Consider the following 57,671-nt stretch of genomic DNA (forward strand, 5'->3'; position numbering starts at 1 on the left):
AGAGCGGGCATCACCAACCCGATCACTGAATCTGGCGATGCGCTCCGCGACAGAATCAGAAATGAAAGGCAGGTAGAGCTTTGCTTCGAAGGACATCGCTATTACGATGTGCGCCGCTGGAAGATCGCCAACGTTACCGAGAACAGGCCTTGCCGTCAGGTGATCATTCAGAAGAATCTCACCACCGGCGTAAGAACCTTTACCTATCAGACTTTGGAAGATAGAGCATTCGATGCATCGAAACACTACCTGATGCCGATCCCAAGAACAGAGATTAACCGTACAGGCCTCAAGCAAAACGATAATTATCAATAAAGCAGCAGCATGCGCAACCCTGTTTACAGTGCGGGGTTGCGCTCTTTTAAAATTACCCGCAGTATGAAAATATTGTATTCACTGATCGCAATTCCGGTTTTGCTTGCATCCTCCTGCAAAAAGGGAGACGACAAAAAAAGCGAACCGAAGAACACCCATACCATCAGTTTCAATACGCCAGGCAATGAACCCGGATTCATTTATGTAGATGGACAGTACACCGGCTCCAAAACTCCGGCCAGCATTGAGCTGCAGCCCGGTAATCACACCATAGGTATAGCCCTGCAAAACTCCTTCACTTATTTGCGCAAAGAAACCAACGTTAGCGGCAACGCCACCATCGATTTCACTAACGCAGACAAACCTGCACCAAAGACCTGGAAGGCACTCTGGATAGGCCTTTACGAAACAACAGGCATTTCTGCCACCGGCAATTGCAGCACGCACTTCTCTCAATCTGAACTCGATGCCGGATACGATTTCTTCAACTGGAGCCTGCAGCAGCACTTCGAAAAATATTCCTACGGAACCATGAAATGGGAAGTAGAAAGAAAAGATATTTCAGTACCGGTTTCTCTCACGCGCGCCAATGCAAACTGGTTTACGGTTGAACCCTCTACCATCACAGCGCTGATGCCGCAGATCCAGCCAGGCGTGTACGATTGTGTGTTCGTGTTCTGGAGAGAGAAAGAAGGAAGCTGCAGTTTTCAGAGCAACTATTTCGGTCTCGCATGGACCAATCCCATCGCCGAGCCTATCAAAACAGGTTATGTAACCGTCAAGTTCGATGCCGGTACCAGCATTACAGACAGGATCAATTATTACAAAACAACAGATCCCGGTGTGTACATCCACGAATGGCTGCATACTACAGGGGAGAACTTCTATCAGAATAAAGGACTGGCATTGCCTGCGAAGGCCGGAGGTTATTCCGTGCATGCGGCTGAAATGTACAACTACAGCTTCCCCTGGATGAACTGGTATCTCGATTTTGTATCGGGCCGCGTGCCTAACCCTTCCGGAGAACCGAAATACCTCGGTATTGGTCCGGATGGATTGCTCCGATGCACCGTCCGCGAAACCGCTGTCAACAACAACTGCCGATAAGATCAATACATTCGCAAATTCTCACATGAAAAAAGTAACTACAATCTTCGCTGCATTGGCTTGTTCCATCACCATGCAGGCACAGAAATTCGAGGGACTGGCCAATACGCCACCGATGGGCTGGAACAGCTGGAACACTTTCAACACCAACATCAACGAGGCCATGATCAAGGAAACTGCAGATGCGCTGGTGTCTTCGGGCATGCGCGATGCAGGCTACGTTTACCTCGTACTCGATGATGGCTGGATGGCGATGCAGCGCGACAGCAACGGCAACCTCGTTCCCGATCCGAAGAAGTTTCCCAGTGGCATGAAAGCCCTGGCCGATTACGTGCATTCGAAGGGCTTAAAGTTCGGCATGTACAACTGTGCCGGAACGCTTACCTGCGCCAAATATCCCGGTACCCGCGGCTACGAATACCAGGATGCTAGAAATTATGCGGCGTGGGACGTTGATTATCTTAAATTCGACTGGTGCAATACTGCCGGCATCAACGCAAAGGAAGCGTACACCACCATGAGCAAGGCGCTCCGCGCAGCAGGCCGCCCTATGATCTTCAGTCTCTGCGAATGGGGCGTGAACAAACCCTGGCAATGGGGAGCTCCTGTTGGTCAGCTCTGGCGCACTACCGAAGATATCTGGCAGGTATTCGATTCTGTTCACAGCATGGGCACATGGGATGCACTCAGCGTAATGCGCATCGCAGACCTGAACGATTCTTTGAGAAAGTATGCAGCGCCCGGTGCATGGAACGATCCCGATATGCTCGAAGTAGGCAATGGCATGAGTTATGTGGAAGATAAAACACATTTCTCCCTGTGGGCCATGATGGCCGCTCCGCTCATTGCAGGCAACGATATCAGAAAGATGAGCCAGCAAACCAAAGAGATCCTGACCAACAAAGCCATCATCGCTATCGATCAGGACCCTCTGGGAATTCAGGGTTTCAAATACGCAGATACAGACAGCATGCAGGTTTGGTTCAAACCATTGCAGAACGGAGACTGGGCAGCGCTTTTCCTCAACCGCAGCAGCAGAGTGAAAGAAGTTTATTTCAACTGGAAAACCGAACTGGTTACCGACAAGATCTTTCATCATGAACTCGACAGAAATGCCAGCTACAAACTCACCAATGTTTGGACCGGCAAGGAAGAAGGCACCACTGCCAAACCCGTGAAAGCCATGCTGAATCCGCATGATGTGATCATGTACCGATTAAAGAAATGATAGTAAAGAACACTATAGTGACTTCATCAAAAGTTTTTCTCTTGTTCGTCGTTCTGTTAGGGCTAACCGGATGGGGGAGGCTGCATGCGCAGCATTCCTCCATCCAATTCCTATCGTCTGACAATGCATTGCAGACTGCATTTTACAGAGCGAAGGAAATGGCGCTTTCTTATCAGGGCAAATCAACCGATCCGGTTGGACCATGGTACGAAGCTGCGCTTCCTGAAAGAAGTGCATTCTGCATCAGAGACGTGTCGCATCAATGCATTCCCGCTGAGATGCTGGGCATGCATCGGGAGAACAGGAATATGTTCACGCATTTTCTGTCGAATATCTCTGAAAGCAAGGACTGGTGCACTTTCTGGGAAATGAATAAATACGGCAAACCAGCTCCCGAAGATTATCGCAACGATACTGCTTTCTGGTACAACCTCAATGCGAACTTCGAACTGGTGCATGCCTGCTGGCGCTTGTATAACTGGACGGGCGACAGCAGCTATATCGCGCACCCTGTAGCGAAGAAATTCTTTCAGCTCACCATGCATCAGTACATCGACCGGTGGATATTGCAGGTAGATTCGTTGCTGAAAAGACCGCCCTTCCCCAATGCGCCGCAGCCGTTCAATTTCAACGATTATTTTCATCGTTGCAGGGGACTGCCTTCTTATTACGAATCACTCTCCGATATGCAGATGGGAGTGGATCTGGTGGCTGCCATCTATCGATCAATGATCAGTTATGCAGGCATACTGAAAACATTGGGGGATGATGCAACAGCATCCATCTTTCTTCAAAAAGCAGAAGCCTATCGTCAGCATCTCGAAGCCAATTGGTGGGATGCCTCGAAACAGCGATACAACACATGGTACAATAACAAAGGCGTATTCGGAAGAGCGGAAGGAGATGTGTTTCTGCTCTGGACCGATGCATTGACAGATACCAGCCGCATTCGCGGTACGCTCGATGCAATGCGCAGTGGCAACTGGAATGTAGAGAATCTTAGCTACGCACCATTGCAATACTGCAAGTACGGAAAGCGGAAGGAAGCATACGAAATTATTCTTCACCTCACCAATCCTGCAACCAAACGCAGAGAGTATCCCGAAGTATCTTTCGGTGTGCTCGAAGGCATTGTGCAGGGGCTGATGGGGCTGAGTGCCGATGCGGCAAAGAACCGGATCAGGAGCATCAATAACCTCGGTTCTTCCCGTTTCTCGGAGATCAGCAACCTGAGTATTTTAGGAAACCGCATCCGTTTAAAACACTGGATGAAGGGCGCCAGCTTCACCAATGAAGGCCGGAAGCCGCTCTGGTGGCGGGCCGCATTCCATGGAAAACTGAGCTACATTACTGCCGGAGGAAGAAAAATTAAAGCCTCCCATGAAAGAGACCTCATGGGAAACTGGATAACTTATGTAGATTTACAGGTAAGCCCCGGAAAAAAGATTACGGCCTCTATACCCTGAGCAGTCAAAGTATATGCAACACTATGAATGTATTTGATAAGATAAGAGAGTTGGAACAGGTTGCTTCCTATTCGAAGCACGACAGGTTGGTACAGGGAATCATTAACACCATTAATGATCAGATCCTGCTGCCCGATGATACACTTCCATCAGTGAACAATCTCATACGTGAGCTGGGATTCTCGCGCGAAACCATCATGAAGGGTTACCGCGAACTCGTGAGCAGGGGGATAGTGGAATCGAAGAACAGGTTGGGCTACTACGTGGCCAACAGCAGTACCGAACAGTTGCTGAAAGTGGCGCTGCTGATGTACAACCTCGACAGCTTCGAGGAGCAGTTCTATCGCAATTTCCGTCAGACCCTGGGCAATGGCATCAGTCTGCAGGTATTTTTCCATCACGGAAATATCGACATATTCGAAACCATTCTGCAACGGATCAAAGGGCAGTTCGGCATGTATGTGATTGCACCGATTCCGCATCCCAGAACAAAGGACCTGTTGGAAGCCGTGCCCCGCAACAAGTTGCTGATGTTCGACAGATTCGAGCCGCTGGAAGGTGAGTTCAGTCATATTACACAGGAGTTTGAGCAATCATCCTACAAAGTATTCACTGAGCTGGCAGATGAGATCAGAACCTTCAATGAGTTCGTGTTCTTCCATTCGCCCGATTCACTCGATCCGAAGGAGATAGTGCAGGCATTCAAAAAATTTCTGAAAACACATAAGGTGAAGGGAAGCATCGTAAAAGAATTCGTTCCCGGAACCCTCGAGAAGAATAAAGTGTATTTCACGCTCGACAACTTTGCGATGTGGGAAATACTGAAAGAATGCAAACAGAAGAAATTCAAGCCCGGTAAGGATATTGGCCTGCTCTCACATAACGATGAGCCTGCCAAAGAGTTCGTAGGCATCACCACTTACTCGGCTGATTTCGCATTGATGGGAACCATGGCCGCAGAGGCAATTCTTAATAAAGAAATCGTACAAGTTACCATTCCCACCACATTGGCAAGGCGGGGAACACTATAGCATAATATCCCAAATACTTAAATAAGCATCTGATGAAGAAACTGATACTGCCGGCATTGCTGCTGGCCGGGAGCACTTTGTGCGCCCAGCAGAAATACTGGCAACTGAGCAAGGATGGCGGAATTCAATTTAATGTGAAGCAGGGCCAGTCGCATTCCGATCATTTTGAAATGAGTGGAAAGCAGCTGTCGGCCATTCTGAAGTATGGAGTGAAAGACGGAAAGATGATGATCAGCAGAAAGTTGGTATTTCCGATGCTGCGCACCATCCCCAATGATACCAGAGGAAATCTCATCAGAGAGTTTAATGGAAATTTTGCTGAACAGATTCTCATCGATGGGGCAAAAGCTATAGAGAAACCCGTTTCGTTTTCCATCAGAGGTGCGTTGCAAACCACCGGCGAACTGCAGCAGGGGCTGAGCCTCCGCAGGAATGTGTTTCCTTCTCCGGACAAAGCAGCGTACATCGAATCTTACACCATCCGAAATAACAGCACTGTGGCGGTTTCTGTAAAGATCCCGGCCATCGACAGTGTGAATGTAACCGACGAAAAGAAAGGCGTGTACGGGGCATATGTGATCGAACATAAAGTATATAACAGTGGCGACTATACGCTTCAACCCGGCAATGAACTGCATTGCTGGATCACCATCAGCGCAAAGAAAAAAGCAGAAGAATCTGTGTATGTGAGCGATACATGGGAATGGCAAAAACGAACTGCTTTGGTGGATGAGTTACAGCAGAAGCTGGTGCTCGAAACACCTGATCCCGTGATCAACCGCATGTTCTCTTTCGCCAAGATCAGAGCGGCGGAAAGCATTTATGAAACTAAAGCCGGACTGATGCATGGTCCCGGTGGCGGCGAATACTACGCAGCCATCTGGGCGAATGATCAGGCAGAATATGTAAATCCTTTTTTCGCTTATCTCGGAAACAGCGCTGGGATTGAATCTGCGCGAAACAGTTATCGTTTGTTTGCTTCTTACATAAATCCGGAATTCAAATCAATCCCCAGTTCCATCATTGCCGAAGGTGTTGGTTTCTGGAATGGGGCGGGGGATCGTGGTGATCAGGCAATGATCGGTTATGGCGCTGCGCAATTTGCACTCACCCTCGCCGATACAACCGAAGCCAGAAATCTCTGGCCCTTGATAGAATGGTGCAATCAGTACCTGCTGAAAAGAAAATCTGCCGATGGTGTGATCGAATCAGAGTCGGATGAACTGGAAGGAAGATTCCCTGCGGGCCGCTTCAATTTATCTACCAACTCACTGGCTTATGGCAGTTTCATCTACAGCGCAAAACTGGCCGAATGTCTCGGCAAACACGGTACTGCTGCTGCTTTGAACTATGAGGCGAAACAGCTGCGCGCAAATATGGAAAAGTATTTCGGCGCAAAAGTAGAAGGCTTCAATACTTACAAATATTATGATGCCAATGATAAACTGCGTTCATGGATCTGTCTTCCATTAGTGATGGGCATCTACGACAGAAAAGATCAGACGCAGGCGGCCTTGCTTTCTCCGAAACTATGGTCGCCCAATGGATTGCTCACGGAGTCTGGTTCCAAAACTTACTGGGACCGTTCAACGCTCTATGCATTCCGCGGACTCTTCAAGGCAGGGGCCACCGACACTACCATGAAGTACCTGAGCTATTATTCCGGTATGCGATTGCTGGGTGCGCATGTGCCTTATGCGATAGAGGCCTGGCCGGAAGGCAATCAGCGTCACCTTTCTGCCGAGAGCGGACTTTATTGCCGTGCTCTCGTGGAAGGCTTGCTGGGCTTCGATCCTGAAGGTTTCAGGAGTTTCTCCCTTGCTCCGAAACTGCCCAAGAACTGGGACAAGGTTTCGCTCAATAACATACATGCATTCAATACCATATTCAACATAACCGTGCAGCGGGTTTCCGGAAAATACCGTGTGACCGTGGAAGAAAAAGGCAAGGCGGCTCAGACGATAATATGGAACGGAGAAAAACCGCTGCACTTTACGCTCTAAATGCTAGATTTAGCGAATGGATAGGCTTGCCCTGCTGACATTCATTGTAATTACGGTTGCAGTTGCCTTCTTCTCGTGGTTCATGACCCGGAAGGAGAAACTGAATACTTTGTCCGGTTTCTTCTTCGCCAACAGAAAGCTGGGCTTTGTATCTGTAGGCTGCGGGCTGCTCTTCGCCAATATTAATACGGCCTCCTTCATCGGCGAGAACGAACTTAGTTTCACCAACAACATGAGCGTAATGGCCTGGGGAGTGAGCTCGGTTGTGGCGATGTTGCTGGTATCGGAATACATCATCCCCGTATATCTGAAAACAGGCATCGCCACCACCCCCGATTTTCTCGAAGCGCGATACGACAAGTCGGTGAAAACCGTGGTGTCGCTGATGTTCCTCCTCAACTACATCATCAGCCTGTTACCGTCTGTGCTCTATGGCAGTGCCATAGCTTTTGATGGACTGTTCGGGATTTCCGAACATTTTAAAGCCGATAGCTGGATCACGCTCTGGGTGCTGGTCTGGATCATGGGGGGACTCGGTGCTTTGTACGCCCTGCTCGGAGGACTGAAAGCCATCACCGTGTCTGAAACCCTGCTTGGCTTCGCCATGTTCACCGGCGGATTGCTGCTGCCATATTTCGCATTGAAATATCTTGGGAGTGGAGATTGGCATCAGGGTTTGCAAACCGTTCTTACCACCAAAACCGAACACCTCAACAGCATCGGAGGAGCAAAGGATTCCATACCATTCAGCACCATCTTCACAGGAATGCTGCTGGTGAATTTGTACTACTGGGGAACTGAACAATACATAGTGCAACAAGCGCTGGGTTCGAAAGATCTGGCCAGTTCTCAAAAAGGAATTGCACTCGCTGCATTCGGGAAACTCTTGCTGCCACTGCTTTTGAATGTACCGGGAGTAATTGCAGTGCATATCTACACCTCCATGGAAAACCCTGCAATGGTGTTCTCCAAACTCACCGGCGATGTGTCTCCGCCCGTTTACAGCGGTTACTGGGGAGCATTGCTTTTTGGTGCAGCGCTCACCACCTTCAATGCAGGACTGAACAGTTCAAGCACCCTCTTCGTATTCAATATTTACAAACCATTAGCGATAAAAAACAACTGGCAGAATACGGAAGCGGCCTGCGTGCGTGTCGCAAAAAGATTTGAAGTGCTGGTTTGTTTGCTGGCAATGTTCATCGCACCTTTCATCATGTTCGCGCGCGGAGGTTTCTATACTTATCTGCAGAAGATCGGAGGTTTTTTCAGTGTGCCTGTTTTTACGATCCTGCTGATCGGAATGGTCACCAAAAGAGTGCCGCCGCTGGCTGCCAAGTTCGGATTGGCATTCTTCATTGTATGTTATGGTGTCACGCAATTGTTCTTCGAAACAGGGTTACATTTTCTGCATATACTGGCGATACTCTTTCTCATTACCTGTAGCCTGATGCTGCTGATCGGGCGTTGGAAACCAATGGCTGTTCCATACCAACTGAAACTGAATAACCACGTAAATATCGATCCGTGGAAGAACCGGAAGATCTATGCAGCATTGCTGCTGCTGATCACTATACTTATCTATCTGGTGTTTTCTCCCTGGGGGCTGGTACGGAAAAATTAATGGTTTCCCGTGATAAACTGCTCTGTGGCGTCGACTGGCTTGTGCTCAGCAAAATTGTTGCTATCTTGACGCCGAAATTCACCTTTATGAAAAGAATCATTTTCCTGTTAGTTGTGCTCATGGGTAGTTCTACACTGTTTTCACAGGAACTGCCGAAGTGGGAGGATATTGTGCTGGTACAACCATCACACTACAATGCAGAAGCTGAATCTGCTGCACTCGCAGCGGCCAATTATATTCTGGGTACCTTGCCTGAGAACGGCAATACAACAAGAGTTCGCGCCTCTGCCTACCTGCTCAGATGGATCAGTGGCACACCGGATTATGCATTCGATATTCAGCCCGAAGCTGCAAAACTCACTTACAAGAATACCTGGGTGCTTCCTGTGTATCTCGCAGCAATGGCCCGATACAGCATGGAGCATAAGAAAGAATCGAAAGACCTGAAGAAAGTACAGGAAAATGCACTGAAAGGAGTAGCCAGCTACATGCGTGGATTCAAAAAAGCCCTGAAACTGAATTCCACTCACAAGAAATTCATCGAAGCAGATGAGAAAGGTGAACTGGAAGCTTTCATGCAGCAATAATATTCTTTGTATCGAAGACCTGCCTCAACCGGGCAGGTTTTCGTTCAATCCTTTCCATAGACTATAACACATAATTATCAGCAGGATGCCGAAGGGTAATCCTGTTATTATCGTTGCTGTCTGCAATGCCTGCAGGCCTCCTCCCCACAACAATACCATAGCAATGGCTCCCTGTATCACGGCCCAGTATATGCGCTGACTGGCAGGCGTATGATGTTCACCTCCTGATGTGATACTGTCCACCACCAATGATCCCGAATCGGAACTGGTTACAAAGAAGAACGCAATCAGCAGAATGCTCACTACAGACAATACGATGCTGAAAGGGAAGTTATCCAGAAATGCAAACAAACTCACAGCCACATTGCTTTCTGCGGCATCGGCCACGGCTGTATTGCCCTGCAGCAACTGCCGAAGGGCCGTGCTTCCGAAAACAGTGAACCACAAAAACGTGAGCAGTGCAGGAACCAGCAGCACACCAGTGATGAATTCACCAATTGTACGGCCGCGCGAAATCTTTGCAATGAAAATACCCACGAACGGAGACCATGCTATCCACCAGCTCCAGTAGAAGATGGTCCAGCTGTTTTGCCAGCCGGTATCGCCGAAGCTGTCGCTCCAGGTGCTGAGGCTGATGAAATCGTTGAGGTAACCTCCGATATTCTGAAAGAAAGATTTGATGATGAAAGCAGTTGGTCCGAATACAAAAATGAACAGCATCAATGCCAGTGCAACAATCACATTCCATTTGCTGAGGATCTTCACGCCTTTGTCGAGCCCGCTTGCAACGGAGAGAATGGCAACGAAAGATACCACCACAATTATGATGGATTGCATAGCCGAACTGTCTGCCATGCCGGTTACTTCGTGAATGCCTGCGCTCATTTGCCGTGCTCCGAAACCCAGTGTGGTGGCCAATCCGAAGAGAGTAGCCAATGCAGCGAGAATATCGATGCTATGTCCGAGCCATCCGTTCAGTTTGTTTTTCCAGATAGGGTAGAAAAGCCAGCGGAAAGTGATGGGTAGATTTTTGTTGAAGCTGAAATAAGCCAGGCCCAGTGCCACCATCGCGTAGATGGCCCATGCATGTACGCCCCAATGCAGAAATGTAAAACTCATGGCCTGCCTCGCAAGCGCTGCGTCTGATTCTTTAGGAAGAGGAGGATGCCTGAAATGTAGCAGCGGTTCTGCAATGCCATAAAAAAGCAACCCGATTCCCATACCGGCGCTGAAGAGCATCGAGAACCAGGCGCCCTTGCTGAATCTTGGTTTTGCATCGGGGCCACCCAGCCTGATATGCCGGAACCTGCTCTGCACAAGGAATATGGCGAAAACCACCAGCAGGTCTACTGCAATGATGAGTATCCATCCGAGGCGGGAAGTGATATAGATTTGAACTTTGCCGAGTGCGGTTTCAACGGAGTTGTTGAAAAGTCTGCATATCACCAGCGCGATGATCACGATGGCGGAGACAGTAAAGAATACCGGCTTGTTGATGATCCATCCTTTGGTTGCCTTCACAAACGAGTGGTTTGGTGATGAAGTATGAGCTTAGAATGAAGGGGAGGAAGGAATCAGAGCGGGCGTAACTGGCTCTAAGTGTTACATTACACGTGATGCGTATTAAAGATATGGAAATTATCGTAAAGGAGGATGGCGGAAAAGTAAGCTGCCCCGGACCTTTCAGTTTGGGGCAGCTTGCAAAACATGCTTAATTATGTAGGTGATATTACTTTTTCGGTTTCTCCTGCTGGCTATTTACTTTTTTAGACCAGCTTTCGAAAATAGCCTTGATACTGTCTGGAAGTATTACTGGTTCGTACTCCAATGTCGTCGCCATAATATGCTTCAGGTCGTACATCGGAAGGTGCATTTTATAGACAAATGCATTATTAAGCCGATCTGATAATGCATGGCTGAGCTGTAAAGGAAAATTGATAACTGCCGGATCAGCCCAAACCTGCGCTAAGCTTGAGTATTTTACCTGAAAACTATCCCTGGTGTGATTAGTTCTAACAAGTTTTAGTGGGCGGTTATTAATAATTGTGTCCACTATGCGTAGTATAGAATCTGATGCATTAGTAAAAAGATCCGATGCAGGGTTTCGGACGAAACTCGTTTGTTCATCGAACGGTTTGATACTTGTTACCTCTGAAGATGCTGAAAATGACTTGAAAGTGGCAGATTTTTGTGTATCGAAATCTAAGAAGATACATTCGGGTGTATCAGAGTTTATGTATTTCCCCGAATCAAAATGATCCATTTCCAGAATATCGATCACCTGATGGTTGTTCACATACATCCGTCTGCTCTTACTTGATGCCAGATCATTTTTGTTTTCTATTGGATTGATAGGTTCGCCTTTTTCGTTGATGTCCTGATACATTTTGAATGAAAATGTTACATATCCTTCTGCTCTATTCTGCGAGGGCAGGCTATTCAGTTTTTTGTGCGAACTGCATTGGACGAATACAAGAATCAATACAGAGAACAGAAGAATTGTCCTTAATTTCAGAGAAGTCATAGGGTAAAGCAGCTGATTGTTTTTGATCAGATCATTTCAAATATAAGTTGTTTGGCTTGAAGTTCGGATCGTAAAGCCCGGTAACTCTTACTCCAGCAAACTCAATCGCTTCAACCTCGCTATTATCGCACCCTTCGTGCGTTTGAACAATTCCGCTATCTCTGCTACTGAACTACCACCTTCATACCAGTTGATCAGATCTGCATCTTCTTCAGCACTCCAAGGTTTGTAAGCAGCCTTCGCCTGATCACGTTTCTGATTATTGAGGTAAGTGGTCTTATCCACCGATGTGCGAATGGCTTTCTTCACTGGCGCGGGTGTTGCAGGCTTCACAGGCTTCGCTGCTTCTTCCTTCACATCTGTAAGTATGATCCTCGGCGAAACCGGAAACTGTTCCGGCACCAACGGTTCAGGTATATGCAGCGTATTCTTCGCACGTGTAAGCGCCACGTACAACAGGTTGATTTCTTCGTTGAGCTTGCCTTTATCCAGCGGCTGTTTTGCGAATGCAGCTTCGCCCTTGGCGCGTTTGATCTTCGACTCCGATATGAAATCATTCACCAGATGAACAGTATCGTACTCCATTCCTTTGGCACGATGCACAGTTGAGAAGATCATATCTGCTTTATCACGATGTTCGTCGGTTAATTGCAGTTGTTTCAGTTTGCGGAGCAGGTCGTAGATCTCATCGCCATATTCTTTTACGATCTCCACCATCATGGCCAGTTGCGGATCTTCTGTTTTTTCGATGTACTCTTCCAGCTCTTCCATGCTGCGCATGCCGCTGATGAGTTTATCGCGGATATGATCCGGTTTATTGTTCTGCAGGTTCAGTACATCGTAGAGCGATGCACCTTCATCAGCATAAGTGTAAGAGTTGAAGTTTCCCTCGAAGTAGATGCCGCTGATCTTTCTGTTATTGGTGATAAATTCTATGGCATTGAGCAACAGACCAAGATTGGTACGCGCAATGGTGGCTTTCAGCTTCGATTTCAGTCCTGATCCCTTTCCTGTAATGCCGACAGACTGATGATCCTGCAAATGATTCTTCCATTCGAGAATCTCTGTAGCGAGACTCGCGATCTCCTGCGGAAACCGGAAGCTATTGGAGAGTTGAAGCGTTTCGAAGCCTGTTTTTTCGAGTGAGTTCACGGCATGTCTCCATCCGTAGATCTGCTGATGGGTATCGCCTACTATCAGTTTGATGGCTCTTTGTTTGAGTATCACATCGAGCATGGCAGCAGACGCATCCTGCGCCTCATCGAAAAGAATATAGTGAAAAGGAAGCTGTGGCGCGGCAAGCTGAAATTTCTTCAGATAGAAATCGTGCGTGATCTCTATCTGAGCCTTGTCCATTTTTGCCAGCATTTGTCTGGCGCCGTGTTCGATACTGGTATAATGATTCTTTACAAATGTTTTGGCTGTTTCATCCGTAACAGTATCGAGATAATTCAGTTCCTGCACTTTCTTTTTATCGCTGTTGCAGAAATAACTGATGAAGCGGATGATATGCGTGGCAATCACGTATTCGTTGTGCTTTTCACCCTGACCGGTGAGGCCAAGCATATCAACGATCTCATGTGTTTTGTATTCTTTCTGCCGCACTTTATAGGCCGATCTGCGAACGATATGATCAAAAGCAAGCGAGTGCGCAGTTTCCACGCGAACGTTGGACAGTCCACGTTCTTCGAATTTGCGCATAGCTTCTATTTTCACTGATCGGTTGAAAGCAAGGTAAAGTATCGACGGCTTGCCGGGTCTGGAAGCAGCATATTCGATGATGGTGGTGGTTTTGCCGGACCCTGCCACTGCATTGATGGCAATATTGCCTGAGGAACTGATCACTGCCAGCTGTTCTTCCGTTAATGTCTTTTTTCCTTTACTCATATCCTTGCTTGTCGGCCGGCAAATGTCGGATAGTTTTCAGGGATTGACAACAATCCTCCCCAGATCTTACAAACCAAGTTCTTTCAGAAAAGCGTCTTTGTAATTGCTTCCTACAGGAATCTCTATCAGTTGCAGAAAAACGCGGTTGCCTTCGAGATGGGAGATGGCAGTTTTGTTGATGATGAAAGACCGGTGCACTCTCACGAATAACCGTTTCGGCAGTTGCTGCTCGAATTGTGAGAAAGTGATGCCGGGCATGTAAGTTGTTTGCCTGGTTACAATTTTGGTGTAATTGCCATTGGCTTCCGCATACAAAATATCGGCACAGGGAATTCGGTAAATCTTATTGTCCGATCTGATGAACAACGCTTCTTCAGTGCCCGTATCAGCCACGGCTGCTGCCGGTGTTGCGGTTTGCAGCTCACGTTGCAATGCAGCGATCGCCTTATCTACAGCAATGATAAAACGATCCAGTCCGAAGGGCTTCAGCAGATAATCGCAGGCTGCGAGATCGAATGCAGAATGCGCAAATTCCTTGTAAGCCGTTGTGAAAATCACCTGCGGCGGATGGGAAAGCGTTTTCAGAAAAGAGATGCCATCGAGCACCGGCATATTGATATCGAGAAAAAGTATATCCACTGAATATTGCTGCAACGCGGCCTTGGCTTCGAGTGCATTGGTGCAGCTGGCCACCACCTGCAATTGAGGAAGATGTTTGCAGTAACCCTGCACTATTTCACGGGCAATGGGTTCATCATCTGCTATCACGCAATTGTACAATGCCATCTATTTTGTTTTTAACTGCAGCAATACGGAATAATGTTCCGGTTCGTTCTGAATATTCAGTTCATACTGGTAAGGGTAGAGCAGGGCCAGCCTTCTTCTCACGTTCTCCAGTCCGAACCCACCAATACTTTGCAGCATTGCGCTCTGCGAAGACTCCTGGTTGTTTGAATTCTTCACAAAGAAAAGCACCTGGTCGCCCCAGACCGCGATCTTCAATTCTATCTGAATGGAATCTTCCGTGGTGTTCTTGGCATGTTTGAATGCATTCTCTATGAACACGATCAGCAGCAACGGTGCAATTTTCACTGAACTGTCCACCGGATCTTCGATACTCACTGTCAGTTTCAGTTTCTCTCCGATTCTGAGTTGTTCAAATTCCAGGTAGTTGCGGATATATTCGAGCTCGCTTTGCAGCGGTACAAACCGCTCGCGCGCATCGTACACCGAGTAACGAAGCAGATCGGAAAGTTTCAGCAGCAGTGGCGGTACTTTCTCATGTCTGGTGAGGCTGGTGCCGTAAATATTGTTGAGTGTATTGAACAGAAAATGAGGGCTGAGCTGACTTTGCAGCAGCTGCAATTCGCTCTGGCTCTGGGCTGCGTCGGTTCTTGCATCCGTTATCTGCGTTTTGATGCTTGCCCTGATCAGTTTGATGGCGATGCCGGTTGAGATGCTAAGCGTCAGCAAGGGTATGCCCATGAAAAGCTGCACGATGAATGGTTCAGAGGCTCTGGGAGTAAGGGCCGCAGCCATCAGTACAAAGAATATGGAAATGAAAATGATCACGGCCAGCCAGATAAAAGCTTTTCTGCTGATTAACGGCGTTCTTGCCAACCAGATCTGTCCGATCATTCGGCCCAGCCAAACGCTCATCATCACAAAAACAGTAATGAGAAATGCGTACAGCAGGTGGCTGTGCTCGGTAACGGAACGGGTGAAAATATTGGCAACCAGAAATACAATGAAACCCGCGCCAATAAAGCCCAGTATCATCAGCAGACTTCTGCTGAGCTCCGATTTTCTTTCTGCTTTTTTACTCATTTGATGCGGTTAATTCATTGCAAAACTGCATTCAGGTACCAAGATAATCAAATCAGGCTGACAGACCAGCGGCAGATGCTGATGAAACTGCCTTGTTTGCTGATGAAACATTTCATCATCCCATAAATGCTTTCCAACATTGTTCCGGGGCATTACAACATCATTATTTCTTCCACCTCCAAAGGCTGGGCATTTTTGTGCTGTACAAGTATCAAACCAAATAAACTTCTACATGAGAGCCCTTTTCTTCATTCTGCTTGCATCGATATTTCCTTTATTAGGTTTAGCCCGTCAGGATGTGGGTTTCAGCATCAGCGGCCGCATACGTGACCTCCAAAACGAACCGGTTGCAGGCGCTACGGTTCGCCTGCTTTCCGCCATCGATTCATCGGTGGTGCAAAGCAAATCTGCAAAGGATAATGGTCAGTTTGAATTTACCGGCATGCCCGCAGGACAATACATTATTGCAGCAACGGCCACAGGCAGGCAGCCCTGGTTCAGCAGCAGCCTTTCGATAGATGCGCAACAACGCCGACTGGTACTGCCCGCCATCGTACTGAAACCAAAGAAAGAAGCCAACCTGAAAGAAGTGGTGGTCACGGCAAAGAAACCAATGATTGAGCAGGATATCGATAAAACCATCGTGAACGTAGAATCCATGGTGGGAGCGGCTTCCGGCAATACGCTCGATGTGCTGGAAAGGAGTCCGGGTGTGATGGTTGATGCCAATGGCGAGATCACGCTCAGCGGCGCATCAGGCGTACTGGTGCTCATCGATGGTAGGCCCACCTACCTGAGTGGCCGCGATCTGGCAGGCTATCTTCGATCCCTTCCCGGAGGTCTGCTCGATAAGATTGAACTCATCACCAATCCTCCTGCCAAATACGACGCCAATGGCGGAGCCATCATCAATATAAAACTGAAGAAAAAAAGAACACAGGGCTATTCCGGAAACCTTAACCTGAGTTACAGCTTCGCCAAAACAAACAGAACCTACGATGCCCTCAGTCTCAACTACCTCAACAGAAAACTGAATTTCTTCGGCAACTTCAGCGTTGGACGTTACGCTGATTACACCGATGAGATCAACAACAGATCCGTTAACAGCAAAGGCAATTCTTCTTCAACGATATTCAAAAATTACGCTACTTCCGGCAATAACGATTATTCCTGGCGTACAGGCGTAGATTACATGACCACCTCCAAAACCACCATGGGACTGATCTTCAACGGAGGAGGCAATACCAGAAAAGATATTTCCGATTACAGCAATGAAATTTTCAGCGCCGGCAAACTGCCCGATTCAACGGGAACAGGACATACGGATAACAGGCGTGCAGGTACGCAGTTAGGCGTCAATGCCAACATACAGCATCGCTTCAACGAACAGGGAAAAGAACTGACTGCCGACATCAACTACATCCAATACAGAAATACCGGTCACCAGAATATGCTCAGCGCCCTCTACAACAATACCGGCGCATTGAAACGCGCCGATGAATTTTATTACGATCTCCCCAACGATATCGATATCTACACCGCCCGTGCAGATTATTCGCTTCCGCTGAAGAACAAAGCCAGTTTCGCCGTTGGAGGAAAAAGCAGTTATGTGAAGAACGATAATCCCTCCGGATATTTCAATGTGGAGGATGGTGTGATGATACCTGATCATGGAAGATCTAATCATTTTATTTACAAGGAAACCATTCATGCTGCCTACGTGAACGGAAGAAAAGACTGGAAGCGATTTGGATTGCAACTCGGATTGCGCATGGAGAATACAGACATCAAAGGCACACAGTTAGGAAATGCAAAAGTGGAAGCAAGTGCATTCTCCAGAAATTACACCAGTCTTTTCCCATCCGTATTCACGTCCTACAAATTAGATAGTGCCGGCAATCACTCACTGGTACTGAGTTATGGAAGAAAGATCAATCGACCGGGGTATCAGCAGTTGAATCCTTTTCTGTTCTTCATCGATCAGTATTCTTATTCGATGGGTAATCCATATCTCGATCCATCGTTCAGCAACAGAATGGAATTGAAATATCGTTACAAACAATTCCTCACTGTTACACTGATGGGCGAGCGGAACACAGATGGATTTTACAATGCCACCAGAGTGGAAGGCAATACGGTGATCACGCGCACAGAGAATCTTTCTTCACGGCAGGTACTGGTTCTGATGACCACACTCAATTTCAATCCGGTGAAATGGTGGTCGGTGAACTATATGATTGCCGGTGGCAGGTTCGATATGAAGGGGCAGGTGGATGAAGAGAAATTCAGACTGGAGTCGTGGTCGATGCAAACCAAATGGCAGAACCAGTTCAGGTTCGGTAACTGGACGGCAGAATTGTTCGGAACTTATACCAGTCCTTATGTGAACTGGCAGAAGAATATCAAGGCGAGATATTGGGTGAATGCAGGTATTCAGAAAAAGATCATGAAAGGAAAGGGTTCGCTGAAACTGAATGTAGATGATATCTTCCGCACCAATCGTTTTGATGAAGAGTTGCAGGGGTTGAAGCAGATCTACAATACAAGGCAGGCTATACAAGATACCAGACGCGTTGGGGTTGCATTCACTTACAGCTTCGGAAAAGAAACATTCTCCCGTAAGCGGAAATACAATGATAATACCGCCGATGAGGTGAAAGAAAGGCTTCAGTCGCAGCAGTAGTATCCTGCGAGCTGATGTTTGATAAAAACAAGGCGCCTGGAAACAGGCGCCTGTATTCATGAGACTACTTAAAAAACTTGAGTAAAGTTATTGGGGAATGTAAAGCCGGACAATCCCTGAAAATCAGGATATTTTTTCGTTATTCAGCAATGAAGTCTTCTTCGTATCCCGCATCAACAAATACACTGCCAGCGACACTCCAATACAAGCTGTGATATACCAGTAGAAATATTCCTCATGTCCGATCTTCTTCAGCCAAAGCGCCATGTACTCTGCGCTTCCTCCGAAGATGGCCACTGTAAGCGCATAGGGAAGCCCCACACCAAGCGCACGCACCTCAGCAGGGAATAGCTCCGCTTTCACCACTGCATTGATACTCGTATATCCGCTTACAATCAGCAACGCGGCCATGACGAGAAAGAATGCCGAATAAATCGAACTCGTCTGACTCAGTGCCTGCAACAACGGAACTGTAAAAAGCACACCAGCCACGCCGAATCCGATCAGCAGCGGCTTGCGCCCGATCTTATCACTCCATCCTCCGAAAATAGGTTGCAGTATGGCGAAGAGCAGCAGTGTAATAAAACTGATCATTGTTGATTCTTCCTTGGAAAGATGCACCGTATTCACCAGGAATTTCTGCATGTAAGTAGTGTAAGTGTAGAACGCTAAGGTTCCGCCCAGCGTGAGCCCTACAACCGTGAGTACTGCTTTCGGATGTTTCATCAACTCACCAATAGACCCTTTCTTTTTTCCACTTTTTTGTTGCTGCTCGAAACTCGGTGTTTCATGGAGGTTGCTTCGCAGATAGAGCGCTACCACAGAAAGTATGGCACCGATAACAAATGGAATTCGCCAGCCCCATTCGTGCAATTGTTTATCTGTGAGCAGGAATTTTTGTAGGATGATCTGAATGCCTAATGCAATCAGTTGTCCGCCAATCAATGTTACATATTGAAAGCTGGAATAGAAGCCCCGCCGCTGTTCTGTGGCCATCTCACTCAGATAAGTAGCAGATACGCCGTATTCTCCGCCAACGCTGAGGCCCTGCAACAGGCGGGCAAGCAGCAGTATCACCGACGCGGCAATGCCGATGCTGTTGTAGGTAGGAGTGAAGGCAATCATCAGCGATCCGAAGCTCATCAGCAGTACGCTGTACGTCATGGATATTTTACGGCCTTTGCGATCGGCGAGCATGCCGAAGAGCCATCCTCCGATGGGGCGCATCAGAAAGCCCAATGCAAATATGCCGGCTGTATTGAGCAGTTGTGCCGTTGGGTTTCCTTCCGGGAAAAATGCTCCGGAGAAATACAGTGAGAATGCGGAATAAGCATACCAGTCGTACCACTCCACGAGGTTGCCGATAGTGCCGCCAATGATGGCTTTCAGTCTGGATACTGCAATCTTTTCTTGCATGGCAGTTGAAACAATTCGGCTCAAGATAGACGAAAAAAGCCGGATGAAGAATCATCCGGCTATAGTGTAATTCATGGTTAACTGACACTGTTACTTCCGTCTTCTGTAGAATAACAGTAAAACTCCTCCGATAAAGATCGCCGCAGGCAGGGCATAGAGATAGAAGATCTTCAGCCAGGTGATGCCTTTGGGATTTAACGTAATAACATTATCCACCGGCTCTTTATTGGGAATAGTAACGGGATATTGCCCATTGCTGAACCAGTGGAAAATACTGTTGTAGAACTGTGTGTTCTTGTTGCCATTTGTCTTGCGGAACGTGCTCAGTTCGAGATTGCTGATGAAATCGGCATCGGAGATCACGGCAATCCTCTGGTGTTTGCCATTCACTTCGCGGGTGAGCGCCCATGCTGTTTGCAGGGGCATTTGCAGGTCGCCTTCGGCTGCATTGAATGCAATACGGAGCGAATCCGTTTCGATCTTCTTTGCTTTCAGCCAGCTTTTGTTTTCGTGCGTAATCAATAAGGGTACGGATGAAAAACCAGCTACGGGTGTGTAGTTGAGCGCAGTTGCTCCCAGCATAACCACTTTGAATGTGGAATCGGTTGACTTGTTCTTGTTCTCTTCACCGAGTATGCCTGCCTCTGCTGTATAGTAACTGTAAACGATATTGGCAGCCATGCCATCGTTTGTCTGTGCAATGGTTCCTTTGGCGAAACTCAATCCCAGCGGGGCTATGATGGGTTGCAGGTATTCCTGAAACTCTCCTTCGCCGGTAACCAGCAGATTGCCTCCGTTGTTGATGTAAGCCTGGATCTTCGCCAGTTCCTCTGCACTGAAACTGCTGCGCGGATCTGCAATTACAAGTGCCTGAATGCCCTGTGGGATCTCCTGTTTTTTAAGATCTACAGACACGGGCTCGAAGCCATTGTTCACCAGCGTATGACGCTGTGATTTTTCGCTGGTGCTGTTGCGATAACCTCTGTCGCTGTTGTCTTTGATGCTGCGGAGATCGTTACCGCTTACGAATGCAATCTTCGATGCGCCTTCTTCCAGTCGCTTGATCGCTGCAACAATGTTCGGCTCGCCCGGATGTTTGAAGAAATCGTTGTACAGCCGAAGGAAAGTCTGGCGGTCGCCACTCTTCATGATGCGTACAAAACGATTGCCTTCGCCGGACAGATCGATCTGTTTACGGATCTCTTTCGGAGGGAGAAAGTCGTCGAGGTTGAGTTTGTAACTCTCAGCAACATTGGCTGCTACGGACTTGAGATCGAGACCGGCATTGATCTTATTGCCGAACAGCGATTTGTTATCGCAGCTGTCGTAATAGTACACGTACTTCATGCTGAGTTCAGGATGAAAGCGCTGGTACTGTTCGAAACGTGCGAGATCGTTGTTGCGTTGTTTTTTAGCGCCTACATTGTAATCTTTATCCAGCAGATTCACATAGGTGGTTATTTCCAGCGGCTCTTTCAGACGTTGAACAACCTCCTGCGAAACAGGAGATAGGGTACGGATCTTCTGTGAGGTAACGTCTGCGTAACCGGTGAAATTTGGTAAGGAGCTGATATATCCGATGCCGATACAAACGGCAATGAGAACAGTGTAACGGGCAGCCTGGAAAGCGAATGACCTGCTTTCTCTTCCTGATAATAATTTGAGCATGGTGAGTCCGAGGAAGAGGGCAATCACCACAATAAAGTACACGAGGTCTTTGCTTCTGATGAGGCCTGCGATCATGCTATCTGCCTTTCCTGATACGGAAAGGAAGTAAGTGATATGGCGAACGAAATCGATGTCCTGCCAGAGACTGCCGATGTAATGCAGGAAAGTCAGTACTGCCAATGTGCTCAATGCAGCCACTACCTGATACGCTGTAAGACTGCTGAGAAACAGGCCGATGGCCGCATACGCAGCCAGCAGCAAAAACAATCCCAGTATGCCGGACATCATCCACGCCATTTCAAAATGTGGAATGAAGAAAGATGCCGTGAACACATATGCCAGTAACAATACGATCAGCAATAAAGCATATGCCATGATGCCCATGTATTTTCCGAAAACGATCTCGGCAACACTGATAGGGCTGCTCTGCAGCAGTTTGATAGATCCGCTGCTGATTTCACGGCTGATCAGTCCCATAGTGATCAGTGGGATGAACAGATAGAGCTGGGATTGAACCGTCAGCAACAAGCCGGGTGTTTGCGCACTCGTGAATATGTAATCGGTGAGATTGAAAGTATTGTAGCCAAGGTTCTTGTAGCTCACATACATTTCCATTTTACCGGTGAATGCAATGCCGAACTGCACGGTGAAGATCACCAGAATAAACCAGGCGATAGGTGAGTAGAATAATGAAGCTAATTCCTGTTTAGCTAACCGTAAAGACACGCGCATAGTTGAAAAAGTTATGATGCCCTAAGAAGACAATTGTTTGAAAATATCATCGAGAGAGCTCTTTTCGAGACTGATCTCTCTCATCCGCCAGCCTGCCTGCACACTCAGTTCGATGATGCGTTCGCAGATGCCTGGTGTGCGTTCTATCTCCAGCCGAACCAGATTCTCTGTCTGTATCACGGCATCGATAACGCCCGGAATCCGCAGCAGTGCTTCTTTTGGTGGCATCTTGCCAAACCATATCTGTACGCCGTTGGGTTCGATGTAATTGTTGAAAGCCTCCATGGTATCTGCAAACACCACTTTCCCTTTTTCGATCATCACGATATCGCGGCAGAGCACCTGCACTTCGCTGAGGATGTGCGTAGAGAAGATCACTGCACGTTCTTCGGCGATCTCTCTTATCAGCTTGCGCACTTCGAGTATCTGCACGGGGTCGAGACCGTTAGTAGGCTCGTCCAGCACCACCAGTTGCGGTTTGTGAATGATGGCCTGCGCAATGCCCACACGCTGGCGGTATCCGCCGGAGAGGTTCTTCAGCAGTCTGTCGCTGAAATGCGCCACACCACATTTTACTTTCACTTCTTCTACAGCCTGCTTCACCTGTGCCTTGGGAATGCGTCGCAGATGTGCGCAATGCGTGAGGTATTCGTGAATGGTCAATTCGAGATGCAGGGGAGGATGCTGCGGAAGAAATCCTATCTGCTTCTTGGCTTCTTTCGGATGCCTGCGCATATCGATACCACAGATGCTCACATTGCCTTCCGTTTGATTGAGTACGCCACAGAGAATATTCATGGTGGTGGATTTGCCGGCGCCATTGGAACCGAGCAATCCGAGAATACCCTTGCGATCGATACTCAGATTGATATTGCGGATTGCCCAGGCAGCAGAATACCTGTGGCTGAGGTTTTCAATTGTTACGATATTATCACTCATAATCTGGGGTGTGACAGATAACCGGGGTGAGACAACTTCTCACCCCGGATTTGTCTTATCTGGGGTTCTGGGTGTAATTGTTTGCTTCGATCTCATTATCCGGCAACGGAAATGTATATCGTGGACTGTTTGGTTCCAGTGTATATTTTGCTCCATTGATCATGCGGGTGAGCGTGCTTGCGAACTGAGGATCTCTGTTCAGGCGTCTGAGATCTTCCCAGCGTGTTCCTCTGGAATACAGTTCCATCCTGCGTTCCCTGATGATCAGTTTGATGGCTTCTGTGGCATTGGATGCAGTGAGTGGTTGAAAGGTATCATCGAACCTCATGCTGCGCAGCAGATTGAGATCGGCCATTGCCTGATCTGTCTGGTTTAGTCTGGCATATGCTTCTGCACGCATCAGCAACACTTCGGTGGTAGTGATGCCAGTGAAGGCGTTGATGCCGCTGGCCGGACTTCCTTTGAAAGTGACGAAGCCTTTTATATCTGTCAGGAAGAAGCCGGTTTTACGGAGATCGCCTGGTTCAAAAAGATCCATCACTTCGGGTGTTACATTAGACTCTACCAATGCAAGCCCTGGCCTGATCGATTGAGCATGAAATAATACTTCAGGATTGCTTTTGCCATAGTCCGAAGGGTACAATGGATTTTTACCCATATCTGGCAGCCTGAATTTGGTAATCGTTCCATTTATCTTCATAGCCATTTCTGCATATTCAAACACTTTTTCATAGTTGTTCATTTGCAGATAGGTTTTTGCAAGTAATGCAGCAGCTGCCGCTTTACCGGGGCGGGTCACAAACTCCTGTTTGTCGGGAAGCAGTCCTATGGCCTCTTTCAGGTCTTTGATGATGAAGTCGTAAACCTGTGCAACATTCCCTCTCGGCAGTTTTACCGTAATATCATAATCATCTTTAAGTGGTACTCCCGGATCAGAGGAAGCGGTAGCTGCGTTGTATGGCTGACAGAACTGCTGAGCCAGATAGTAGAAAGAATAAGCTCTGAAGAACAATGCGGATCCCCTGGTGTTGTCCAGTGCAAGTTTTTCAGCTGCATTGGCGGGGTTCAGTTTACTTACTTCGAGTGCGAGATTCGCAATCATGATACGGTGATACGCCTGGTTCCAGTCCATCCCTTCCTTTCTTTCATAAATTTCTTTCTCCCAGATATGGGCATTCGTCTGATAGGGAAGAGCGCCTTTGTAGGTATTGAAAGTTTTATCGGAAGCATTGAATTCATCAGCTGAGCTGAGGGCGAGATGGTTCATTGCATTGCCACTGTTCATTACAGAGGTGTTGTCGAGCAGTGACTGATAATCCTGAATAGTTTTAGGAATCACCAGTTTCTCATCCCTTTTCTTTTCGAGGAAGTTTTTTCCGCAACTGCCCATCAGCAGGGCGGCTCCTAATAATATGCTGTATGATTTGATTGTCATGTTAGTCAGTTTAGAAGTCCAGTTGAATACCGAGCGCAAAAGTTCTTGGTGTTACATAATCTGCATCCACAAAATCAGGATCGATGCCGAACTTGTTTGCTTTCCAGAGCATGCCCACATTTCTCACATTGGCTATGAAATTGATCCTTTCGGCAGGCAGTTTGGGGAAGTTGCGTTTGGTAAGCGCATAAGAAAAACTGATATCCTGCAAACGGATTACATCTCCTTTTGTGATCAGCACTTCTGAATTGTTGTAAATGGAAGATCCGTTGATATTGTATGTGCCGGCAGGTACATAAGTGTTTAACTCATCTCCGGGTTTTTGCCATCTTTTGAAATAATCCATATGATAAGTGCCGAGGTATTCAGCTCCTGCGGAGATCGACTTGCGGCGGAACACATGGCCGGTTTTCCAGGTAATGAGAAAGCTGAGTGAAAATTCTCTCCAGCGCAGGTCGTTGCGCAATGATCCGAAAAGGGTAGGTACAGTAACACCTGATCTTATCAAATCTTCTGAGGTGAATTTTGCCATGTATGCCCGGTAGTCTGTGAATTTTTGTCCTTTGTAATCGGCAATCATGGAACCATCGTTGGCATCCAATCCATACCAGGGGAAGCTCAGAATAAGATCTCTGCTTTCGCCATTGATAGGAATGAGGCCAGCCGTGATGAAGTCTTCAATCTTGGTGGTTGGGTTGCTCCACACATTGGTGATCTTGTTCTTCACAGTGCTTAACAGTATGGTGCTGTTCCATTCAATTGGGCCGGTGAGGTTCTTGGTATTGATTCTGATATCAAAACCTTTTGTATTCATATCGGCATAATTGATGAGCCTGCTGTTCAGGCCAGATCCACCGGTAACGATGCCGGTACTGGGAGCAAGTACATTTTCGCCGATCAGATCCACAGATTTTTTATAGTAATATTCAATGCTGCCGCTGATCCGGTTGTTCTTCAACGTAAAATCAAGTGCGGCATTGAAAGTGCTTACTCTTTCCCAGCGAAGGCTCGGATTGCCTACACCCAGCAGTTTGCTCCAGTCGAGTCCATTGGGGTTCTGCGATCTCTGCTGAATGGCAATTGTGGGATAGTGAGTGAGTGAGTTGTTCACGTTCCCTGCTATGCCATAGGTTGTTCGCAAAGTCAATGCAGGCAACCATTTGCTGTTGTAGAAGCTTTCTCTGTCGATATCCCATTTGCCACCTACCGACCAGAGCGGTGTCCAGCGCTGATTGGTTTTGATGCCGAAGAGATTCGATCCATCCCAACGTACCGAACTGCTCAGCGTATATCTGTTCAGATAAGTATAGCTGGCATTTGCATAGTAGCTAAGGAAGCGGTCAGTGAATTTAGATTGATCTGTAATTGGTCCGGGAATGAAATTGTTGCTCTTATCATTCCTGATAACATATCGTGTAAGGTAATCTGGTCTGGGGTTGCCGGTGAGGTACTCCGGATCGTAATCATAGATGTAAGTGCCTACACCACTTTCGCGAACACCTTCTCTGATTTCAGCACCTGCCAGAGCATTCACTACATGGTCTGAACCAAACTTTTCGTTGTATCCGAGTTGGGCACGCAGTGTGTTTGATTTTGACTGAAAAGCAGGATCCATCTGAAGGATATCCTTGAGTGGAATTGCTCTTGTACCGTTCGCTTGTGTATAGAGGTTTACGAGATTGCGAACATAATATCCATCCTTCATGTAATGTTTCTCTGATGAACTGTTACCTGTGATATTCTGATATTGAACACTCAGGTTGAAGCGTTTCAGGAAACTGTAGTTGACTGAAGCATTGATGCGGAGCTCTCTGCTTTTTGAGGTGATATCACGATAATCCCGTTCGGCAAGCGGATAGAAATTCCAGTCTGTCAGCTGGCCGGTTGCTACTTCTTTGTTCTTGAAATCTTGTCTGTAGTCTTTTACGATGAAGGCATTGCTGCCATCTTCATTTTTCAGTCTCATGTATGGCGAGAGCCCAATGCCATTGGTTGCTGTGAGATCGCCCATAGTGATACCGTTGTTCTCGCTGTTGATCTGCGAATAGGCCATGCCAGCCTGGATGGTAACGTTCTTCACCGGTTGCAACGTGTTGTTGAAGCTGATGTTGAAACGATTGCTCTCATTGCCTACATACAGTCCTCTTTCCTTATCATATCCTGCGGAGAGATAGTAGTTGTAGTTTGATCCTCCGCCGCTGAAGTTGATGGCGTATTGCTGCAGTGCAGTGCGTTGCATGAGGTAATCCGAAATTTCATTTCTTACATCACGCCTGGCTCTCAGTTTGGCTTCCTCGATCAGAAATTGTGCATGATCGGCACCGCTAATGGTGTCTTTTCTGAGCAGCTCTGCATATTCCGGGATAACAATCTTTGAATTGACATCGCCATAGTCGGTTCTGTTGAAGAATTTGTACTTCTCGATATCCATAATGGTAGAGCCCGGCAATCTCGACTGGCTGTAGAACAGGTCGGGTTTGTTTCCGATAGTAGTGGTGGCATTGAAAGAAACGCGGGGCTTCTGGTTGAGCTTTCCTTTTTTGGTGGTGATCACAATCACGCCGTTACCTGCTCTCGCTCCCCAGATAGAAGCTGCCGCAGCATCTTTGAGTACATCAATGCTTTCGATATCGTTCGGGTTGATAAAACTGAGGTCGATAGTAGATGGATCATTTCTGTTGGAATAGTTCCCTTCGTATGGAAAATTATCTACCACAATCAATGGGCGGCTGTTTTCGCGCAGGGTGGAAAGTCCGCGTACACGCAGGTTTTGCGGATCATTGCTTCCCGGCTTTACAAATTGAAGACCGTTGGTAATTCCTTCCAGCCTGCTGAGAATGGTATTGCCTGTAGTACGATTCAGCAATCTGTTGTCGATCCGCTCAAACGAGCCTGTGGCGCGTTCTTTGGGGATATGCTGATATCCGTTGTAATAACCTGTAACCACTACTTCTGTTTCCACTTTAGGCATCAGTTTCAGAGAAACGGATTGTGTGCCTTCTTTCAGTCGGTAGTTGAGGGTTTCGAGGCCCACGTAAGAGATCACCAGCATATCACCGGCTTTGGCGTCGATGGAGAATTGTCCGTTTGCGTCTGTCATAACGTGAACGTCTTTTCCTTTCACGCTTACAGTGGCAGCAGCCAGCGGGTTGCCGATGCTGTCAGTTACTTTACCGGTAATGGGGTCGGGGGCGATGGCCACTGTTTCTTTCTTTTCCGCAGCCGGAGTAGGAGAAACAGTTTTCTTTTTCAGGATGATCGTTTTGTCTTTGATGAAGAAATCGATCAGCTGATCTTTCAGCAATTCTTTGAGGAATGTTTCGAGTGGCATATTGCGCACATTGAAACTTACCTTCTTTGCGTTGTCGAATACGCTCAGATTGGCAAAGAGCACATAACCTGTCTGCTTTTCAACATTATTGAAAACGGTGAGCAGGGGCAGGTCTTTGCCCGACATCGAAATAGTTTGCGATCTGGTAGCCGCGCTCAGGGTGAGAGAAGCTGCCAGCATAAAGAACATCGTCAATCTCATGATTCGGAAAATTTTCATTCCGGCTTCCGCAGAACGGGGTACATTCCGGCGAATGCCGCCACCAGCCAGCGATTGGCGGTGTGATTCTTTTTTCTTACATTGCATTGTTTGGTTTTTTTAATCTGTTAACACCGGATTGAACGATCACCAGACTCCGCCGCCTTAGTGGACCAGACCAGGGCGGCTTTTTTGTGATCAGTATTTTTGTTCTTACTTCGTTACTATCAGTTTTCTTCCCTCGATCCTGAAATTCACACCTGTGCTGTCGAGTATCTGAAACAGCTCGTTCAGTGTGATATTCCTCGTAAGCTTTCCAACAAACTTTGTTTCAGGAATGCCTTTTTCATACACAGTTTCTATGTCGTACCAGCGTTCGAGCTGGCGCATCACTTCGGGGAGGGTGGCTTTTCCGAAATTGAAATAACCGTTCTTCCACGCGATGATCTTATCGGTATCCACATCGTTCACTACTGCCAGGTTATTGGTGCCCTGCTGAATGCTGGCCTGTTGGCCGGGCTTCAGAATGGCAGACCTGCTGCCTGCATCCACCGATACTTTCACAGCTCCTTCGATAAGGGTAGTGCTGATGTTGGCTTCATTTTCATAGGAGCTCACATTGAAGCTGGTTCCCAGTACTTCGATATTAGCTCTGTTGTTCACATTCACACGGAAAGGCATGTTAATATTGGGTGCTACTTCGAAATAGGCTTCGCCGCTTACTTCCACTTTTCTTTCATTGCCCGCAAATGCAGTAGGGTAGCGGATGGAGCTGGCTGCATTCAGCCAAACTCTGGAGCCATCCGGCAATTGCAATCTGAACTGGCGGCCTCTCGGTGTGCTGAGTGTGTTGTATGCCGGTTCTCCCGATTCGTTGCCCGAATAGCTCAGTGCGCCGTTTTTCAGCACTGCATTGCTGCCTTGCTGCGAAGCGATCACACCGTCGCCCACACTGTCCAGCACAATCTGCGAGCCGTCTGCCAGCGTAAGCAGTGCGCCGTTCTTGCCGGGCTGGATAGTGCGCTGCACAACAGTTTGCGGCGTTGCCGGCTGCTGCACTTTTGTGGGATTGTTGAACAAAAAGAGCGCGCCACCTGTAAGCAAAACCACTGCTGCAGCTGCCCAACCCCATTTTTTGAAACCGGACATACGCCTTACCGGCACTTCTGCAGGATGAGGTTTGTCGTTGCTTCTGAAAGCTGTTAGCACTTCCTGTGCGCCATTTGCCCAATACGCGCTTTGGAAATCAGGCAGGGCCTGCCTCTTAGCTTTTTCCGTATGAAATTTGTCAATGAACTCCGTTACTTCTCCCGACTCATCTGCACTGATCAGCTGCAATAACTCCCAGCACTCCGCCTCAGCAGCCTGCTGCTTTTCGATCTGCTCTAATAAATATTGTAGCCTGTGATTCACAAACTGATTTTAAATAGTGAAAAAGAATAATGGTTTGATGGTATCGAAAGGCATTTGGAAGATGCCTGTATTACAAACGTCTCCTGAGGAATCGAAAAGTAATCATCGGTGCTGAAAAAAAATTATTGGGCGGCTATGAAGAGGGCTATGGGGATGATAATGCCGCGTGTAGCCAGGTAGGTTTTGATGGTTTTGCCCGACCGGTAGAGAGAATTCTTCACCACCTGCACATCCATTTGCAGTAAATCCGCTATGGCAGCGGGTTTCAGGCCTTCTTCCCGGCTGAGGCGATAGATCTGCTGAGATTTGGCAGCAAGCTGGCCAATAGCTTCCTGAACAAGCCGGCTGGCCTCGGAAAATGCAATGGCATCTTCCGTTTCTTCGGTGGAAATATTTTGCTGCGCCTGTTGCATATCGGCAGCGGCCTTCTCCCGAACAATCTGCTTCTTCACCCAGGAATAGGAGCGGTTATAGGCCATCCGGAAGATCCAGTGGCGGGGCTCTTCGATGCCGGACAGCTTCTCTCTGTCCATCCACAGGTACAGAAACACTTCCTGGATAATATCTTTTACCACCAGTTCAGTGCGCACCACCTGCATTATCACGGGATATAATTCCGGGAGGTAAGAATGGTACAACTGCTCAAATGCCTGTTCATCACCTTCTGCAATGCGTGCGAACAGTGAGCGGTCAATATTTGAAGTAATGGGCTGCAATATTCAAATACGGATTAACGGGGTTAACGCCGAAATTACGCATAATTGCAGAGTATACCTTCATAATTATGTGTGCGGTACAGCCGAAATGGCTGCATAGGTCAGGCGGCAGCCTGCATCGGATAGAAGCGTCAGCTATTTCCAGTCGATGGGAATGTCCCTGAATTCAACATTGAAGGGTTCGCCCCAGCTGTGTGTGTAGTCGAATTTGAAAAGTTTGATCATTTTTACGGCAGGAAGAATACCTCCAAAAGTATAGGTGCATTTGATGGGTACTCCTGTATTTAGCTTTATGCTTGAACCATAATCCTCTGCGCCTAATGTGTAGGACTTTAATTTGTACTCATTGCCATCGAGGTCGATGATGGAGCGGATATCAGAATTGATGTACCAGTTCGCTGCGCTTGTAGTAAGTACAAAAGTGAAAGTAATAGACTGTGACTTGGAATTTCCTTCTGCTTTCAGAAGTTTGAATTCTATATTGTCTGATGTAACTGCATAAACTGGTTTGTTGATCTTCAGCGAATTTTTCAGGTATTCATTTTCCTGTTTTATTTTTTCCAGTTCAGCTTTGATCTGATTGCAATTGGCAGGAGCCTGGCCGAATGTGGAAATAGCACCACAAATCAGCATAGTGACGAATAAGGATTTCATACCAGGAGGTTTTTGTTAATGGTTCCACTAAAGATACAATTTTAGTTTTTGAAACCATCGCATACTCCCGGCCGTTTTTTTCGTGTATCCATTACCCAAATTAAGCCAGTTTTGCTGCTTCAGCACTTCAGTTGCTGCGATATATTTTCGAGTCTGCTGATCATGGATTCTATTTCTGCGGACTGCTTGCTGATAGTACGAGGGCGAATATAAAACCACACAAAGCCTATCCAGCCCAGTGTGAGTGCATAACCTGCGATAAGTGTCCACAGGTTGTTCTGTAAGAATTCGAACATGTAGAGCATGATGCCTGCCCCCAGCAATGCAAAATAAATGCTGATGCCTTTGGTATGGATGAACCGCATCCTTTGCTGGTACTTTTTCAGCGATGCAAGATACTGGCTGTTATCGCCTGCATCATCTGCCTGCTTCATCAGAATAGTGAACAGATTGGTATTTACGATCATGGCCGCTGCCAGCGCAACCACTCCCAGTACTATGCCGATGGTAGTGGTGATCATCTTAAACTCATAATGGAACAGCAACAACAGAATGAATATTGCCGTGAGCAGCAGTAACAGTGTGAGCCCTGCATTCTTCAGCAGCATGGCGCTGCGTTTCTTTTTCATGGCTGCAATGGCTTGTCCGATCTCCGGAATATCGTTGGTATCCGGTTGCTGCCAGAGCTGCTGTATATCTTCAAAACTGTTCATTTGCCTGTAGTTTTTTGAGCAATTTTTCTTTGATGCGATGCACTTTTACACGGGTGTTCCCTTCTGATAGTCCGGTGATGGATGCGATCTCCGCATGCGGCAATCCATCGAGCACCAGCGCTATGATGATCCTTTCGGGCTCATCGAGTGTGGCGATGCATTGGTACAATTGCCGGATCTTTTCTTCGCGGTCGGGCTCCGGAATATCCGGCAACTGCACGGGCAGTTCCGCAGCGGGCATGCGTTTGCTGATCTCCATACTGCGAAAGCAGGTATTGGATGCGATGCGGTAGATCCATGTGCCGATGGATGATTCCTGCCGGAATGTGTGCAGCTTCTGCCAAACGATGATGAAGGTTTCCTGCGCCAGATCCTTCGCCAGTGCTTCATCATTCACATATCCCATGCAGAGCCTGAAAATTTTAGGGTACCATTGCTGGTAGATGGCTTCAAATTGCATTACTGTAAAAATGAGGCAAGCTGTTGGAAAAACCAATCTTTATCGTCGTACATGATGAAATGAAGCCCTTTTGTTGAGTAGGCGATAGTTTTATTGCTCAGCTTCGCATACTGCTGCTGCATGATGGCATCGTTGTCTTTGAAGTTTACTTCGAGCAGTACCAGCGATGGACATTTCACCTGCGCTATCTTCTCTCTCAGATCGGTATTGGAGAACTGGCAATAGATGCGGCCCATGGTGTTTCGGTCGCTGCTAATTGTCCAGTCGATTACCGTGCGCTGGCGTGCAGTATCGGCCACCATGGTAGGAATAATCTGTTGCTGCATTTTCAGAAACTGTGCTTCCGGCATGGCCGTGAACTGGCCCACCATCGCAGTACAGTTGAGATTTTCTTTGCTGGTGAAAGCCGGATTGAACATGGCTGCCAGACAGGGAACAGCGTCTGTAACCACTACCTGTTTCACCAGTGTTGGATGATCTGCTGCAATAGACAATGCCATGCCTCCGCCAATGCTGTGTCCGATAATGATGGCCGGTGATATTTTTTGTGTGGTGATATAATCCGCTACGGCTGTCTCCCAGTCTTTCAGATTGGCTTCGCCTAAGGCAGGTGTTCCGGCAAATCCCGGAAATGTGATCACATGGCAGCTGTATTTTGAAGAGAGCTGCTGTACGGTTTCTTCCCAAACCTTTCCGGAACATCCGAAGCCGGGGAGTAAAACAATTGACTGCTTTCCTTTGCCGCTTACCTCTGCGTGCAGTTTCGGACTTTGCGCAAATACATTCAAAATAAGCAGGGTAAATGCGAGCAGCAGCAGTAAAAATTTGTATTTATTCTTTTGCATATTTAATCGTTTTAGGGTTGTTTGAAGTTTGGATACAAAAAGGAGAAAGATGTTACAGCCTGCTCCATATTTTTTTAAATATTCCTGAAACATTTATCTGTACTGCGTTTGATGTGCCAGTTGGTACTATACAGTTCCAAAAGATAATATTGCAGTAATAAATAGCTGACTACTTTAGCAGTCATTTTTTAAGGAATGCAATTCTTTTCTGACCAGGAGCTTTGGAACAGGGTAACCAATAACGACAGTGCGGCTTTTGCCATACTGTTCGGGCAATATTGGGAAGAAATGTTCAGTCTGGCATGGCGGAGAACCGGCGATGAAGATCATGCAAAAGATATTGTTCAGAATATTTTCATCCGCTGCTGGGAGTATCGCCAGGAGATCACCGTAACAGACAGTCTCGCTCCTTATCTGATGACCGCCCTCAAGTACAGCGTTATCCGTCATATTTATCAGTCTGCAAAAAAAGGATTGGCGCCGCTTCCACTCTCCGTGTACGATATTCCCGAAGAAGAAAAATCTTTTCTGCAGGACTGGGAAGAGTTTCAACACGTGCAGCAACTTATTCAGCAGGAAGTGCTGAACATGCCCAACCGGATGCAGGAAGTTTTTCGTTTGCACCGCGAGCAGCAGCTGCCTGTAAAAGCAATCGCCCTTCGTCTGTCCATCTCCGAACAAACAGTGAAGAACACGCTTCACAATGCTATTACCCGGCTTCGTACCAGATTGAAATCTGTTGATGCTACCTGGGTTCTCTTCATTTGATCTCCGTGTTTACAATTTGGTAACATTGGATGGCTAGTACGTGATTTCAAATCCTGTATTTATTGGTAAGTGCGGGCTATATCCGCATTGCGAAAGAATTTTAGTTACACAACAAACAAAAAACCATACAATCATTTTTTAAAATCTGTTTAGATCATGAGCTGGTAAGGCATGGTTAGTGCAAATAGAGCCCGCCGCGGAGGGCTTTATCTAAGGGTATCATCATGTTCATAATTTGGTAACATCATATGAATAGTACCCGCTATCAATTATGGTATGTACTTGTAAACACAGGTAATGTCCGTAATTCGAAAGCGGTTGAAGGTATTGCACCGATACCTCAAAAGCAAAGGAACAAAAGAGGAAAAGATTGTAGACAGCTGGTACAATTCAATAGACGATACACAACCCATTCCACTCTGGCAGGAAGAGGGGAAAAAAGCTGCTACGCGCAACAGCATCTATCAGTATGTATTCGACCATATAAAAGCTACAACACTACAGCAGGTACAACAAATGCCCTCCGCAGCATACCGTTGGCGGATGGCTGCTGTTGTTGCCGGTTTACTGTTGGGTGCTTACCTTCTTTATTACCTGGTTCAGCCAGGTGTTACTTATACCACCGTTTCGGTTCCACTTGGAAAAGTAAAAAAAGTTCAGCTGCCCGATAATTCCATCGTATGGCTGAAGTCTGGTTCCACACTGCGTTTCAGCTCGGAGTTCAACGATGAGTCGCGCGAAGTGGAACTGCCCGAAGGAGAGGCTTTCTTCGAAGTGCAGCGCGATGTTACTAAACCTTTCATTGTAACTACAGACAGCGTACATACTCAAGTACTCGGTACCGCTTTCCTTATACAACATTATACATCCCGGCCTGAAACACAGATCTGGGTAGAGCATGGATTGGTTGAAGTAAGCCAATCCAAAAAAGTATTGCAGCTGCTCAGCAAACATCATCGAATTCAGCTGAACAGAGAGACAGGGAACTTCACAACAGACAGTCTTCAATGGCAGCAGGCAATGGCCTGGCAGAAGGGCGTATTGCTGCTGAAATCGGCCAGCTTTGATGAACTGGCAGCTGCTTTATCAGACTTCTATGGCGTACAGCTTGTATGTACCAATCCAAATATCCGGGCATTGCATTTCGATGCCAAATTCTTCATCAATACTCCGCTGGATCAGATTCTTCCATTGATCACGGAGTTGCATCACATCAAATACAGCAAACAGAACAATCAAATTATTTTTCATTGATCTAAATTTTATGACACTCAAAACGACCATGGTGCCGGTATTTGCCAGAATTACCGGTGCCCTCCTCATCATGCTCATGATCTTGTCTCCCGACCTGCATGCACAAGGTGGAAAAGAGGCTAAACTCAGTATCAGTTTTTCTGCTTCAACATTGGATGTGGCGCTCGAAGCGCTGAAGCAGCAATGTCCGGTAAACATTGTTTACGATGCGTCTAAACTCAATCTTAAAAAGTATACGATCAGTGCAAAAGAATTCAGCAATGTTCCGCTCAAACAGGTGCTGGATCATCTTTTACAAAACACCGGACTCGTTTTCAATGAACGCGGCAATGGTATCGTAATTTCAAAATCAGAAGAGCGGGCAGCTCCTGCTCCGGTACCCGCTTCTCAGGCAATCACCCATCTGAAAGGCAGGGTAGTGGACTTCGAAACTTCACAACCATTAGGAGGTGCAACAGTCCGGATTGAAGAGCTGAACAAATCCGTTACAGCAACTGAAGATGGTTTCTATGAAATCAAAAACATCCCTTCGGGAAAATACGCCCTCACTGTAAGTTATGCAGGCTATCAGGTGAATAAGCTGCCCGGCATTCGCATCAGTGGCGAAGTCTTCAACTTCGATATCAAAATGCAGGTAGGCAATGCGCTTACTACAGTGGTGGTAAGTTCTGCAGGCAGAAAAGTGAAAGCCGTAACACACAGTACGGAAAAGCAACTGGTGGCCGAGATCAAAGCTGCTACCGGTGTGGTTTCTGGCGTATCGAACGAATTCATCAATAAAACAGCCGACCGAAATGCGGCAGATGTAGTGAAAAGAATTTCAGGTGTTACCGTGGTAGATGATCGCTTCATTGTTATCAGAGGAATGAACGAAAGATACAACCTCACTTACCTCAACGGCAACGTTGCTCCAAGTACCGAGCTGTATGGAAAAGCATTTGCATTCGATCTGCTGCCTGCGAGTATCATCGATAAGATCATGATCCATAAATCTCCGGTGGCTGATCTCGTAAGCGATTATGGTGGCGCTGCAGTAAAAGTGTACACCAAAAATACTATGCCGGTTAAACACCTCGATATCGGATTGCAGTTTGGGCATCGTCCCGGATCTACGCTCTCCAATGTAAACGGCTACAATGGTGGTAAATGGGATTTCCTCGGCTTTGACGACGGAACCCGCAAGGAGCCCGGATTTTCCAAAGACGCTACTTTGCCGAACTCCGGAAAAGACGGCAAAACGCAGGCTGAACTGCTGAAATCTTTTTCTCCCACATTGGACTACGGCACAAAACGAAGCCTGCCCGACATGCAGGTATTTCTGAATTACTACGATACATGGAAAACCGGAGAGAAGGGAAGACTCTTCAACCTCACTTCTGTAACCTACTCGCACGAAACAAAGAACCCAACTGTTTATTTGCAAACGGGAAATACGTACGGGTATGGTGCAGATACAAACGGATACAATTACGGTAGCCTCAATCGTTTCAGAGTAAGCCAGCAAACCCACGAAACAGGAAAAATAAACCTGCTGGAAAACCTCACCTGGAAATGGAATGAGTACAACAGGCTCATGTTGCGTAACTTTTTTGTGAATGATGGAAAAACGTCTACCTCTGTAGTCGACAGCCGGCTCAACGCTACAGCAACTACGGATACCTTCAGCAGACTGCGCAGAGGCCGCGATATCATGCTCAGCTTTCAGCAACGAACGCTCTACTCTGCAAACCTTGGTGGTTTGCATCAGTTCAGAGGCAGCAAGGAAGCTGAACTGGAATGGAATCTTGGCTATACTATCAATCAGCAAAAGATACCCGATCAGCGCATCTCGCATTTCAACAGTTTCGAAGGCGGAGCTTTTTACTCAACAGGTTCTAACCTTGGTACAGTTGAAACCCAGCTGCCGGGCATGATCTCAAGACAGTTCATTACCAACAAAGAACAGGTGTACAATGCGTCGGTCGATTTCACTTATCATGTGAACAAACAACTGACTGCAAAACTGGGTACCTACCAGATGTACAAAGTGAGAGAAGTGAACAGAAGACTCTTCCGCGTAAACCGTGGTGGTCTTACTCCTGAAGATGACGGCCCTCCAGGCGATTCTCCCAACGATCCGGGATATGAAGATGGATATGGATTATCCGATCGCAATAAAACATGGTTCACGCCTGCACAATTGGGTTCAATCTGGAGCCCGCATTACTTCGCAGATGATAATACCGGTCTTAAAATATATGATATTACAAAGGCCAACGACAGCTACAAGGCCAGTGAGCAAAACAATGCTGCTTACGTGATGGGTGAATGGAAAGCGCTGAACGAACGCATCACCCTCAATGCCGGACTTCGTGTGGAATATGATCTTCAGCTCGCTGCCAGCGTGATTGATTTGTCTGGCCGTGGTAAACTGGCTTATGCCAATCATCCGCTTACCTCCTGGCTGCCTTCAGTAAACCTGAGTTACCGTCCCTTCAACTCCATTGTTGTTAGAACTGGATATGGTAAAACAGTGAACAGGCCTGAATTCAGAGAGATCTCCCGATATGTGGAATACGATTTCCCCAACAATGAAATCATTTTTGGTGATGAGTCGATTATTTCCGCAACGCTCGACAATTACGATTTCCGCGCAGAGTGGTATCCTAAAAGTTTGCAGCAGAATGAAATGATTACAGGTGGTGTTTTCTATAAACGCATTAAGAATCCTATCGAGAAATTCCGCAGAGAATTGTCCACCCCTGATGCAGGCACTTTCACCCGTATCACTTTCGGCAACTCCGTTGAAGCAGAAGTATTTGGTGTAGAAGCAGAGATCAGAAAGAACCTGGGCTTCCTGAGTGCCCGTTATCTGAAGAATTTCTCCGTAGTGCTCAATGGCGCATGGATTGAAAGTAAAACAACCCAGATTGTGCATAATGGTTACCTGAAAGATACTGTTAAAGGCAGACCACTGCAGGGGCAATCCCCTTATGTACTCAATGGTGGGCTCTTCTATGAAAAAATCGGATGGGGTACTAAGATCGGTGTGATCTACAATGTGAGCGGACCGCGCATCTATGCTAAAGCATCGTTCAATTCAGCATCAGACGTATTTCAAAAGAACGAACGCAGCAATATAAGACCAGATCTGCTGCAGCTTCCTACGCACCTGCTCGATCTGGCCATTACTCAAAGGATAGTGAAATCGTTGCAGGCAAAATTCACCATCCAGAATTTATTGAACGAAAGCAACAGGATTGTGGAGGACCAGAATTTCGATCAGAAATACCAGAAAGAATACCCGATGAAACTTTCAGAGAATGGCCCCACTTTTTACCGTGGCGACAATATCTACAACAAGTTCAATCCCGGTATGTACTACCTGCTTCAACTGACCTATTCATTCTGATTCTGCCACCAACAAACGAAAAACATTGTATGATAACGCTGAATAAAACCTGCCTGATACTAGCCACAGTACTGGCATTGGCAGGATGCAATAAAAATGTAGACCCGCGTGATGAAAGCATCGATCCTGTTACAACAGGCCTCGCATACGTGAATGCGTCTGAAGACATCACCAGACAGATAAAAGACGATGCCGGAGCCAAAAGCATTGTTTTGCTGGATAATACCGACACAACTTTTGGGCGTGTACCAGATATCCGTAAGCCGCTTTTTCCAATCTTCACTCAATATTCTCCGTTGCAATATCCTTCGCAGACGGGAAACATCAGGCTGGAGCAGCCCTGGCTTCGGTACGATGCAGTTAGTGCGGGCAATCATCAGCTTATTCTGATGGATACTGCGCATAACCCTGTACTGAAACAGCAAATCAGTCTGGAATCAAAAAACAAAGCCACTATTTATTATTCGGATGTGCTGGGTAAATATTCCTCTCTTGTATTGAAAGATACACTCGATAACAAACCCGGTTATGCAGGTATCCGGTTTGTGAATTTTTGTGGAGACGCAGACATTTCTTTTACCATCAATAAAGAAAAGAAGGCGGGATTTCCGGCTTCGATGAAACACGGGCAATATTCATCACTGGTGCAATTGCCTTCCACCGGCTCCGATACTTTCAGAATCAGGTTATACAGAACCGATGATCCTGAAAACATCATTGCCAGAGCAACATTGTATACAGAACCTGGCCATGGATATACCGTATTGATTACCGGTTACACGCAGGAGCAGAGCTATAAGGCGCCTTATGGCAATAGCTGGGTAACTATTCCTGCTTATCCAAGAATTAAGCTGTACAAAAATTATTGATCTAACAAACAAAGAGATTAAAATATGAAACAGATAAACAGGCGTTGGTTGCCATTGATTTTCTGTCTGCCTATTCTGCTTACAGTTGCACAGGGTTGTAAAAAAGTAACCGAGCATGCGGATTACATCGAAAATCAACCATGGCTGGCCAGGGTAATTACCATGAATGGGATGTACAACCTTTATGAATACCAGTATCGCAACAGATTTCTTACTGGCGATACAGCCATACTGGTAGGCAGATTTTTTCTCGAAGATCCCACCAGCAGTATCCAGATAGGCAATGTAAAAGCAGTAGTGCATGAGAGCCGGAAACTGTTCACCAATACTCAGAACGATCGTACCGGCATAAACGACTCTGCGGATGTTGTGAAGTTTGTGATCACCAAAGAAATGGGAACAGGCAGCGGCATTACCCTGGCCGTGAAAGCCAAAGGCGTTACCGTTTTCGGAGAGCCGCTCACCATTACGGCACTCAAACTGAGTGATAAACGAACAGATTCCACATTGATGGTAGAACATATGCTCAACTGGCTCCCTGAAAATGTGGAAGAATACAAGCAAAATAATGCATCATTCGTGCATAGCAGCAGTATCAGCGATGCAGGTGAACTGTATTTCGATAATCCATTCGGCATATTCAGAATTCCGGATAATAAGGTATTGCCTGTAATAAAACATGATCAGCAACTCAACGATCAGCAATCCACTTTTACCATCGACTGGATTATCAGCAGCGTTATTTCTACTGACGGCAAAACGCTGACGTTCTCTGCTATTGTGAAAGAGCCGATCCCTGGTTCGGATACCCTTGTGATTACGCGCCTGTGTCAGATGAAAACTGCAGATCAGACACTGAAAACCCTGAATCGAACAGTGATGTTCAGAGGGCGTTCAAGCTATTCGGAACCTATCGGTCCGCTCAGTGGAAAAGTTGATCAGCTGAATCTTTCAGCCATGTACCTGCAAACCGATATCAATGGCAATATCTGGATGGTGAATGGCTTTATGCCGAGAAATGCAGACGTTCCGCATACTCCCGTCAGATTTTATGATGATATAAAAGCAGGGGATGATCCCAGCTTTGGCGGAATTTTTACCTATTGCAAACTTACACCCGATGGTAACTTAACTGCTTTGCTCAAACATTACTGTGTTCCAGCTCCGACTACTACTCCATATAGTATCCCGCTCCCTGCCATTTCCACTTCCTATGGTCCTGGTTTTATGCTGAGCAGAGATGGCCGTTATATGTATGGATTCGGATATTCTGTAACCACATGGAACATGGATCTGCTGAAGTATGATGTGCAGGAGAATGAGATAACAGGTAAGATAAGTGCATATACAAACAATATCGCTTTTATATCTTATGATGATGATCCGGCTACCAGAATGCCCACCAATAGTGCATTCTGGCTTCAGGGAAGCGCGTGGAGTTACTGGTGCCCTTATCAGCTTCTGCCCAACAACGATATGTTGTTTACAGATATGGCTTCCATCTATGCATATGATTTCGATAATATGAGCTCATACTGTTTCGCCGGTACTGAAAATCAAAATACTGAAGTTCAGAATCAAAAAATAGGAAAGGCGAAGTATGTAAACTTTGATGGATTCGGGTCCTTTAAATTTCTTGGTGCCGATAAAAACAGTGTTGTATACTACTGCATGGGCGGAACCAATCTTGGCAGCCAATTCATGGATTATGTAAATGGCGCTAAGTTCTACAAAATTATTTCCCGTAAAAGTTAGTGTGTGATCCTATAAATCAATTGCATGCAGAACCCGCTACTGAGCGGGTTTTGCTTTTTTATACCTGTTCTGTTCGCTCTTTACAATTTGGTAATATGTTATTAATAGTACCCACTCTTAATTGCGGTATGTAATGGTAAGTACTCACCCATACCTACCACCCTAGGTCTGCAAGTATGATCACCAAATTATTACCGATTTAAAATTTATGACACTCAAACAGACTCAGGAACCGGTTCCGTTTTTTTCCAAACTCGCCGGCGCCCTTATCATTGTGTTTATGCTGTTGGCTCCAGGCCTTCGCGCACAGGGTGGGAAAGAGGCAAAGCTCAGCATCAGCTTCACCGCATCCACCCTCGATTTTGCACTGGATCAGCTGAAAGAAAATTGCCCCGTGAATATCGTATACGATGCATCAAAGCTCGATCTGAAGAAGTATTCCGTGGCTGCAAAAACATTCAGCAATGCGCCGCTGAAGCAGGTGCTGGAATTTTTGTTACAAAAAACCGGATTGACTTTCAAAGAGCTCGGCAGCGGCATCATCGTATTCAAACCGGAAGAGCGCACAACGCCTCCGGCGCACGAAGCAGGCGCTCAAACGAATGCCATTCTGAAAGGAAGAGTGGTGGACTTTGAAACTTCTCAACCACTCGGCGGAGCCACCATTCGCGTGATGGAAGCTGCGAAAACAGTTACATCTAATGAAGATGGGTATTACGAAATCGGAAATATCCCTTCAGGAAAGTACACACTGATTATCACTTACGCGGGCTATCAGGAAAACAAATTTCCTGGTGTTCGCCTGAGTGGTGGCCTGTTCACGTTCGACGTGAAGATGCAGGTGGGCAATGCTTTGAGCACTGTGGTGGTAAGTTCTCTGGGAAGAAAAGTAAAATCAGTGACGCACAGCACGGACAAACAACTGGTGGCCGAGATCAGGGCTGCCACAGGCGTTGTATCTGGCGTGTCCAACGAATTCATTAATAAAACTGCAGACCGCAATGCGGCGGATGTGGTGAAAAGAATAGCCGGTGTTACGGTAGTGGACGATCGCTTTATTGTGGTACGTGGTATGAACGAAAGATACAATCTTACCTACCTTAACGGCAACGTGGCGCCTTCCACCGAACTCTACGGAAAAGCATTTGCATTCGATCTGCTGCCTTCGAGCGTGATCGATAAAATTCTCGTGTATAAATCTCCTGTTGCAGATCTGGTAGCTGATTATGGTGGCGCCGCCGTGAAAGTATTTACGAAAAATACTGCACCGGTAAAACATCTGGATATTGGTTTGCAGCTGGGGCATCGCCCCGGTTCTACACTCAGCACCATCAACAGCTATAATGGCGGCAAATATGATTTCCTCGGATTCGACGATGGAACCCGCAAAGAGCCTGGCTTTTCGCAGGATCAAACATTGCCCGGCGCCGGAAAAGATCGCTTATCGCAGGCAGAAATGCTGAAGTCTTTTTCTTCCACACTGCATCTCGGTACAAAGCGAAGCTTACCCGATATGCAGGTAAACATCAATTATTACGATACCTGGAAAACAGGAGAGAAGGGAAGACTCTTCAATATCACTTCTGTTACCTACTCGCACGAAACAAAGAATCCAACTATCTCCATGCAAACAGGCAACACGTATGCTTATCAACTGGATCCTGTGTATGGCAATTATGGAGGACTCAACCGTTTCAGAGTTAGCCGGCAATCATCTGAGAACAGCAAAATAAATGTGCTGGAAAACCTCACCTGGAAATGGAATGAGTACAACCGCCTTATGCTTCGCAACTTCTTCGTTAATGATGGCAGAGTTCTTACTTCTATTGTAGATGCAAGCCCCAATGCCGTTCATCGTTTAGACAGTTCAGGGCAGTACAAAAGAACAAAAGACTATATGCTGAGCTTTCAGCAAAGAACTTTGTATTCTGTGAACTTAGGCGGAGCACATCAGTTCAGAAAGAACAAATCATCGGAATTTGAATGGAACCTGGGTTATACTTTCAATCAGCAAAAAGTTCCCGATCAACGGATACTGCATTTTCAGAGCTATAATTTCGGGCCTTATTATTCAGTGGGATCCAATACCGGCCTGATGGAAAACCAGTTCTATGGCATGATATCGAGGCTCTTTACCACCAACAGAGAACAAGTGTACAATGCGTCCATCGATTACACCATGCATCTCACCAAACAGTGGATGGTAAAGGCAGGAACTTATCAGATGTACAAACTCCGCGAAGTGAACAGAAGATTCTTTCGTATAAACCGGGGAGGATTGATGCCTGGTGATCACGGTGGTGCAAATGGTGCAGCCAATGAACCCGCTTACAATGATGGATACGGTTTGTCTGACAGAAGAAAAACATGGTTCACGCCAAACCAACTGAACAATCTGTGGTCGGAATATTATTTCCCTGAAAACAATTCCGGCCTGAAAATATACGACGAAACTTCTCCCAGCGACAGCTATAAAGCCAGTGAGCAGAACAATTCGGCTTATCTGATGGGAGAATGGAAAACCACCAATGAGCAATTCACGGTGAATGCGGGGCTGCGTGTGGAATATGATCGTCAGAAAGCAGCCAGCGGCGTGCAGCAGGATGATCGCCTGAAGCTTTCATACGCCAACCATCCACTCACATCCTGGTTGCCTTCACTGAATATCAGTTACCGGCCATTCAGTACAATTGTTGCAAGAGCAGGGTATGGCCGTACTGTGAACAGACCGGAGTTCAGAGAGATCTCCAGCTTCAATGATTTCGATTTTTCCAATAATGAAAGAATAAATGGTGATCCTTCTGTTGTTACTTCAACTCTGGATAACTACGATTTCCGTGCCGAATGGTATCCGAAAAGTTTACAGCAGAACGAAATGCTCACTGCCGGTGTGTTTTACAAGCGCATTAAAGATCCCATCGAAAGATTCCGCAGAGAGCAGACCAGTCCCGATTTGGCCAATTTTACCAATATCACTTACGGCAACACTTTCAGAGCCGAAGTGTATGGTGTAGAAGCGGAGATCAGAAAAAATCTCGGATTCATCAGCAAACGCTATCTGAAAAATATTACGCTTGTTCTCAATGGAGCATGGGTTGAAAGCAAAACAACGCAGATCATAAAGAACGGATTCAGGAGAGATACCCTTCCGGGAAGACCATTGCAGGGGCAGTCGCCCTACGTACTCAACGGCGGATTGTTCTATGAGAATATCGGCTGGGGTACCAAAGTTGGTGTTATCTATAATGTGAATGGCCCACGCATCTATGCCAAAGCGCCATACAATCCCAAAAGCACTATTCAGGATCCCAGGGAACAACAACTCAGCAGACCAGACCTCGTTCAATTGCCAATGCACCTGCTCGATGTGGCTATCACTCAGCGACTGGTAAAGTCGCTGCAAGCTAAGTTCACCGTGCAGAACATACTCGATCAGAGCAGCCAGATCATCGAAGACCATAATTACGATCAACGATATGATAAGGAATATCCGATAACAAATCCGACAACCAAAGAGGTTTACTATGGAGGTGATAATTACTACAGCAAATTCAAACCCGGACTGTATTTTCTGCTGCAGTTCACCTATGCATTCTGATATTCCCAACTGAAAATAAATATTATGATACTGATAAAAAGATCCCTCTTCATATGTGCTGCAGTATTCGCAGTTGCAGCCTGCAAAAAGGATGTGTCGCCACTTCCGGATGAACCGCAATCTCCGGGAGGTGAACTTAGCTACGTGAATGCATCTGAAGACCTCATCAGGCAGATCAGAAGCAGTAGTAATATAGCCTTTACCAGCTTTGTGCTGGTAGACAGCAAAGACACTACTTATGGCAGAAAAATACGGACAGTACTAAATGTATTTCCTTTTTTTAACCAGGAATACCAGTTGCAGTTCCCTACCGATTTAGCCAATCACAAACTGGATGTGCCCTGGATGAGATACGCGCCATACACGGTTGGTGAACATGAGATTACACTGATGGATACAGCGCATCATCCTATCCTCACCAGGAAAGTAACTACAGCCACTAACTCACCTGCCACTGTTTATTTTTCCGATGCACTAGGCAGCTACAATGCACTGGTATTGAAAGATACGCTGGTATCCCAACCCGGAAAAGTAGGACTGCGGATTGTGAATATGTGTCCCGATGCCGACCTGACATTTACGATCAACGATATGAAGGTAAATTCATTTCCTGCAATGATGAAATACGGAGAATATTCTTCGCTGGTGCATATCAACAGTGCAGCTGCAGACACGTTCAAGATAAAAGTGTATCGGGCGGATGATCCTGAAAATATTATTGCGAGAAATACATTGATCACCGGAACCGGCCATGGATATACAGTGCTGATCACCGGGTATGCGCAGGATCAGCTGTACAAAGCGCCTTACCTCGATCAGTGGGTAACGGTAAATGCCAATCCGCGGATAAAATTCTTCACCAATTATTGATCAAACAAATAGTGTCAGCATATATGAAACAATATACAATTGCAGCAAGGCTGCTGGCTTGCATCCTGCCATTGGCAACCATCGTAATGCACGGGTGCAGTAAGGTAGACGCGCATGCTGATTATATCGAATCCCAGCCATTTCTGTCAAAAACGGCGCAGATGGCCGGCACATACAACATGCTTCAGTACGACTATCGTACAAAATATCTTACAGGAGATACAGCGATGCTGGTAGGAAAACTCTTCCCGGAAGATCCGGAAACATACATACAGGTAGGTGATGCCAAAGCTGTAATCATCGACCGGAAAAAGGTTTTTATTCATTCGGCCAATGAGCGTTCCGGAGTAGGGGATTCGCTTGATGCAGTTCGGTTTGTGATTACCAAAGAAATGGGAACAGGTACCGATATCCTACTGATGGTAAGAGCGAAGAGCCGTTCAATTTATGGTGCTCCACTTACTATTAATGCACTTTATCAGGGAGGGAAAAAAACTGATCCTGATCTGGTGGCTGAATTGATGGCTACCTGGTTGCCAGAAAACGTTGAAGATTACAAGCCGCAAAATATTGGTTTCACCAATAACAGCAGTGTTACAGATGAAGGAGAAATTTGGTTCGATAATCCATTTGGTGTTTTCAAAGTTGGAGCGCAGGTAACGCCTGTGATAAAAAAAGGGCAGGTGATCACAGATCAGAACAACTCGGTTTTTTCTGTAGACTATATCATCAGCAGTGTGATCTCTACTGATGGCAAAACACTTACATTCTCCTCACTTGTAAATGAAGCAGTCCCCGGTGCAGACTCGTTGTATATTTCCCGTCTTTGCCAGCTGGATATTGCTGCCAACTCTTTCAAAACCCTTAACCGGACTGAAACGTACAAGGGGATAGGAACTTATGAGGAAGCGCCGGGGCCATTCAGCGGACCTGCGGCAAACCTGAAGATCGCGGCTGTCTGCCTGCAAACCGATGTAAAAGGAAACATCTGGTTCACCAATGCTTACATGCCGCGTTATCCGGATCTTTTTGGATCTTATAACACCATTGAGACTTTCTATGCAAAAATTGTCAAAGGGGATTTTCTTGAACAGGGAGGCGTATTTGTTGTTTCCAAACTTACGCCGGATGGAAATGTTCAGGGTGTAATGTGCTATCGCAACAGGTCTATCGATCTGTTCACACCATATACTATTTCGTTGCCTGTATTGAAAAGCACTGCCGGACCGAATTTTACATTGAGCAGAGATGGCCAATGGATATATGGATCACTGGAGCCTGCAGGTGGTTTTGATTTCGACCTCAATCAATACAGTGTAGCAGAAAAGGATTTTACTGCAAGAATCAGAAACAATCAACCCAATTTTACTTTTGTTTCATATGACGATAATCCTGCTACAAAACTACCTTCCAACAATTCATTCTCATTTATGAGTACAGATTATCCATACTGGCGCAAGTTTCTTGTAATGCCTAATGGGGATATGCTAATAGGAAGACAAACCAGTATTTATTCTTACGATTTCAAGAATATGACTGCCTATTGTTTCGCAGGTATTGAAAACGAAAACCGGGATATTCCCATTCAGGCAACAGGTAAAGCCAGCCTGGTTAATTTCGACGTAATTCAAAAACTCTGCCTGATTGGTGTTGACAGAAATGGTAGCGTTTATTATTCGATCGGAGGTGTAACCGGTGGGGCATATAAAGCAGATTTTGATAACGGTGTAAAATTCTATAAACTGGTTTCTAAAAAGAAATAGTAAGAAGATATTCCGGATAAACTTATTCATACCCAACAAAGCCTGCTGTAACAGCGGGCTTTGTGTTTAACCATTCATCTGCCGGAATCTGCGCGCACAGCTCATATTATGTATTTTCAAATGCATGCAACACGCTGAAACCGGCAATCAGCCTCAATGATATGGCAATATAAAGGAGTAAGTCCGCAGCGGATTACCGCACAATGTTGTAATTTACTGCCTCCCCAACCTTGTCAACCTATGAGTAAGCTATATCTGTTTGTTCTGCTGATCATTGTCTGTGCCTTCACAGGCAGTCCACGCAATCAAAACACCCATACAGATCCCGGCAAACCGGCAGCTTTCAAATGGGCAGGAGCCTGGCAGCCATGTCGCAAAAGCGCCGGTGATGGCATCACCAAACTAGATACGAAGATCGGCCAGTTCATCACCCTGCCAAAAGAAGGCATGGCAAATGTGATCTTCAATGTAAAGAACAAGTTTCCCGGCGCACGTGCATGGGCCACATGGGCCGTGGGCGATCTCAGTAAAGCAACACCCGCTTATGCAGGCATACCGGACATTACACACGAAGCGTATCTGCATTATATGGATAAACTCGGTGTGCAGATCTATCTAGAAATATTCCCCTTCAAAGCAAACGCAAAAAAGAACATCGTTGCAACCGATATCACTGCCACCATCGATACATGGCTCGGCAAATTCAAACATCATCGCTGCGTAGTGGGCATGAGTATTGAGCTTGAGTATTTCGGAAAGGCTACAGATTCTGCAGTGGCTGTATGGGATGCGAAAATCAAATCGCATAAAAGATCATACCGCCTTGCATTGCGTCATTACAATCCAGACCATATGCCGCCAACCTATCGTGGAAGGGGCGATCTCATTTTCATCAGCGATGCATCTGAAGGGAATATCGAAGAACTGAACAAAGGTTTTGCTGCATGGGCCAATCGTTTTTCACCCACTGCTGTTGCCTTTCAGTTGGGTTATCCTGCCGATGAAGATGGCATGAATGGCAGTGCGGATCTGGGCTGGTGGAAACTTACTGATCCGGTGAAAGACTGGGGGCAATCGATTCTCCCGCTCATTAAAAATCCTAAGCAGGAACTGGGCTATATCTGGGTTACGGCTCAATCGGGCAAAACTTACAATGGAGAATGGGATCTCACCAGAGGAGCAAAACTCCCGCCGGTGAAATAACATTTCGCATAATCATTCATGAAACATTGACTTATCGCAATGCCATCTGAAAGGGCAGGAGCCTATCTTTGCGGCTTCCTAACCTGAACCCATGTTGCTTTATCTGTCCCTTTCCGGTGCCCTGTTATCCTTGCTGTTATTGTATTTCAATGCAAGGGAATTTCGGAGCAGCATCTATCTCGGCATATTCTTTTTGCTGGTGAGCTTTTATTCGTTCCATCATTACATATTCATTTATGCAAGGGATCCGTTCTGGATTGCCGTGCTGTATGTGAATACCACCAGTGTTTTCTATCTCACCGGGGCCATGGGCTACTTCTATGTTCGAAGCATTCTTACAGATAACAGCAGGCTGCGTTGGAGAGATGCATGGCATTTTCTGCCGGCCATCCTTCACTTTGCAGCAGCGATGGCATACGTCGTAAAACCATGGAGTTACAAAATGGAGATCGGTGAAACAATTGCCGGCAACCTGGGTTTTATGGCGCATCATAAAGTGAATTATTTCTCACAGCTGATCGGCAGTACGCGTCCGGTTTATCTCAGCAGACCCTTGCTGGCACTGGGTTATACAGTGGCGTGTATTGTGATGTTTGTGAGATACAGGAAAAAGCAGCGGGCCAGATCCGGCAATACATCCACTCCGCAACAACTGATAATGATGCGATGGTTGAAAGTATTTTTCGGATTTCAGGTAATGCTGTTTTTTAGTTTCGCATCGTTGATACTGATCCGCTGGCCGGTAAATCCGGTTTTGCAATTCCTCAATTTTAATGATATGGAATTTATTGTGGGAACGTCACTGGTTGGATTGCTGATCACCCCATTTCTGTTTCCTCAGATCTTATACGGATTGCCCATTCTCAGTAATCATATCACTTTACCATACCGGGACGAAGATCATGAACTAACACCTGCGCACATTGAGTTGGAAGTAGCAGTTGTTCAAACTATGCCCGCAGCAACCGTATTGCAAACGATGATTGCTCCGGTAGAAACCATGCAGGAAGAAGTGGAAGAAGAACCTGAGGAGGCTGACAGCAAATCATCAGGCATACAGCTCGAAGAAGAATACCTCGCCACGCTCGGCATCAGAATACAGGAACATATGGAGCAGCAAAAGCCATGGCTCACTCCAGGTTTTAATTTGCTGAAACTGGCGCAGCAGATCAGTGTGCCCGCGCATCATCTTGGCTATTACTTCAGAGAAGTGAAACAGCAAACGTTCAACGATTACCGGAATGCATGGCGTGTGCAACATGCGGTAACCATGATTGAAAACGGAATGGCTGATGAGCTCACACTCGAAGCAATCGGCATACAATCAGGGTTCAGTTCCAGATCGGCCTTCTTCAAAACATTCAGAAAGGTAACGGGGCATACACCGGGAAATCTGCTGGAGAAGAAATCATTGTCGCCTGAATAATCCGTTGTTTTCTTAGTTCAGGTATTCATTGTTACTTTGCCAACCTATGTTGCATCCTGATATCCGCATAAGTCCTTTGCTGCTGGCTGTTCTGGCCACGCTGCTGGTGATTCTGCTGGTGAGTGTTCAGAAGAAAAAACTCACACTGTCAGGAGGCATCGTTGCCATGCTGCTTGGGCTGCTGGTGTTAGCCGGAACAGGCTTTGCAGGAGTGCTGCTGTTGCTGTCGTTTTTTGCGATGGGCGTATGGGCTACTGCTCACAAGCGTTCAGCAAAACAGCAGATCAGGGCAGGGGCTCCGCACAGTCAGCAACGGAATGCACAGCAGGTGCTGGCCAATGGAGGCGCGGCAGGAGTATGCGCATTGCTGGCCATCCTGTTTCCTGCACAACTGCCTTTACTCACGGCGATGCTGGCAGGCAGTCTCGCAGCTGCCAGTGCAGATACTGTTTCATCTGAGCTGGGTATTGTGTACGGAAAAAGGTTTTACAATATCCTCACACTTAAAAAAGAAGTAGCTGGTCCGGATGGAGTGATCAGCATAGAAGGTACTGTCGCAGGCGCTATAGCTGCGGCCATCATTGCATTTTTCTACGCATTGATGATGGGGTTCGATATAAATTGTATAGTGATACTGGTAGCCGGCATTACCGGAAACCTGGTAGATTCTCTGCTCGGCGCATCACTCGAAAGAAAAGGACTCATCGGAAACGATATGGTCAATGCCTGCAATACAATCACAGGCGCTATTGTGGCACTTTTGTTGTTCAGCTGATTTTGCAGGTACTTCCTTATATTTACCGCAGAATAAATACAAACCCAATGAAGCAAATCAGAAACTGGATACTGGGATCATGTGTGCTAATGCTGGCAGGTACAGCCACTGCCACTGCACAGGAAAAAGAAGCGCCTGCTCCAAAGACCATCCGTGAGGGAGAGCATAAATTCTCATTGCAGTGGATCGGCTGGGGCGATACTTTCGGTAAAGCCACTATCAAGAAACTTACAGACAGTACTTATCAGATCGAAGGCCGCCATCTTTCTGACACCAGCGACGATTACGCATACATCAACGGAGTACTCACGATGGTAACTCCACGCAGACTGAAGTTTACAGGTACTATCGAAACATATGTGAAGGATCACTACGAATCGCAGATCTGCAGAAAAGAAGGCAATTATACTTTCCATGCAAAAGACCAGCGGAAATACTGGAGATTGCAGGAAATGGAAAACTGTCAGGGTAATAATCTGGTAGATTATGTAGACATTTACTTCTAAGCAGTCCTTCAATAATATTATCAGATGCCGGGATTGATTTCCGGCATTTTTTATTTGTACAACTACTTCGCTTTTGTAAATGCCATTTTCACGGCCATGCCGGTAAGCACGCTGGCCATAAACCATTTCTGCACTCTCACCCAGCCTGGTTTTCTTTTGAAGAAACCTGCCATCTTAGCGGCTGAAAAAATAATCAGTGCATTCACAGTAAAACTCACACACATCTGAATGGCGCCCAGTTCCAGCGCCTGAGCCAGTACAGAACCCTGTGCGGGTTTGATGAACTGCGGAAAGAACGACAAATAGAACATCGCAGCTTTCGGATTCAGCACATTGGTGAGCAGGCCCATGGTGAACAGCTTCCAGGGTTTATCGTGTTGCAGATCGGTTCTTGCTTCAAAGAAATTTTTCCCTGATGGCTTCACTGCCTGATAGGCCAGATAGAGCAGGTAGGCTACGCCCATCATCTTCAGCGTGAAATACGCATAGGGTATAGCCATGAAAATGGCGGTGAGCCCAAAGGACACCATCAGAATGTGAAAGATAAATCCGAGGATCACACCGGAAAGTGAGATCATGCCCGCCTTCTTTCCCTGCGTGATAGACCTCGAAATAAGGTAGATCATGTTTGGCCCGGGAGTGAGTACCAGTACAAGGCAGGCGAGGACGAACAACCAGAGATCAGCGGCTGGGATCATGGCAGTGAGTTTTATTCAAATCAAAATTGAGCAAAACCCTCCATCAAAAAAAGACTCAGTTTCAGAAAAAAGGGGTGTATCAGATGCACCGGACAGATGTTATATTTGAAGTCTCTTTTCAATACAAACCAATACATCACATGAAACGTTTCACTATTGCAGTTCTATCGGCAAGCGCCATGCTGTTCTCTTTCAGCAATCCCGGCAATCTTCCGCTCAAGGGTACATGGAGGCTGATCAGCGGAACCACCATCAATAAGAAAGATACCGTAGTAACTGACTACACAAAAGGGCAGAAGATGCTCAAGATCATCAACGACACGCATTTTGCTTTTCTCCGCCACGACCTGTCCAAAGGAAAGGACACAGCCATTTATGATGGCGGCGGTGGCACTTATACTTTAAAAGGAAACCAATACACGGAGAATCTGGAGTATTGCAGCTACAGGCCATGGGAAGGAAGATCATTCCATTTTACAGTGAGCATCAAGGGCGATACGCTTGTTCAGTCCGGCGTTGAGAAACTGGAGGATCTGGGAGTGGACAGATTCATTATCGAGAGATATGTGAGAGTGAAATAAACACAGCTTATCCAAATAAAAAAACGTTGTGAGCGGATGCTGGCATGCCCTCACAACGTTTTTTGTTTTATGGATGTTTAATCGATCAGTTTAACTTCCTGCTCCTTTATGTATTGCTCAACATAGGCTTTAATGCTGAGCTTTTTGTTTTCGTCGGAAATGAGTTCGTAGATAGGTATCAGTCCGTTTCTGTTGATATCTACAAACATGGCCTCCTCCCGCTTAACTGTTTTCAGCCAGTCGGTGATGTTTACACTTACAGGGTTTGTTTTATTCTCTTTGATGGCAGAAAGATCTCCGCCCACCACTTCATATACAAGTTTCGCTGCGGATAATGATTTGTATTCGGAAGCAAGTACAACCGGTCCGAAGCCCCATGTGTATCCGAGTACAGATCTGAATGCCACTTCTGCACCGGCTTCCGCAGATCGCTTCCGGTTTTTAGCATCGGATATTGCCTGATACACACCATGCACTTTCGCTCCAAGGCTGATGCCATTGAGAATATGTGTTCCATATTTCTTCACCAGATCTGCGCTGCTTAGCAATTGAATATCATTTTTGAATTCGGTGCTGAGGTAGTTATCCATGTTCCTGGGATCCCATGAAAACCGCAATACCCTGAACTGAAAAAGCTGTACAAAATCTCCGTAAACATATTTGGTGGATAAGGCAGACTGATCGGGGAAAAAAGCCGTGACCGATTTTCTGAAAGATTTTGAATTCACAGTGGTGTTCAGTCTGTCAGATATCTGTGCGGCAAGGTCTGCTGCATTCATCCCGGCAATGGCCTCGCCGGTTCCTCCAGCTGAATTGAACATATTCACAACTCTGTCCGGAAATGCTTTTGCAAGAGCAGCCACATCGAATGCCATTGTTCGTACTGAAGCAGTATCTGCATATTTCCCGGTTATGTCGTAACCATAACCAAGAAAATTGTAATCGCCATTTCCCTGTTTTACAGGTTTATTGATTTTGCCGGTAGGCCCGGAGACTGTAATCTCGATTTTGGGAAACACTTCTTCTTCTTCCGGAGCAGGGCGGGTATCTGGTCTGTTGTCAACTCCGGATTTATTACAGGAAAGTGCAGTGAGCATAAGGCTTGCAAAGCATAGGGTGTAGATACGGTTCATAGTCAATGATTGTGGAAGTGAAGATATACTGGTGGAGTATTCTTCGCATATCAGGCGCTGTTAAGTTTCTTGTAAAAGGAAGTGTAGGTAGGGGCTGTGTTTGGTGAGAATCTGTTTGGTAGTTTTATTAAGCCGTTTGGTCGGTAGATCGAAAGAAATTGTTAAAGCAAAAGCACATTTGGAAAAATGTGCTTTTGCTGGTTATGCCAGATATCGTTTGCAGAGTTCATAATATTTAAGTCTGTCCTGAAGCCCATTCCATCCGCCATTGATCTTTTCAATGATGCGTTTCATTTCATCACGTAAAGCTTCGTCGTTCAGTCCTTTCGATATGGAGAAAATCCAGCAGGCGGCGTGCATGCCTGTTTCTGTATCCGTTCTGATCGATCTGGCCCATTGATGTACCGGTTTGCTGATATTAAACTTCCTGTCCATCCAGCTTGCAAAAAGAGTAAAGTTGCTTTTGCCTGTCATTTGAATAGGGCCTGATCCTCTGTACTCCCAGCCATCCAATGGTTCTGTATTGCCCATTCTGCCGTTGTAAACTTTGCATGCAAGCTTTTGAGGGTTATGAGCGAATGGCAGCGCTTCCTGTATTGTTTTGAATCGGAGCGGCCATACCTGCATCAGTCTTTGAGCGGAGTAATGCAGGTCTTCTTCGTACTGCCTGAACTCGTTTGATTCATGCAAAACATTGGCAAGAAATTCGTGCAGTATCAGAGTACTGATGCCATACAATGGACAAACCTTGTTAATCAATTCTGATATTTCACCGGCATCAGGGCAGTTGCTCTTCCAGCAAATATGCTTCAATGCAATTGCTGAAATCAGTGGCGTATTCATGGCTCAATGTTTTGCCACTGCCTTATGGCAGCTCTGTTATGTCTGATTTTATTTCCGAACCAGAAACTGAATGTTACAGTAACTGCACTACCTGCCCATACATACCAGGGGACGCCTGTTCTACGGATCATTCGCCGATGTTGTTGCTGTCTGCGTTGTTCAATAGCAGCTAACCGGTATTTACGTTCGGTCTCCTGCACGTTGAGCCGATGCAGGCTATCCTGATGAGAAGACTGTTGAACGGAGAGATCTTTTCTGTTTCCCCGCTCCCTGATTTTTCTGGTAGTACGTACCACTTTGGTTGAAGAAGCAGCGTCGGGCAGCAGACTATCCCTGCGTGGAATGCTGTATTCGAGCACCTGCTCTTCAATCTGCCTTTCTATGCCGTTATCCGATCGGGTTAACTTTGACAGGTTGGAGTATTTCACCTGTGAAGATTTGACCGACTGCTTTTTGGCAGCGCTGCTGGTAGCAGCCACTGTACTTTGTGATTCAGTAAACTGATCTTCTGTTGCTTTCTGAACAGTTCTGCAACTGAGCAAAAGCAGCATCAGTACTGAAGAGTTGAGGATCGTTTTCATGATGATCAATTTTTTGTTTTAGAATTTTGTCTGTACAGCCACCCGAATATCCCGGCTACAATGGCGCCTTGCAGCTGACCAATGTAATAAGTGGCTATTTCCTTATTCTGCTCCGGCAATCCTTTAAAGAAAAGGAGAAAGCCAATGGCGTTGAGGGTAACGATGCAGATCATAGCGATGATCACCTGCACCGAGACTTTGTTGATCTTCTCCCACATTGTATAAATTATTTAAGTGAAAGAATATTGAGATGCTACTAACCAGAGCCTATAACCGATGAATCTGTATGGGTTATGCTACGGCACTTTCCGCGTGTATCACATTCAGCGGATTGTGTTTTTCATCTTTCAGGATATACTTTTTCCCATTTACATCCTGATAGAACTCAATGCACAGCACCATCAGCAATGCCTGTTTGGTATTGGGGGTAAACTGATTCTCGATATCCGGAATGGTGATTTCCGTTTTTCCCAGAAGGATGTAATCAGACTGGGCTTCAGTTACAACCTTACTGTTGTTGACAAGATCCAGCTCAACCACTGCCGTTACTATTCTTACGTGCGTAGCCGCTTTAGTGGCAGTTACCTTTTTTACAGGGATGAAAGGCAATACCTTTAGCGTGAGCTTCCCGCTGGCTCTGTCAGCGGTTACCGAATACACCGGAAAGAAAATGTTTTCAAGTCTCGACATGGTATTGAACTCGAAACCTTTCAGAAGGCTCAGGTCTCCTTTAGCAACCTGACGTTCACCACGGTCGCTTACCGGATCGCTTTTGAGCACTTCCATCACCTGCTTCAATAAGCGCCCCGGCAGCGTTTTGCCGGCACTGGCATTCTTTATCAATTCTTTGAGAGCATCGCGAAGCTGGGTACAGGTCTGAGCAGCATTGTCGAACTCCTGCATGTTTTCGCGGGTACGATCAAATTGACTGTCAGACATAACTCTTTCTTTTGTCAGCTTCTTTGGGCTGACTTGTTGATTCTTTGCCATAAAAAGTAATTTTGAAATGAATAAATGGTTGACCGGTTCAACTATGATGATTCCTGGAATGCGTAGAAACGATAAGGCGAGGCTGCGTAATGGCACCGTACTGGCTGAAAACTCCTTGAAAACAGCAGAAAAAGCGCTGAAGAATGGCTGAATAATGGCTGAAAACATGCTCAGCAAGGCTGCCTGCAGAATAATTTGTTGATGTGTTTGCGTAGTGCGCATAAAAAAATCGTTGTGAGCACAAAACTGCGTTGCTCACAACGATCGGTTTCCACAGTCGGTCACGACTCGTGAAAGATTTTTGTATCCTTTAACTTACTCTTTACATTTTATCCGGCAGATCTGATTGTTCTGCATATTTCTGAAGTAAACTTGCTTTCATTTTATCGGTGAATTTTGTTGGCTCAAGCTTCCGCATTTTGATGTAGCGGAAGTGATCATAGAAGTTCTTAAGTTCGATACCAAAGGTTTTGCTGAGAACAGCAACGATGGTTTTAATATCACAATTGCCGCCATTGAAAGCCCGGCTGAGATGAAGGCCATACACCAGTTCTACAAATGCATACTGGCTTTCACTCCATATCAATACAGGTGCTTCCGTTTTTTTATTAAGAGGCACCGGAGGAGAAAGAAGCGATTGCAGCTGACCCAGCAGGTACTCCTGAAACTGATCATTAGCCAGCAATTTGGCCAACAGTAAATCTCTGGGTGTGTAAAAGCTGGGATCAGTGCCGCAAAGCAGGTGATCGGCAGTGGGCTCTACATCCTGCTGCCCACGAAGGAAGTAAAGATTGTCAAGGTAAGTGCTGCCAGTTCGGTAGTAGCAATAGAACTGATGATTCTTTTCAAAGAATCTCCTGATCTTATTCAGTTCTTCTTCCAGATAAAGTTGCTGCGTTTTTATATCACCCATTGGCCACGCATAATGCAGACGATACTGCATTACATAGAAAAAATAGTCGCCTACAAATTTCGGTTTTACATACTTGAAGAAATGGATTTCCTGTTCTCTGGGAATATTGCGAAATGTTTTCAGCTGCTTTCGCAATTGCCGCACATGCTCTACGCAAATAGGAATAGCTGCTTTTGATTGAAGAAGTGGGGTAGGGTGTGTGCTTTTTACATTCGCTAAATGCGCTTGTAATTCAGTAAGTAACTGTTCTGTGGTTTGTACTAATGAATTCATGACTAGCAGAATTTAGTGAGGAAAGGATTGCTATCGATGCTACTGCTATCAGAAGCCTGCTGCTTAATCAGAAAGGGGATTTGCTTTGCGGAAAATATGACGTGTTTGATGAAAAAACACCTACGCCGTTCAGAAAAGAATATTGGATTGAGCAGAATAGAAGGTCTTATATAACTGGAATAGGTAATTTTTACCAGTTCTGTTAAAAATGTTGCAAACTGTATACGATGGCAAATATGTGGAGAAAAGAAATGCAGATAATAAATCAATTTTCGATAGGGGATGTTTGGGTTTTCCTTAACGGTATTAGTTTCAAAGAGGGAAATTTTTTTGTGTAGATCTTACTCTTTGTAAAAGACCTGCCTGGGGTAATTGGGTGTTTTTGTAAAGCATCCTGTCAATAATATCGTATTAGTAAAAAAAGGCCTATTTTAGGTGTGGTATAGATTGTACCGCTAAACCTAATCTTATCGCTGTGAAATTTTCACACTTCTGTAACTTGATACCTGCATCAATTGTAGCCCGATCGCAATTGTATACTTCCTTTCTTGAACTCTTCCCTTTTTCGATTTTCTACAACTAAAACAAACAAAATGAAGATGCATTTTGCTCTTTTGTATGTTGCTATATTTGTTACTTTTCATTTGCATGCACAGATTCCTCAACCTCTTCAAACGATTCC

46 protein-coding genes (1 of these 46 only partly in view) are annotated in these 57,671 nt (G+C 46.2%); 23 read left to right on the forward strand and 23 right to left on the reverse strand.

What is annotated here, in order from left to right:
• From HHL16_RS23360 to HHL16_RS23395, 8 genes are all read left to right on the forward strand, one after another.
• Nucleotides 1-315, forward strand: partial view of a RagB/SusD family nutrient uptake outer membrane protein gene (locus HHL16_RS23360; RefSeq protein WP_169427747.1) — the 3' end only. It extends 1,353 nt beyond the left edge of the window; the window shows 315 of its 1,668 coding nt (coding positions 1,354-1,668); its start codon lies beyond the left edge, outside the window; the stop codon is at nt 313-315.
• Between the two features lie 63 nt (nt 316-378).
• The gene (locus HHL16_RS23365) at nt 379-1,422 is read left to right on the forward strand and encodes a PEGA domain-containing protein (RefSeq protein ID WP_169427748.1); all 1,044 of its coding nucleotides are present in this window, start codon (nt 379-381) and stop codon (nt 1,420-1,422) included.
• A gap of 25 nt (nt 1,423-1,447) precedes the next feature.
• Nucleotides 1,448-2,650, forward strand: coding sequence for a glycoside hydrolase family 27 protein (locus tag HHL16_RS23370; protein WP_206022550.1), 1,203 nt, complete (start codon nt 1,448-1,450; stop codon nt 2,648-2,650).
• A gap of 41 nt (nt 2,651-2,691) precedes the next feature.
• Nucleotides 2,692-4,116 carry a hypothetical protein gene (locus HHL16_RS23375; protein WP_169427750.1) on the forward strand — a complete coding sequence of 475 codons (1,425 nt, stop codon included), beginning with the start codon at nt 2,692-2,694 and terminating at the stop codon, nt 4,114-4,116.
• Nucleotides 4,117-4,139: 23 nt separating this feature from the next.
• Complete coding sequence (locus tag HHL16_RS23380) at nt 4,140-5,147, forward strand: GntR family transcriptional regulator (RefSeq protein WP_169427751.1); 1,008 nt, start codon at nt 4,140-4,142, stop codon at nt 5,145-5,147.
• Nucleotides 5,148-5,179: 32 nt separating this feature from the next.
• A complete protein-coding gene (locus HHL16_RS23385) occupies nt 5,180-7,150 on the forward strand; it encodes a hypothetical protein (RefSeq protein WP_169427752.1) in 1,971 nt (656 codons plus the stop codon).
• Nucleotides 7,151-7,166: 16 nt separating this feature from the next.
• A complete protein-coding gene (locus HHL16_RS23390; RefSeq protein ID WP_169427753.1) occupies nt 7,167-8,771 on the forward strand; it encodes a solute:sodium symporter family transporter in 1,605 nt (534 codons plus the stop codon).
• An 86-nt stretch (nt 8,772-8,857) separates the two neighbouring features.
• A complete protein-coding gene (locus HHL16_RS23395; protein WP_169427754.1) occupies nt 8,858-9,358 on the forward strand; it encodes a hypothetical protein in 501 nt (166 codons plus the stop codon).
• Nucleotides 9,359-9,382: 24 nt separating this feature from the next.
• On the opposite strand, the gene HHL16_RS23400 is transcribed toward HHL16_RS23395, so the two are convergent.
• The 5 genes from HHL16_RS23400 to HHL16_RS23420 all read right to left on the reverse strand — a co-directional run bounded on the left by HHL16_RS23400 (nt 9,383) and on the right by HHL16_RS23420 (nt 15,596).
• Nucleotides 9,383-10,879, reverse strand: a complete 1,497-nt coding sequence (locus tag HHL16_RS23400) for a BCCT family transporter (RefSeq protein WP_169427755.1) — start codon at nt 10,877-10,879, stop codon at nt 9,383-9,385.
• Between the two features lie 208 nt (nt 10,880-11,087).
• On the reverse strand, nt 11,088-11,744 hold the full coding sequence (locus HHL16_RS23405) for a hypothetical protein (RefSeq protein WP_169427756.1): 657 nt from the start codon (nt 11,742-11,744) through the stop codon (nt 11,088-11,090).
• 225 nt (nt 11,745-11,969) lie between these two features.
• A complete protein-coding gene (locus tag HHL16_RS23410; protein WP_169427757.1) occupies nt 11,970-13,769 on the reverse strand; it encodes a UvrD-helicase domain-containing protein in 1,800 nt (599 codons plus the stop codon).
• 66 nt (nt 13,770-13,835) lie between these two features.
• Nucleotides 13,836-14,555: a LytTR family DNA-binding domain-containing protein gene (locus HHL16_RS23415; protein ID WP_169427758.1), complete on the reverse strand. Its 720-nt coding sequence runs from the start codon at nt 14,553-14,555 to the stop codon at nt 13,836-13,838.
• Entirely contained in the window at nt 14,556-15,596 is a 1,041-nt protein-coding gene (locus HHL16_RS23420; protein WP_169427759.1) for a histidine kinase, read from the reverse strand. It lies immediately after the preceding gene.
• Between the two features lie 232 nt (nt 15,597-15,828).
• Here HHL16_RS23420 and HHL16_RS23425 point away from each other — a divergent pair, with 232 nt between their 5' ends.
• Entirely contained in the window at nt 15,829-18,279 is a 2,451-nt protein-coding gene (locus tag HHL16_RS23425; protein ID WP_169427760.1) for a TonB-dependent receptor, read from the forward strand.
• Nucleotides 18,280-18,402: 123 nt separating this feature from the next.
• On the opposite strand, the gene HHL16_RS23430 is transcribed toward HHL16_RS23425, so the two are convergent.
• From HHL16_RS23430 to HHL16_RS23480, 11 genes are all read right to left on the reverse strand, one after another.
• Nucleotides 18,403-19,695, reverse strand: coding sequence for an MFS transporter (locus HHL16_RS23430; RefSeq protein ID WP_169427761.1), 1,293 nt, complete (start codon nt 19,693-19,695; stop codon nt 18,403-18,405).
• A gap of 90 nt (nt 19,696-19,785) precedes the next feature.
• The gene (locus HHL16_RS23435) at nt 19,786-22,095 is read right to left on the reverse strand and encodes a Gldg family protein (protein WP_169427762.1); all 2,310 of its coding nucleotides are present in this window, start codon (nt 22,093-22,095) and stop codon (nt 19,786-19,788) included.
• A 21-nt stretch (nt 22,096-22,116) separates the two neighbouring features.
• The gene (locus HHL16_RS23440; protein WP_169427763.1) at nt 22,117-23,034 is read right to left on the reverse strand and encodes an ABC transporter ATP-binding protein; all 918 of its coding nucleotides are present in this window, start codon (nt 23,032-23,034) and stop codon (nt 22,117-22,119) included.
• 55 nt (nt 23,035-23,089) lie between these two features.
• Entirely contained in the window at nt 23,090-24,469 is a 1,380-nt protein-coding gene (locus HHL16_RS23445) for a RagB/SusD family nutrient uptake outer membrane protein (RefSeq protein ID WP_169427764.1), read from the reverse strand.
• A 10-nt stretch (nt 24,470-24,479) separates the two neighbouring features.
• The gene (locus tag HHL16_RS23450; RefSeq protein ID WP_169427765.1) at nt 24,480-28,106 is read right to left on the reverse strand and encodes a SusC/RagA family TonB-linked outer membrane protein; all 3,627 of its coding nucleotides are present in this window, start codon (nt 28,104-28,106) and stop codon (nt 24,480-24,482) included.
• 105 nt (nt 28,107-28,211) lie between these two features.
• On the reverse strand, nt 28,212-29,411 hold the full coding sequence (locus HHL16_RS23455) for a FecR family protein (RefSeq protein WP_169427766.1): 1,200 nt from the start codon (nt 29,409-29,411) through the stop codon (nt 28,212-28,214).
• Between the two features lie 122 nt (nt 29,412-29,533).
• Entirely contained in the window at nt 29,534-30,127 is a 594-nt protein-coding gene (locus HHL16_RS23460; RefSeq protein WP_169427767.1) for a sigma-70 family RNA polymerase sigma factor, read from the reverse strand.
• A 135-nt stretch (nt 30,128-30,262) separates the two neighbouring features.
• Nucleotides 30,263-30,781: a hypothetical protein gene (locus HHL16_RS23465; RefSeq protein WP_169427768.1), complete on the reverse strand. Its 519-nt coding sequence runs from the start codon at nt 30,779-30,781 to the stop codon at nt 30,263-30,265.
• A gap of 119 nt (nt 30,782-30,900) precedes the next feature.
• A complete protein-coding gene (locus tag HHL16_RS23470; RefSeq protein ID WP_169427769.1) occupies nt 30,901-31,494 on the reverse strand; it encodes a hypothetical protein in 594 nt (197 codons plus the stop codon).
• Nucleotides 31,481-31,954, reverse strand: coding sequence for a sigma-70 family RNA polymerase sigma factor (locus HHL16_RS23475; protein ID WP_169427770.1), 474 nt, complete (start codon nt 31,952-31,954; stop codon nt 31,481-31,483). Before HHL16_RS23475 ends, HHL16_RS23470 begins: the two co-directional genes overlap by 14 nt.
• A complete protein-coding gene (locus HHL16_RS23480) occupies nt 31,954-32,799 on the reverse strand; it encodes an alpha/beta hydrolase (RefSeq protein ID WP_169427771.1) in 846 nt (281 codons plus the stop codon). The genes HHL16_RS23475 and HHL16_RS23480 overlap by 1 nt, the downstream gene beginning before the upstream one ends.
• A 195-nt stretch (nt 32,800-32,994) precedes the next feature.
• Between HHL16_RS23480 and HHL16_RS23485 the strand changes: the two genes are divergently transcribed.
• The 12 genes from HHL16_RS23485 (at nt 32,995) to HHL16_RS23540 (ending at nt 50,977) form a co-directional block, all read left to right on the forward strand.
• Nucleotides 32,995-33,567, forward strand: coding sequence for a sigma-70 family RNA polymerase sigma factor (locus HHL16_RS23485; protein ID WP_169427772.1), 573 nt, complete (start codon nt 32,995-32,997; stop codon nt 33,565-33,567).
• Nucleotides 33,568-33,864: 297 nt separating this feature from the next.
• Entirely contained in the window at nt 33,865-34,821 is a 957-nt protein-coding gene (locus tag HHL16_RS23490; protein WP_169427773.1) for a FecR domain-containing protein, read from the forward strand.
• A 10-nt stretch (nt 34,822-34,831) separates the two neighbouring features.
• Nucleotides 34,832-38,212, forward strand: coding sequence for a TonB-dependent receptor (locus HHL16_RS23495; RefSeq protein WP_169427774.1), 3,381 nt, complete (start codon nt 34,832-34,834; stop codon nt 38,210-38,212).
• A gap of 29 nt (nt 38,213-38,241) precedes the next feature.
• Nucleotides 38,242-39,081, forward strand: a complete 840-nt coding sequence (locus tag HHL16_RS23500; RefSeq protein ID WP_169427775.1) for a hypothetical protein — start codon at nt 38,242-38,244, stop codon at nt 39,079-39,081.
• Between the two features lie 24 nt (nt 39,082-39,105).
• On the forward strand, nt 39,106-40,836 hold the full coding sequence (locus HHL16_RS23505; protein WP_169427776.1) for a hypothetical protein: 1,731 nt from the start codon (nt 39,106-39,108) through the stop codon (nt 40,834-40,836).
• A gap of 208 nt (nt 40,837-41,044) precedes the next feature.
• A complete protein-coding gene (locus HHL16_RS23510; protein WP_169427777.1) occupies nt 41,045-44,434 on the forward strand; it encodes a TonB-dependent receptor in 3,390 nt (1,129 codons plus the stop codon).
• Between the two features lie 24 nt (nt 44,435-44,458).
• Nucleotides 44,459-45,304, forward strand: a complete 846-nt coding sequence (locus tag HHL16_RS23515; protein WP_169427778.1) for a DUF4397 domain-containing protein — start codon at nt 44,459-44,461, stop codon at nt 45,302-45,304.
• Nucleotides 45,305-45,327: 23 nt separating this feature from the next.
• Nucleotides 45,328-47,067, forward strand: coding sequence for a hypothetical protein (locus HHL16_RS23520; RefSeq protein WP_169427779.1), 1,740 nt, complete (start codon nt 45,328-45,330; stop codon nt 47,065-47,067).
• Between the two features lie 240 nt (nt 47,068-47,307).
• Complete coding sequence (locus HHL16_RS23525) at nt 47,308-48,270, forward strand: hypothetical protein (RefSeq protein WP_169427780.1); 963 nt, start codon at nt 47,308-47,310, stop codon at nt 48,268-48,270.
• A 91-nt stretch (nt 48,271-48,361) separates the two neighbouring features.
• Entirely contained in the window at nt 48,362-49,696 is a 1,335-nt protein-coding gene (locus HHL16_RS23530; protein WP_169427781.1) for a helix-turn-helix domain-containing protein, read from the forward strand.
• A gap of 46 nt (nt 49,697-49,742) precedes the next feature.
• The gene (locus HHL16_RS23535) at nt 49,743-50,471 is read left to right on the forward strand and encodes a DUF92 domain-containing protein (protein ID WP_169427782.1); all 729 of its coding nucleotides are present in this window, start codon (nt 49,743-49,745) and stop codon (nt 50,469-50,471) included.
• 47 nt (nt 50,472-50,518) lie between these two features.
• Nucleotides 50,519-50,977 (forward strand): hypothetical protein, encoded by a 459-nt coding sequence (locus HHL16_RS23540; protein WP_169427783.1) that lies wholly within the window; start codon nt 50,519-50,521, stop codon nt 50,975-50,977.
• A 62-nt stretch (nt 50,978-51,039) separates the two neighbouring features.
• On the opposite strand, the gene HHL16_RS23545 is transcribed toward HHL16_RS23540, so the two are convergent.
• Nucleotides 51,040-51,675, reverse strand: coding sequence for a LysE family translocator (locus HHL16_RS23545; RefSeq protein ID WP_169427784.1), 636 nt, complete (start codon nt 51,673-51,675; stop codon nt 51,040-51,042).
• Nucleotides 51,676-51,815: 140 nt separating this feature from the next.
• On the opposite strand from HHL16_RS23545, the gene HHL16_RS23550 reads away from it, so the two are divergent.
• On the forward strand, nt 51,816-52,256 hold the full coding sequence (locus HHL16_RS23550) for a lipocalin family protein (protein ID WP_169427785.1): 441 nt from the start codon (nt 51,816-51,818) through the stop codon (nt 52,254-52,256).
• A 77-nt stretch (nt 52,257-52,333) separates the two neighbouring features.
• Here the strand turns inward: HHL16_RS23550 and HHL16_RS23555 are convergent, their stop codons facing one another.
• The 5 genes from HHL16_RS23555 to HHL16_RS23575 all read right to left on the reverse strand — a co-directional run bounded on the left by HHL16_RS23555 (nt 52,334) and on the right by HHL16_RS23575 (nt 55,752).
• On the reverse strand, nt 52,334-53,389 hold the full coding sequence (locus tag HHL16_RS23555) for an MAC/perforin domain-containing protein (RefSeq protein WP_169427786.1): 1,056 nt from the start codon (nt 53,387-53,389) through the stop codon (nt 52,334-52,336).
• A 201-nt stretch (nt 53,390-53,590) separates the two neighbouring features.
• On the reverse strand, nt 53,591-54,232 hold the full coding sequence (locus HHL16_RS23560; RefSeq protein ID WP_169427787.1) for a glycoside hydrolase family 19 protein: 642 nt from the start codon (nt 54,230-54,232) through the stop codon (nt 53,591-53,593).
• A complete protein-coding gene (locus tag HHL16_RS23565) occupies nt 54,229-54,813 on the reverse strand; it encodes a hypothetical protein (protein WP_169427788.1) in 585 nt (194 codons plus the stop codon). The genes HHL16_RS23560 and HHL16_RS23565 overlap by 4 nt, the downstream gene beginning before the upstream one ends.
• Before the next feature lie 5 nt (nt 54,814-54,818).
• Entirely contained in the window at nt 54,819-55,031 is a 213-nt protein-coding gene (locus HHL16_RS23570; protein ID WP_169427789.1) for a hypothetical protein, read from the reverse strand.
• Nucleotides 55,032-55,104: 73 nt separating this feature from the next.
• Entirely contained in the window at nt 55,105-55,752 is a 648-nt protein-coding gene (locus tag HHL16_RS23575; protein WP_169427790.1) for a hypothetical protein, read from the reverse strand.
• Between the two features lie 67 nt (nt 55,753-55,819).
• On the opposite strand from HHL16_RS23575, the gene HHL16_RS25250 reads away from it, so the two are divergent.
• Nucleotides 55,820-55,954 carry a hypothetical protein gene (locus HHL16_RS25250; RefSeq protein ID WP_277349406.1) on the forward strand — a complete coding sequence of 45 codons (135 nt, stop codon included), beginning with the start codon at nt 55,820-55,822 and terminating at the stop codon, nt 55,952-55,954.
• A 171-nt stretch (nt 55,955-56,125) separates the two neighbouring features.
• Here the strand turns inward: HHL16_RS25250 and HHL16_RS23580 are convergent, their stop codons facing one another.
• Entirely contained in the window at nt 56,126-56,989 is an 864-nt protein-coding gene (locus HHL16_RS23580) for an RteC domain-containing protein (RefSeq protein WP_169427791.1), read from the reverse strand.
• Nucleotides 56,990-57,671: the final 682 nt, after the last annotated feature.

This window comes from Pseudoflavitalea sp. G-6-1-2, assembly GCF_012927185.1.
Classification (GTDB): domain Bacteria; phylum Bacteroidota; class Bacteroidia; order Chitinophagales; family Chitinophagaceae; genus Pseudobacter.

What these genes read in the sequence shown, in the direction of transcription:
- HHL16_RS23365 (WP_169427748.1), top strand. Translation starts at nt 379, where the DNA reads ATGAAAATATTGTATTCACTGATCGCAATTCCGGTTTTGCTTGCATCC.
- HHL16_RS23370 (WP_206022550.1), top strand. Translation starts at nt 1,448, where the DNA reads ATGAAAAAAGTAACTACAATCTTCGCTGCATTGGCTTGTTCCATCACC.
- HHL16_RS23380 (WP_169427751.1), top strand. Translation starts at nt 4,140, where the DNA reads ATGAATGTATTTGATAAGATAAGAGAGTTGGAACAGGTTGCTTCCTAT.
- HHL16_RS23385 (WP_169427752.1), top strand. Translation starts at nt 5,180, where the DNA reads ATGAAGAAACTGATACTGCCGGCATTGCTGCTGGCCGGGAGCACTTTG.
- HHL16_RS23390 (WP_169427753.1), top strand. Translation starts at nt 7,167, where the DNA reads ATGGATAGGCTTGCCCTGCTGACATTCATTGTAATTACGGTTGCAGTT.
- HHL16_RS23395 (WP_169427754.1), top strand. Translation starts at nt 8,858, where the DNA reads ATGAAAAGAATCATTTTCCTGTTAGTTGTGCTCATGGGTAGTTCTACA.
- HHL16_RS23405 (WP_169427756.1), bottom strand. Translation starts at nt 11,744, where the DNA reads ATGTATCAGGACATCAACGAAAAAGGCGAACCTATCAATCCAATAGAA.
- HHL16_RS23410 (WP_169427757.1), bottom strand. Translation starts at nt 13,769, where the DNA reads ATGAGTAAAGGAAAAAAGACATTAACGGAAGAACAGCTGGCAGTGATC.
- HHL16_RS23415 (WP_169427758.1), bottom strand. Translation starts at nt 14,555, where the DNA reads ATGGCATTGTACAATTGCGTGATAGCAGATGATGAACCCATTGCCCGT.
- HHL16_RS23420 (WP_169427759.1), bottom strand. Translation starts at nt 15,596, where the DNA reads ATGAGTAAAAAAGCAGAAAGAAAATCGGAGCTCAGCAGAAGTCTGCTG.
- HHL16_RS23425 (WP_169427760.1), top strand. Translation starts at nt 15,829, where the DNA reads ATGAGAGCCCTTTTCTTCATTCTGCTTGCATCGATATTTCCTTTATTA.
- HHL16_RS23430 (WP_169427761.1), bottom strand. Translation starts at nt 19,695, where the DNA reads ATGCAAGAAAAGATTGCAGTATCCAGACTGAAAGCCATCATTGGCGGC.
- HHL16_RS23435 (WP_169427762.1), bottom strand. Translation starts at nt 22,095, where the DNA reads ATGCGCGTGTCTTTACGGTTAGCTAAACAGGAATTAGCTTCATTATTC.
- HHL16_RS23440 (WP_169427763.1), bottom strand. Translation starts at nt 23,034, where the DNA reads ATGAGTGATAATATCGTAACAATTGAAAACCTCAGCCACAGGTATTCT.
- HHL16_RS23445 (WP_169427764.1), bottom strand. Translation starts at nt 24,469, where the DNA reads ATGACAATCAAATCATACAGCATATTATTAGGAGCCGCCCTGCTGATG.
- HHL16_RS23450 (WP_169427765.1), bottom strand. Translation starts at nt 28,106, where the DNA reads ATGCAATGTAAGAAAAAAGAATCACACCGCCAATCGCTGGCTGGTGGC.
- HHL16_RS23465 (WP_169427768.1), bottom strand. Translation starts at nt 30,781, where the DNA reads ATGAAATCCTTATTCGTCACTATGCTGATTTGTGGTGCTATTTCCACA.
- HHL16_RS23470 (WP_169427769.1), bottom strand. Translation starts at nt 31,494, where the DNA reads ATGAACAGTTTTGAAGATATACAGCAGCTCTGGCAGCAACCGGATACC.
- HHL16_RS23475 (WP_169427770.1), bottom strand. Translation starts at nt 31,954, where the DNA reads ATGCAATTTGAAGCCATCTACCAGCAATGGTACCCTAAAATTTTCAGG.
- HHL16_RS23480 (WP_169427771.1), bottom strand. Translation starts at nt 32,799, where the DNA reads ATGCAAAAGAATAAATACAAATTTTTACTGCTGCTGCTCGCATTTACC.
- HHL16_RS23485 (WP_169427772.1), top strand. Translation starts at nt 32,995, where the DNA reads ATGCAATTCTTTTCTGACCAGGAGCTTTGGAACAGGGTAACCAATAAC.
- HHL16_RS23490 (WP_169427773.1), top strand. Translation starts at nt 33,865, where the DNA reads ATGTCCGTAATTCGAAAGCGGTTGAAGGTATTGCACCGATACCTCAAA.
- HHL16_RS23495 (WP_169427774.1), top strand. Translation starts at nt 34,832, where the DNA reads ATGACACTCAAAACGACCATGGTGCCGGTATTTGCCAGAATTACCGGT.
- HHL16_RS23500 (WP_169427775.1), top strand. Translation starts at nt 38,242, where the DNA reads ATGATAACGCTGAATAAAACCTGCCTGATACTAGCCACAGTACTGGCA.
- HHL16_RS23505 (WP_169427776.1), top strand. Translation starts at nt 39,106, where the DNA reads ATGAAACAGATAAACAGGCGTTGGTTGCCATTGATTTTCTGTCTGCCT.
- HHL16_RS23510 (WP_169427777.1), top strand. Translation starts at nt 41,045, where the DNA reads ATGACACTCAAACAGACTCAGGAACCGGTTCCGTTTTTTTCCAAACTC.
- HHL16_RS23515 (WP_169427778.1), top strand. Translation starts at nt 44,459, where the DNA reads ATGATACTGATAAAAAGATCCCTCTTCATATGTGCTGCAGTATTCGCA.
- HHL16_RS23520 (WP_169427779.1), top strand. Translation starts at nt 45,328, where the DNA reads ATGAAACAATATACAATTGCAGCAAGGCTGCTGGCTTGCATCCTGCCA.
- HHL16_RS23525 (WP_169427780.1), top strand. Translation starts at nt 47,308, where the DNA reads ATGAGTAAGCTATATCTGTTTGTTCTGCTGATCATTGTCTGTGCCTTC.
- HHL16_RS23530 (WP_169427781.1), top strand. Translation starts at nt 48,362, where the DNA reads ATGTTGCTTTATCTGTCCCTTTCCGGTGCCCTGTTATCCTTGCTGTTA.
- HHL16_RS23535 (WP_169427782.1), top strand. Translation starts at nt 49,743, where the DNA reads ATGTTGCATCCTGATATCCGCATAAGTCCTTTGCTGCTGGCTGTTCTG.
- HHL16_RS23540 (WP_169427783.1), top strand. Translation starts at nt 50,519, where the DNA reads ATGAAGCAAATCAGAAACTGGATACTGGGATCATGTGTGCTAATGCTG.
- HHL16_RS23545 (WP_169427784.1), bottom strand. Translation starts at nt 51,675, where the DNA reads ATGATCCCAGCCGCTGATCTCTGGTTGTTCGTCCTCGCCTGCCTTGTA.
- HHL16_RS23550 (WP_169427785.1), top strand. Translation starts at nt 51,816, where the DNA reads ATGAAACGTTTCACTATTGCAGTTCTATCGGCAAGCGCCATGCTGTTC.
- HHL16_RS23555 (WP_169427786.1), bottom strand. Translation starts at nt 53,389, where the DNA reads ATGAACCGTATCTACACCCTATGCTTTGCAAGCCTTATGCTCACTGCA.
- HHL16_RS23560 (WP_169427787.1), bottom strand. Translation starts at nt 54,232, where the DNA reads ATGAATACGCCACTGATTTCAGCAATTGCATTGAAGCATATTTGCTGG.
- HHL16_RS23565 (WP_169427788.1), bottom strand. Translation starts at nt 54,813, where the DNA reads ATGAAAACGATCCTCAACTCTTCAGTACTGATGCTGCTTTTGCTCAGT.
- HHL16_RS23570 (WP_169427789.1), bottom strand. Translation starts at nt 55,031, where the DNA reads ATGTGGGAGAAGATCAACAAAGTCTCGGTGCAGGTGATCATCGCTATG.
- HHL16_RS23575 (WP_169427790.1), bottom strand. Translation starts at nt 55,752, where the DNA reads ATGTCTGACAGTCAATTTGATCGTACCCGCGAAAACATGCAGGAGTTC.
- HHL16_RS25250 (WP_277349406.1), top strand. Translation starts at nt 55,820, where the DNA reads ATGAATAAATGGTTGACCGGTTCAACTATGATGATTCCTGGAATGCGT.
- HHL16_RS23580 (WP_169427791.1), bottom strand. Translation starts at nt 56,989, where the DNA reads ATGAATTCATTAGTACAAACCACAGAACAGTTACTTACTGAATTACAA.